68 protein-coding genes and 2 tRNA genes (1 of these 70 running past the window's edge) are annotated in these 51173 nt (G+C 66.1%); 40 read left to right on the top strand and 30 right to left on the bottom strand.

What is annotated here, in order from left to right; genetic code table 11:
- The 9 genes from QZ709_RS11425 to QZ709_RS11385 form a co-directional block, all read right to left on the bottom strand.
- On the bottom strand, positions 1 to 76 hold the start of the coding sequence (locus QZ709_RS11425) for a hypothetical protein (protein ID WP_294637423.1). Its footprint begins 305 nt before the window's first position; 76 of the gene's 381 nt are visible here — the first part of the coding sequence; the start codon lies at positions 74 to 76; its stop codon lies beyond the left edge, outside the window.
- A gap of 3 nt (positions 77 to 79) precedes the next feature.
- Positions 80 to 316, bottom strand: a complete 237-nt coding sequence (locus tag QZ709_RS11420) for a hypothetical protein (RefSeq protein ID WP_294637422.1) — start codon at positions 314 to 316, stop codon at positions 80 to 82.
- Between the two features lie 69 nt (positions 317 to 385).
- A complete protein-coding gene (locus QZ709_RS11415) occupies positions 386 to 1735 on the bottom strand; it encodes a hypothetical protein (RefSeq protein WP_294637421.1) in 1350 nt (449 codons plus the stop codon).
- Positions 1736 to 1862: 127 nt separating this feature from the next.
- Positions 1863 to 2489 (bottom strand): phage scaffolding protein, encoded by a 627-nt coding sequence (locus tag QZ709_RS11410; RefSeq protein ID WP_294637420.1) that lies wholly within the window; start codon positions 2487 to 2489, stop codon positions 1863 to 1865.
- Positions 2490 to 2564: 75 nt separating this feature from the next.
- Complete coding sequence (locus QZ709_RS11405; protein ID WP_294637419.1) at positions 2565 to 2993, bottom strand: hypothetical protein; 429 nt, start codon at positions 2991 to 2993, stop codon at positions 2565 to 2567.
- A 12-nt stretch (positions 2994 to 3005) separates the two neighbouring features.
- Positions 3006 to 4130: a hypothetical protein gene (locus QZ709_RS11400; RefSeq protein ID WP_294637418.1), complete on the bottom strand. Its 1125-nt coding sequence runs from the start codon at positions 4128 to 4130 to the stop codon at positions 3006 to 3008.
- 3 nt (positions 4131 to 4133) lie between these two features.
- Positions 4134 to 5636: a hypothetical protein gene (locus tag QZ709_RS11395; RefSeq protein WP_294637417.1), complete on the bottom strand. Its 1503-nt coding sequence runs from the start codon at positions 5634 to 5636 to the stop codon at positions 4134 to 4136.
- A gap of 15 nt (positions 5637 to 5651) precedes the next feature.
- Entirely contained in the window at positions 5652 to 6851 is a 1200-nt protein-coding gene (locus QZ709_RS11390) for a PBSX family phage terminase large subunit (protein WP_294637416.1), read from the bottom strand.
- A gap of 31 nt (positions 6852 to 6882) precedes the next feature.
- Positions 6883 to 7299: a hypothetical protein gene (locus QZ709_RS11385; RefSeq protein ID WP_294637415.1), complete on the bottom strand. Its 417-nt coding sequence runs from the start codon at positions 7297 to 7299 to the stop codon at positions 6883 to 6885.
- Positions 7300 to 7607: 308 nt separating this feature from the next.
- Between QZ709_RS11385 and QZ709_RS11380 the strand changes: the two genes are divergently transcribed.
- On the top strand, positions 7608 to 8030 hold the full coding sequence (locus tag QZ709_RS11380; RefSeq protein WP_294637414.1) for an ASCH domain-containing protein: 423 nt from the start codon (positions 7608 to 7610) through the stop codon (positions 8028 to 8030).
- A gap of 6 nt (positions 8031 to 8036) precedes the next feature.
- Here QZ709_RS11380 and QZ709_RS11375 read toward each other — a convergent pair whose 3' ends face one another.
- From QZ709_RS11375 to QZ709_RS11360, 4 genes are read right to left on the bottom strand one after another with little or no spacing between them, the layout of a single operon-like run.
- Positions 8037 to 8783 (bottom strand): hypothetical protein, encoded by a 747-nt coding sequence (locus QZ709_RS11375; RefSeq protein WP_294637413.1) that lies wholly within the window; start codon positions 8781 to 8783, stop codon positions 8037 to 8039.
- Positions 8776 to 9468, bottom strand: a complete 693-nt coding sequence (locus QZ709_RS11370) for a phosphoadenosine phosphosulfate reductase family protein (protein ID WP_294637412.1) — start codon at positions 9466 to 9468, stop codon at positions 8776 to 8778. Before QZ709_RS11370 ends, QZ709_RS11375 begins: the two co-directional genes overlap by 8 nt.
- Before the next feature lie 8 nt (positions 9469 to 9476).
- A complete protein-coding gene (locus tag QZ709_RS11365) occupies positions 9477 to 9644 on the bottom strand; it encodes a hypothetical protein (protein WP_294637411.1) in 168 nt (55 codons plus the stop codon).
- A gap of 44 nt (positions 9645 to 9688) precedes the next feature.
- Positions 9689 to 9838 carry a hypothetical protein gene (locus tag QZ709_RS11360; protein WP_294637410.1) on the bottom strand — a complete coding sequence of 50 codons (150 nt, stop codon included), beginning with the start codon at positions 9836 to 9838 and terminating at the stop codon, positions 9689 to 9691.
- Between the two features lie 499 nt (positions 9839 to 10337).
- On the opposite strand from QZ709_RS11360, the gene QZ709_RS11355 reads away from it, so the two are divergent.
- The 7 genes from QZ709_RS11355 to QZ709_RS11325 all read left to right on the top strand — a co-directional run bounded on the left by QZ709_RS11355 (position 10338) and on the right by QZ709_RS11325 (position 14362).
- Positions 10338 to 11084, top strand: coding sequence for a hypothetical protein (locus QZ709_RS11355; RefSeq protein WP_294637409.1), 747 nt, complete (start codon positions 10338 to 10340; stop codon positions 11082 to 11084).
- Positions 10973 to 11656, top strand: coding sequence for an AAA family ATPase (locus QZ709_RS11350; RefSeq protein ID WP_366937167.1), 684 nt, complete (start codon positions 10973 to 10975; stop codon positions 11654 to 11656). Before QZ709_RS11355 ends, QZ709_RS11350 begins: the two co-directional genes overlap by 112 nt.
- Before the next feature lie 11 nt (positions 11657 to 11667).
- Positions 11668 to 12612 (top strand): hypothetical protein, encoded by a 945-nt coding sequence (locus QZ709_RS11345; RefSeq protein WP_294637408.1) that lies wholly within the window; start codon positions 11668 to 11670, stop codon positions 12610 to 12612.
- Positions 12613 to 12665: 53 nt separating this feature from the next.
- Positions 12666 to 13520 (top strand): hypothetical protein, encoded by an 855-nt coding sequence (locus QZ709_RS11340; RefSeq protein ID WP_294637407.1) that lies wholly within the window; start codon positions 12666 to 12668, stop codon positions 13518 to 13520.
- A gap of 61 nt (positions 13521 to 13581) precedes the next feature.
- A complete protein-coding gene (locus QZ709_RS11335) occupies positions 13582 to 13764 on the top strand; it encodes a hypothetical protein (protein WP_294637406.1) in 183 nt (60 codons plus the stop codon).
- Positions 13761 to 14093, top strand: a complete 333-nt coding sequence (locus QZ709_RS11330) for a hypothetical protein (protein WP_294637405.1) — start codon at positions 13761 to 13763, stop codon at positions 14091 to 14093. Before QZ709_RS11335 ends, QZ709_RS11330 begins: the two co-directional genes overlap by 4 nt.
- A gap of 65 nt (positions 14094 to 14158) precedes the next feature.
- Positions 14159 to 14362, top strand: a complete 204-nt coding sequence (locus QZ709_RS11325; protein WP_294637404.1) for a hypothetical protein — start codon at positions 14159 to 14161, stop codon at positions 14360 to 14362.
- 380 nt (positions 14363 to 14742) lie between these two features.
- Here QZ709_RS11325 and QZ709_RS11320 read toward each other — a convergent pair whose 3' ends face one another.
- The gene (locus QZ709_RS11320) at positions 14743 to 15201 is read right to left on the bottom strand and encodes a hypothetical protein (RefSeq protein WP_294637403.1); all 459 of its coding nucleotides are present in this window, start codon (positions 15199 to 15201) and stop codon (positions 14743 to 14745) included.
- A gap of 361 nt (positions 15202 to 15562) precedes the next feature.
- Between QZ709_RS11320 and QZ709_RS11315 the strand changes: the two genes are divergently transcribed.
- From QZ709_RS11315 to QZ709_RS11190, 26 genes are all read left to right on the top strand, one after another.
- Positions 15563 to 15934, top strand: coding sequence for a hypothetical protein (locus tag QZ709_RS11315; RefSeq protein ID WP_294637401.1), 372 nt, complete (start codon positions 15563 to 15565; stop codon positions 15932 to 15934).
- Complete coding sequence (locus QZ709_RS11310) at positions 15931 to 16713, top strand: helix-turn-helix domain-containing protein (protein WP_294637399.1); 783 nt, start codon at positions 15931 to 15933, stop codon at positions 16711 to 16713. The genes QZ709_RS11315 and QZ709_RS11310 overlap by 4 nt, the downstream gene beginning before the upstream one ends.
- Positions 16679 to 17281, top strand: coding sequence for a hypothetical protein (locus QZ709_RS11305; protein WP_294637398.1), 603 nt, complete (start codon positions 16679 to 16681; stop codon positions 17279 to 17281). The genes QZ709_RS11310 and QZ709_RS11305 overlap by 35 nt, the downstream gene beginning before the upstream one ends.
- Before the next feature lie 26 nt (positions 17282 to 17307).
- Positions 17308 to 17712: a hypothetical protein gene (locus QZ709_RS11300; protein WP_294637397.1), complete on the top strand. Its 405-nt coding sequence runs from the start codon at positions 17308 to 17310 to the stop codon at positions 17710 to 17712.
- Positions 17712 to 17999, top strand: coding sequence for a hypothetical protein (locus QZ709_RS11295; RefSeq protein ID WP_294637396.1), 288 nt, complete (start codon positions 17712 to 17714; stop codon positions 17997 to 17999). The genes QZ709_RS11300 and QZ709_RS11295 overlap by 1 nt, the downstream gene beginning before the upstream one ends.
- A gap of 4 nt (positions 18000 to 18003) precedes the next feature.
- Positions 18004 to 18495, top strand: coding sequence for a hypothetical protein (locus QZ709_RS11290; protein ID WP_294637394.1), 492 nt, complete (start codon positions 18004 to 18006; stop codon positions 18493 to 18495).
- 4 nt (positions 18496 to 18499) lie between these two features.
- The gene (locus tag QZ709_RS11285; RefSeq protein WP_294637392.1) at positions 18500 to 18727 is read left to right on the top strand and encodes a hypothetical protein; all 228 of its coding nucleotides are present in this window, start codon (positions 18500 to 18502) and stop codon (positions 18725 to 18727) included.
- Positions 18727 to 18951, top strand: a complete 225-nt coding sequence (locus QZ709_RS11280; protein ID WP_294637391.1) for a hypothetical protein — start codon at positions 18727 to 18729, stop codon at positions 18949 to 18951. The genes QZ709_RS11285 and QZ709_RS11280 overlap by 1 nt, the downstream gene beginning before the upstream one ends.
- Positions 18948 to 19253 carry a Ref family recombination enhancement nuclease gene (locus QZ709_RS11275; RefSeq protein ID WP_294637390.1) on the top strand — a complete coding sequence of 102 codons (306 nt, stop codon included), beginning with the start codon at positions 18948 to 18950 and terminating at the stop codon, positions 19251 to 19253. The genes QZ709_RS11280 and QZ709_RS11275 overlap by 4 nt, the downstream gene beginning before the upstream one ends.
- Positions 19253 to 19639: a DUF1064 domain-containing protein gene (locus QZ709_RS11270; RefSeq protein ID WP_294637389.1), complete on the top strand. Its 387-nt coding sequence runs from the start codon at positions 19253 to 19255 to the stop codon at positions 19637 to 19639. Before QZ709_RS11275 ends, QZ709_RS11270 begins: the two co-directional genes overlap by 1 nt.
- Positions 19640 to 19706: 67 nt before the next feature.
- The gene (locus QZ709_RS11265) at positions 19707 to 20321 is read left to right on the top strand and encodes a hypothetical protein (RefSeq protein ID WP_294637388.1); all 615 of its coding nucleotides are present in this window, start codon (positions 19707 to 19709) and stop codon (positions 20319 to 20321) included.
- A gap of 176 nt (positions 20322 to 20497) precedes the next feature.
- Positions 20498 to 20884, top strand: a complete 387-nt coding sequence (locus QZ709_RS11260) for a hypothetical protein (RefSeq protein ID WP_294637387.1) — start codon at positions 20498 to 20500, stop codon at positions 20882 to 20884.
- 61 nt (positions 20885 to 20945) lie between these two features.
- Positions 20946 to 21107 carry a hypothetical protein gene (locus tag QZ709_RS11255; RefSeq protein ID WP_294637386.1) on the top strand — a complete coding sequence of 54 codons (162 nt, stop codon included), beginning with the start codon at positions 20946 to 20948 and terminating at the stop codon, positions 21105 to 21107.
- Positions 21085 to 21228, top strand: a complete 144-nt coding sequence (locus QZ709_RS11250; RefSeq protein WP_294637385.1) for a hypothetical protein — start codon at positions 21085 to 21087, stop codon at positions 21226 to 21228. Before QZ709_RS11255 ends, QZ709_RS11250 begins: the two co-directional genes overlap by 23 nt.
- Before the next feature lie 4 nt (positions 21229 to 21232).
- The gene (locus tag QZ709_RS11245) at positions 21233 to 21892 is read left to right on the top strand and encodes an ATP-binding protein (protein WP_294637384.1); all 660 of its coding nucleotides are present in this window, start codon (positions 21233 to 21235) and stop codon (positions 21890 to 21892) included.
- Entirely contained in the window at positions 21889 to 22053 is a 165-nt protein-coding gene (locus QZ709_RS11240) for a hypothetical protein (RefSeq protein ID WP_294637383.1), read from the top strand. Before QZ709_RS11245 ends, QZ709_RS11240 begins: the two co-directional genes overlap by 4 nt.
- Positions 22054 to 22125: 72 nt before the next feature.
- Positions 22126 to 22815 (top strand): hypothetical protein, encoded by a 690-nt coding sequence (locus tag QZ709_RS11235; protein ID WP_294637382.1) that lies wholly within the window; start codon positions 22126 to 22128, stop codon positions 22813 to 22815.
- A 209-nt stretch (positions 22816 to 23024) separates the two neighbouring features.
- Complete coding sequence (locus QZ709_RS11230; protein WP_294637381.1) at positions 23025 to 23462, top strand: hypothetical protein; 438 nt, start codon at positions 23025 to 23027, stop codon at positions 23460 to 23462.
- A gap of 10 nt (positions 23463 to 23472) precedes the next feature.
- On the top strand, positions 23473 to 24126 hold the full coding sequence (locus QZ709_RS11225; RefSeq protein WP_294637380.1) for a siphovirus Gp157 family protein: 654 nt from the start codon (positions 23473 to 23475) through the stop codon (positions 24124 to 24126).
- Positions 24127 to 24131: 5 nt separating this feature from the next.
- Positions 24132 to 24380 carry a hypothetical protein gene (locus tag QZ709_RS11220; RefSeq protein WP_294637379.1) on the top strand — a complete coding sequence of 83 codons (249 nt, stop codon included), beginning with the start codon at positions 24132 to 24134 and terminating at the stop codon, positions 24378 to 24380.
- Positions 24377 to 24604 (top strand): DUF4224 domain-containing protein, encoded by a 228-nt coding sequence (locus tag QZ709_RS11215; protein ID WP_294637378.1) that lies wholly within the window; start codon positions 24377 to 24379, stop codon positions 24602 to 24604. The genes QZ709_RS11220 and QZ709_RS11215 overlap by 4 nt, the downstream gene beginning before the upstream one ends.
- Complete coding sequence (locus QZ709_RS11210) at positions 24601 to 25074, top strand: hypothetical protein (protein WP_294637377.1); 474 nt, start codon at positions 24601 to 24603, stop codon at positions 25072 to 25074. Before QZ709_RS11215 ends, QZ709_RS11210 begins: the two co-directional genes overlap by 4 nt.
- On the top strand, positions 25071 to 25460 hold the full coding sequence (locus QZ709_RS11205) for a hypothetical protein (RefSeq protein ID WP_294637376.1): 390 nt from the start codon (positions 25071 to 25073) through the stop codon (positions 25458 to 25460). The genes QZ709_RS11210 and QZ709_RS11205 overlap by 4 nt, the downstream gene beginning before the upstream one ends.
- The gene (locus QZ709_RS11200; protein WP_294637375.1) at positions 25457 to 25894 is read left to right on the top strand and encodes a hypothetical protein; all 438 of its coding nucleotides are present in this window, start codon (positions 25457 to 25459) and stop codon (positions 25892 to 25894) included. The genes QZ709_RS11205 and QZ709_RS11200 overlap by 4 nt, the downstream gene beginning before the upstream one ends.
- Positions 25895 to 25965: 71 nt before the next feature.
- Positions 25966 to 27015 (top strand): hypothetical protein, encoded by a 1050-nt coding sequence (locus tag QZ709_RS11195; RefSeq protein ID WP_294637374.1) that lies wholly within the window; start codon positions 25966 to 25968, stop codon positions 27013 to 27015.
- Positions 27016 to 27020: 5 nt separating this feature from the next.
- Positions 27021 to 27416, top strand: coding sequence for a zinc-finger-containing protein (locus QZ709_RS11190; RefSeq protein ID WP_294637373.1), 396 nt, complete (start codon positions 27021 to 27023; stop codon positions 27414 to 27416).
- A gap of 159 nt (positions 27417 to 27575) precedes the next feature.
- Here QZ709_RS11190 and QZ709_RS11185 read toward each other — a convergent pair.
- The 7 genes from QZ709_RS11185 to uvrC form a co-directional block, all read right to left on the bottom strand.
- Positions 27576 to 27651 (bottom strand) — tRNA-His (locus QZ709_RS11185).
- Positions 27652 to 27693: 42 nt separating this feature from the next.
- Positions 27694 to 29640, bottom strand: a complete 1947-nt coding sequence (locus QZ709_RS11180) for a SurA N-terminal domain-containing protein (protein WP_294637372.1) — start codon at positions 29638 to 29640, stop codon at positions 27694 to 27696.
- Between the two features lie 87 nt (positions 29641 to 29727).
- A tRNA-Val gene (locus tag QZ709_RS11175) sits at positions 29728 to 29803 on the bottom strand.
- Positions 29804 to 29833: 30 nt separating this feature from the next.
- Entirely contained in the window at positions 29834 to 30106 is a 273-nt protein-coding gene (locus QZ709_RS11170; protein ID WP_294637371.1) for an HU family DNA-binding protein, read from the bottom strand.
- Between the two features lie 214 nt (positions 30107 to 30320).
- Entirely contained in the window at positions 30321 to 30887 is a 567-nt protein-coding gene (gene pgsA, locus QZ709_RS11165; protein WP_294637370.1) for a CDP-diacylglycerol--glycerol-3-phosphate 3-phosphatidyltransferase, read from the bottom strand.
- A 71-nt stretch (positions 30888 to 30958) separates the two neighbouring features.
- Complete coding sequence (locus tag QZ709_RS11160) at positions 30959 to 31450, bottom strand: hypothetical protein (protein WP_294637369.1); 492 nt, start codon at positions 31448 to 31450, stop codon at positions 30959 to 30961.
- Between the two features lie 52 nt (positions 31451 to 31502).
- Positions 31503 to 33587: an excinuclease ABC subunit UvrC gene (gene uvrC / locus QZ709_RS11155; RefSeq protein ID WP_294637464.1), complete on the bottom strand. Its 2085-nt coding sequence runs from the start codon at positions 33585 to 33587 to the stop codon at positions 31503 to 31505.
- A gap of 106 nt (positions 33588 to 33693) precedes the next feature.
- Here uvrC and earP point away from each other — a divergent pair, with 106 nt between their 5' ends.
- The 4 genes from earP to QZ709_RS11135 all read left to right on the top strand — a co-directional run bounded on the left by earP (position 33694) and on the right by QZ709_RS11135 (position 37833).
- The gene (gene earP / locus QZ709_RS11150; RefSeq protein ID WP_294637368.1) at positions 33694 to 34848 is read left to right on the top strand and encodes an elongation factor P maturation arginine rhamnosyltransferase EarP; all 1155 of its coding nucleotides are present in this window, start codon (positions 33694 to 33696) and stop codon (positions 34846 to 34848) included.
- 164 nt (positions 34849 to 35012) lie between these two features.
- On the top strand, positions 35013 to 35567 hold the full coding sequence (gene efp, locus QZ709_RS11145) for an elongation factor P (RefSeq protein ID WP_294637367.1): 555 nt from the start codon (positions 35013 to 35015) through the stop codon (positions 35565 to 35567).
- A gap of 116 nt (positions 35568 to 35683) precedes the next feature.
- Positions 35684 to 36703 (top strand): diguanylate cyclase, encoded by a 1020-nt coding sequence (locus tag QZ709_RS11140; RefSeq protein ID WP_294637366.1) that lies wholly within the window; start codon positions 35684 to 35686, stop codon positions 36701 to 36703.
- A 104-nt stretch (positions 36704 to 36807) separates the two neighbouring features.
- On the top strand, positions 36808 to 37833 hold the full coding sequence (locus QZ709_RS11135) for a diguanylate cyclase (protein ID WP_294637365.1): 1026 nt from the start codon (positions 36808 to 36810) through the stop codon (positions 37831 to 37833).
- 7 nt (positions 37834 to 37840) lie between these two features.
- On the opposite strand, the gene dusA is transcribed toward QZ709_RS11135, so the two are convergent.
- The 8 genes from dusA to rimP form a co-directional block, all read right to left on the bottom strand.
- The gene (gene dusA / locus QZ709_RS11130; RefSeq protein ID WP_294637364.1) at positions 37841 to 38932 is read right to left on the bottom strand and encodes a tRNA dihydrouridine(20/20a) synthase DusA; all 1092 of its coding nucleotides are present in this window, start codon (positions 38930 to 38932) and stop codon (positions 37841 to 37843) included.
- A 15-nt stretch (positions 38933 to 38947) separates the two neighbouring features.
- Positions 38948 to 40090 carry an enoyl-CoA hydratase/isomerase family protein gene (locus tag QZ709_RS11125; protein ID WP_294637362.1) on the bottom strand — a complete coding sequence of 381 codons (1143 nt, stop codon included), beginning with the start codon at positions 40088 to 40090 and terminating at the stop codon, positions 38948 to 38950.
- 93 nt (positions 40091 to 40183) lie between these two features.
- Positions 40184 to 42016 carry a translational GTPase TypA gene (gene typA / locus QZ709_RS11120; RefSeq protein WP_294637361.1) on the bottom strand — a complete coding sequence of 611 codons (1833 nt, stop codon included), beginning with the start codon at positions 42014 to 42016 and terminating at the stop codon, positions 40184 to 40186.
- Between the two features lie 22 nt (positions 42017 to 42038).
- Positions 42039 to 43076, bottom strand: coding sequence for a tRNA pseudouridine(55) synthase TruB (truB, locus tag QZ709_RS11115; protein ID WP_294637463.1), 1038 nt, complete (start codon positions 43074 to 43076; stop codon positions 42039 to 42041).
- 5 nt (positions 43077 to 43081) lie between these two features.
- The gene (rbfA, locus tag QZ709_RS11110) at positions 43082 to 43480 is read right to left on the bottom strand and encodes a 30S ribosome-binding factor RbfA (RefSeq protein WP_294637360.1); all 399 of its coding nucleotides are present in this window, start codon (positions 43478 to 43480) and stop codon (positions 43082 to 43084) included.
- 93 nt (positions 43481 to 43573) lie between these two features.
- Positions 43574 to 46642, bottom strand: a complete 3069-nt coding sequence (infB, locus tag QZ709_RS11105; protein ID WP_294637359.1) for a translation initiation factor IF-2 — start codon at positions 46640 to 46642, stop codon at positions 43574 to 43576.
- Positions 46643 to 46716: 74 nt separating this feature from the next.
- Positions 46717 to 48192: a transcription termination factor NusA gene (gene nusA / locus QZ709_RS11100; RefSeq protein ID WP_294637358.1), complete on the bottom strand. Its 1476-nt coding sequence runs from the start codon at positions 48190 to 48192 to the stop codon at positions 46717 to 46719.
- Positions 48189 to 48848 carry a ribosome maturation factor RimP gene (gene rimP, locus QZ709_RS11095; protein WP_294637357.1) on the bottom strand — a complete coding sequence of 220 codons (660 nt, stop codon included), beginning with the start codon at positions 48846 to 48848 and terminating at the stop codon, positions 48189 to 48191. Before rimP ends, nusA begins: the two co-directional genes overlap by 4 nt.
- A gap of 427 nt (positions 48849 to 49275) precedes the next feature.
- Here rimP and fabI point away from each other — a divergent pair, with 427 nt between their 5' ends.
- Together fabI and QZ709_RS11085 are read left to right on the top strand one after the other, a co-directional pair.
- Positions 49276 to 50064: an enoyl-ACP reductase FabI gene (fabI, locus tag QZ709_RS11090; RefSeq protein WP_294637356.1), complete on the top strand. Its 789-nt coding sequence runs from the start codon at positions 49276 to 49278 to the stop codon at positions 50062 to 50064.
- Positions 50065 to 50257: 193 nt separating this feature from the next.
- Positions 50258 to 50548 carry a DUF4404 family protein gene (locus QZ709_RS11085; protein ID WP_294637355.1) on the top strand — a complete coding sequence of 97 codons (291 nt, stop codon included), beginning with the start codon at positions 50258 to 50260 and terminating at the stop codon, positions 50546 to 50548.
- Between the two features lie 3 nt (positions 50549 to 50551).
- Here QZ709_RS11085 and QZ709_RS11080 read toward each other — a convergent pair.
- On the bottom strand, positions 50552 to 51173 hold a 622-nt coding region (locus QZ709_RS11080; protein ID WP_294637354.1), incomplete at its 5' end, for an ATP-binding cassette domain-containing protein.

Genomic DNA, 51173 nt, shown 5'->3' with positions numbered 1-51173 from the left:
GCGGCTGGCCACCACCATAGGCGCCATAACCGCAAAAGCGCCGGATCTCGGTCTTTTCGGCGTCGGTGAAGGCCATCCCTTACTCCAGGCTGCCGTAGATGGTGACGGGTGCCTCACGCGAGATCAGCAGCTCGATCTCGTCGGGGTCGGTGACTTCCTGGCCGGGGTGCCACATGCGGAGCAGTGGCGGCTCGTCGTCCGTCCAGAAGCCGTACTGGCTTTCCAGCACCACACGATCCACGGTCGGGATCGGCTCGCCGGCAGGGACTTCGGTGGCCTCGGCGGCCACGGTTTCGGTGTTGCGTGCCTTGGGCATCGTTTCTCTCCAGTTGCGAGGTGTCGAAAGGCAGGGGCCGAAGCCCCCGCCATCACGTCAGATCGGCGATCAGACGTGCTCGATCACCACGGCGCGCTTGAGGTACTGGTTGCCAGCGGTCGGGATGATCTGCTGGTTGGCGGTCACGTCCGTGGGGGCCACGAAACCGCCGATCCAGTACCACGACTGCGCCACGATCTGAGCCAGGCGGTCCAGCGGAGCGCGAGTGACCTGGGCGATGCCGTCGATCATCTGGATCTCGCTGTTGACGCCGCCGAACTCGGCAGCCTTCTGGCTCATACCGGCGTAGTCGCCTTCCACCAGCGCGCCAGGCGCCACCAGGATCGGGCGGCGCACGCGCAGCGCGGCGTTGGTGGCGTGGTTCTGCACCGGGGCCTCGGTCGTCGGGATGAAGTTCACGCCGATGAGCTGGAAGGGGCGCAGGGTGCGCACTTCCTCGGCGCCGTACTGGCCCTGGTACATCAGCTTGAAATCCTGGTCAGCGAAAAGCTGACGCATCGACACGTTGTCCAGGTACAGGTTGAACATCTGGTCGATGATGCCGGTGTTGTTGCGCAGGGCAGCCACGGCGTCCTCGATCACGCCCAGGGTGAGCATGTCGGCAGCAACCAGCGAGTTGGTGCTGGTGGCGCTGCCGTAGGCGCTGCCGTCAGCCCACTTGCCGTTGGGGCGAACGATGACCGGGGCATTGGCGTGCACGACGCGGTTGCCGGCGGTGCCGTCGCCCACGGTGACGTTGGAGCTGAAAGTCAGCGTACCCGACACGCCGCCGAACGTGGTGGACACGTTGGCGCCGTCGCGGCTGGTGCCGATCAGGGTGTAGGTGTTGCCGCCCACCAGCACGGTGGCGGTGTTCGACGGCGACACGGCCTGCATGCGGCCGTTGCTCAGGGCCTGCTCAAAGCCGCGCACGTCGTCCACGCTGATGGTGGCCGCAGCGGCGCCCAGCGTGGTGCGCACGCGGGTATGACCGCCCTGGTAGGCGTTGAACAGCGCGTTGCGGGCCAGGCGGTCGAGCGACTGGCGGGCCTGCACGCCGTTGGTGCGGGCGTTCTGCAGGAACTGGTTGGCGATGCCGACCTGGCTGGTGACAATGTTCAGGTCGATGGTGTCGCCGTACATGTCGATGCCCAGCGTGTACTGCTCGACCGTGAACGCCGAAGCCGTCAGGCCGTTGTCCAGGCCGGTGTTGGTGTTGGGCGCCAGCGGCGTGGTCACGGGCGCCTTGAGGCCGGCGCGGGTCTTGGTGACGGTTTCACCGACGTTGATGGCGAAGTTTTCGCGGTCGGCGATGGCGCGGTAACCGATGGCAGAGGTCAGACCCTGCTGGAACTCGGTTTCCAGGAAGCCCTGCTGGATTGCAGCTTGCAGGGCGGCGGGCATGTTCTGGATAGGCATGGTGTCGTTACTCCAAAGGTTGAGAGAGGTCGCCCCGTCCGGGCATCAGCCCTTTGGCAGCGCAGAAACGACAAACCCGGCATCAGCCGGGCTTGCGTCAGAAAAGCGGGATGGGTTCAGGCGGGGATCAGCGGATCGACTGCTGCGCCAGGAAATCGGCCTTGGCGCGCTCGTACTGCTTGGGGTCGGTGATCTGCTTGGCGTTGAAGTCGCCAGAGGCGTTCGACGGCGGCGGGTTGTTCGGCGTGGACGTGTTGCCAGGCTGGCCGAACAGGTAGGGCTTCGATTCCTTGAGCGTCTTGAACAGCTCGTCGGCGCCCTCCACCTCGCCCTTGTCGTTGAGCTTGACCTTCGACAGATCCGCCAGGCGCAGCGCATCGAGATCGACCAGGCCGGCCTTGATGGCGTGGGCTTTCAGCTCGGACTGCAGGATGCGATCGCTGGCGGCCTTCTCGGCTGCCTGCACCTTGCCGTCGGCGTCCTTGGCTGCCTGCTCGGCGGCCTGCTTGAGCGTGGCGTTCTCGGTCTTGAGGGCCTGGAACTTCTCGCGCCATTCCTTCGCCTCGGCGCGCAGCTCGCGCACGTACTCAGCAGAGAAGGTCTGCGACTGTTGCGACTGTTGGCCGCCACTGTTGGCGGGCGGCGTGGCAGCGCCACCACCGGACGAGCCGGACGTGCCGTCGCCGGCCTGTTCCATCAGGACAGCCAGGCGGTTGCGGGCGAAGGGAGCGAAGCGGGAGAGGTACATAGGCATCTGGCCTTTGCTTGGTTGCGGAAATGAAAAAGGCCCGCATCAGCGGGCCCGGTTTGGGGAAAGGGGATCAGGCTGTCACTCGTCGTAGAAGCCGATGGACAGCAGGCACTGCGCGGGCAGCGAGGTCACGAAGGTGAGCGACACCCGGATGAGGTTGCCCACCGGGTAGAGCTGCATCAGCACCGCGTTGGCCGCGTTGTTGGCCGTGGAGCCGCCCGTCTGCACCTGGTTGGCGGTCTTGATGGGCAGCGTCGGCGCAATGGGCAGGTTGGGGTCTTGGCACTGCACCGTCAGCACGTCGGCGTTGGCCGTGTTCGTGCGCTTGCTGACCACGATGGTTCGGCACCAGTCGGGCACGACGGCATCGACCAGCACCGTGTCGTTGACAGCCAGGCCGGCCTGAGCCAGCGGGTTGTAGTGCAGCTCCGAGCGTTGCGCGAGCTGCGGACGGTTGACCTGCGCCACCAGGGCGCCGGGTGTCTGCGTGATGTTGAACGTCGGCATGGCGCGCCCCTATCAGTTGACCTCGTTGGCCTGCACCTGGCAGGACCAGCGGATCGAGTTGGTGCCGGCGCCCTGCACGTTGATGCCCAGCGCGCCGTTGGTCGTGTCGGCCACGACGGCAACAGTCCACGACGCGGCGTTCGCATCGGCGAAGTTGCTGGTGATGCTCGGCGAGCCCACCAGGGCCGTGGAGGCGGCCGTGGCGCCGCGCTTGATGAGGCCCACGACCTCCCATTCCTTTGCGTCCAGCGTCACCGTGTCCATGGCCACGATGCGGGCCACGAAGCGGAACGCGCTGTTGTTGCGCAGGGTGAGCTGGTTGCTCGTGCCGCCGGCCGCGCCGTCGGCTGTTGCCCGCGTCAGGGTGGCGCCCGTGGTGGCTGCGCGCAGGCCGGTCAGCGAGTGCTGATAGCGCCCGGCCGCATCACTGTTGTGCGGAGTGACAACCTGGCCGTTGATGCCGTTGGTCGTGCCGTTGACGCCGCCGACCACAGCCGAGTTGTTGCCGCTGGCGGTGTGGCTTGCGCCGCCGACCACGACAGCCTGAGAGCCCGAAGCCGTGCTGCTGGCGCCGCCCAGGCAGGCCGAGTCGTTGCCGCCGACCGTGTGCGAGCGGCCCGCAGCCAGCGCGTTCTGGCCGGACGTGGTGTTCGACTGCCCCAGGGCCACCGAGTTGTTGCCGTTGGCCGTGTTCTGCAGGCCCAGGGCCACCGCGTTGGAGCCGCTGGCCACCTGGCTGGCAGCCGACCGGATCAACTGCAGGTCGATGGCGTTGGCGCCGCGCTTGCTGCCGCCGGCCGTGGCGTTGTCGGGGACAGCCAGCGACAGTGCGCCCTGCCCTCGCGGCACGATCGCCACATCCACGTTGGACTGCGTGCCCAGGATGGCGCGCAAGGCGGCCACCGGGCGAGTGCCCTGGATCGAGTTGGCCACGCTGGTGGCCAGCCAGCCGATGATGCGGCTGACCGGGTTGGCTGGCTCGGGCACCGTGCCAGGCTGTCGGGCCTGGTTCGATGGCACGGCCACGCCGCGCTCGATGAGCACCAGGGCGTCAGGGTCGGGGATCTGCGCGGTGGCGCCCGCGCTCAGGGTTTGGCCGTTGACCGGCACCCCGTCGGCAATGATGGTGATATCCATTCGTCATTCCTCTTTCGGTTGCGGGGGCTGTTGCTTGGCTTTCGCCGCCGCTTCCTTGGCCGCCTGGTCAGGCGTGGGGCCGTCGGCCTCGATGGCCCGCAGCTCGTCCTCGGGGTCGGCCACGTCGTAGCTCGACGCCAGGGACTTGACGGCCGTTTCCTGCGACAGAAGCTGGCGGCCTCCGGTGGCCATGTTCAGCGTCGTGACCTCGGCCTGCTTGTCGGTGTAGGTGGGCGCGTACCAGTGCGGCCAGCGCAGCGACAGGGCAGCCTCCGGCGCGTCCGACATGCCATCGACCTTGCTGCCGTCCGACAGCCGGATCTCGATGCGGGCCGCGGCCTTGATGACCATGCGCAGCAGCGGCAACAGCCCGCGGTCGCCGTAGCTGGTGCGCAGCTTGTCGGTCAGCCAGATGAGCGACTGGTTCAGCAGCTCCATGGCACGGCCCGACTGTGCGGCCGACAGCTTGTCGGCGTTCGATCGGTTGCCGTGGGCCTGCTCCAGTGCCAGCTCGCGGCAGGCCCGGACGTACTCCAGAACAGCCGCGGAGGCGCTGCCGCCGATCTCCAGCAGCTTGGCGTCGCCCTCGGGGCCGACCACGACAGCGTTGCCCGCGCTGCGCACCAGGTTGCCGTCGTTGTCCACGGCCGGCTCGCGGATCATCAGCGTGGGGTCGCCCTGGTACTTCAAGGCCCGGCCGCCCTGCGAGAGCTGGTAGTCCAGCTCGATCATGGTGTCCACGGCCTCCGGCGGGAAGGTCGCGGCGCCGTCGATCGCCGAAGCGGCCGGCAGGTTGCGCATCCAGACCACAGGCACGAAGCCCAGGCTGTGCCGCGTCGTGTTGGCCTGGTCGCGTGGCCACTCGGCCGACTTGGCCTGCTCGGATCCGATCTCGACAGGCTGGTACCAGACTTCCTCGACGGCCGTGAAGTCCCGGCGGAACCAGAACCACGTGCCCAGCTTGTCGTCGGGGATGCTGTAGCCCGATTCGCGCAGGACCGAGCCCACCACCTTGTACTGCTCGCGCACCAGATCGAGCGTGTCGGGCGCCTGGCGGCTGTAGGTCGGCGTCAGGTAGGCCGTGGGCATGACAGACCAGAACAGTCGGTTGGACAGCACCCGCATGACGATGGCCACCGAGCCGGTGGCGCCTTGCGTGGCTGCCTCGACCATGGCCAGCTTGAGGCCGCTGTCCTCGATGACCTTGGCCAGCATGTCACGTGTCGGCTCGTCCTTGCACTCGACAGAGGGGAAATGGCCATCACCGAACAGCAGGCTCACCGAGTCGTCCACCACGATGCGGCACAGGTTGTACCGAACAGAGGGGCGGCGCGTGCGCAGCGGGATGTACTCCCCGGCGTCGTTCTTCTCGACGTGGAATGGGTACGGCAGCGCCTCGTACAGCGAGCCGTTGAGCACCCGCGTAGCCATGTTGATGGCGTGCGCACGGGCAGGCAGATCGGGGTCTGCCTTGTAGACGGCAGTCTTGAAGTGTTGGTAGTCCATGGGCACGAAGGCCCGTCACCGGGCCATGTGGAAGTTGGGAACAGCCTTGATCGGGTCGCGCTTCTTGATGAGCGGCTGCAGCGCGTAGCGCACGGCATCCCACCAGTGGTCATTGCCAGGCTTGAGCACGGGCAGCACGTCGTCGGTGAGGCGGTCGGTCTTGTACGACCACAGCCGGGCCTCCTGGATGACGTTGGTGCATCGCTCGTGAATCACGATCTCGTCAAGGCCGCGCAGCCAGGCAATGCCGTCCTCGACCGAGCCTGGCCATTTGTCGGCCGCGATGAGGCGCAGGCCGGGCTGGCCGGGTCGGTTGCGCGCCAGGTGCGCGATGGTTTCCGGCCGGCTGCTGTCGCCGCGGATGACGCGGCCGTTGCCGTCAGTCAGGCCCGGCAGCTTGGCCAGCTCGCCGCGCAGATCGTCCAGCTCGATGTTGACTCCGCCCACCTCATAGTCGATGAGCAGGCGCCGGCCATCGAGCCAGCACCGCACGCCGGCAGATGGATCGACCGAGAACCCCCAATCCGCCCCGTAGTAGGGCCCATCTGCGCCCGGTGGCGGGCTGTCCCAACGATCCACGCGCCACTTCCCGAACAGGACTTGCGCCTTACTGCGGCCCTTGGGCTGGCCCATCCAGACGTGCAGATAAGCCTCGTAGTCCACCCGCATGAGGTGTTCCATTTCGGCGCGCAGCGTGTCCGGGAAATGGGGGTTGTGGATGTAGTTGACCTCGGCAGACAGGCAGCTTGGAGGCGGGTTGGCCACAAAGCGCAGCCAGGTCGGGTCGTCCTCGCTGTCCGGGTTGAAGGTGATCCAGATTTCGGAGCCTTCCTTGCGGATGGTCGGGATGAGCGTTTCCCAGCTCGACTCGGACACCCGCTGCGCTTCTTCGACCCAGCAAATGTCGATGCCCTCCATCGACTTGATCTCGCTGATGTTGTGCTTCAAGCCCTTGAAGATGAACAGCGAGCCGGTCGATGGGCAACTGATGGCCGTGTTGGTGATGACGTACTTTGACAGCAGGCCCTTGCGCTCGATCCAGTCACACAACAGTCGGTGCACCGAGTCGGCGATGCTGATTTGCAGCTCACGCGCACACAGCACGCGCAGCGGGATCAGGCTGGCCAGGACCACCAGGACCTCGGCCACGCCCCAGCTCTTGCCGGAGCCCCGGCCGCCGCGCAGCACCTTGTATCGGGCTGGGCGCAGCAGCACGGGCCGCATGACCTCGGGGAATGTGAACGGGTCACGCGCCCCCATCTGCAGCCCCCTCGGCGCCCTCGGGCTTGGCCACGCTGGCCATGATCCCGTACAGGTCGGCCAGGGTGGCGGCTGCCGGCTTGTCCTTGCCATCCGCATCGGTGATGGCCACCTTCTGCGGTGTCTCGGACCAGCGGGCGCGGGTCTTGAGCCAGAAGATCATGCAGGCGGTATTGCCCTCCATGGCCGACTTGAACAGCCGGCCGGCAATCTTGGCGTTGGCCTCCGTCACGCCCGCCTTGATCTCGTCGGCGAAATACTTGGCCAGCGTGTCCACGCTGATGGGCTTGCCGGCCTTGTCCTTGACCAGCAGGCACATGTCCTCCTGCGGGATACCAAGGCCCGACAGGGTGCGCACGTTGTCGCGCTGTTCCTTGGTGGGCTCGAAAGCTGGGCGTCCCATAGGCTCGTCCTTTGGGCTTTTTTAGTTCCGGTAAACGCTGCCCACACCTGCAGGCAGCACGGCACCAGGCAGGCAGATCGCTGTCTGCGCGCTGGCATTGCTTGGGTGGTGTGATGCGCCGTCAGCCGCGAGCCATCAGGCCGCTGCGACTGTTCCCACTGCGGGGATGTGACTGTTGGCGCTGTCGTGTTCGACTGGTCGCATGCAAGCAACAACAGTTGAAACTTGCATTGCTGGTGTGGTGTAAGTAGGGCTGGCCCTTCCTGCCCTACAGGTCAGGGGCTCACTCACACACACGAAAGGATCAGATGACCAACGCTGTAAGCAAGCTGCTCATCCGCAAGAAGGGGCAGAAGGCAGCGGCCACCCCGGTGGTCGTGATGCCGGAGGATCACGGCGTCGAGCTGGGCTATGCCTTGAGCGTTCGCCAGCCCTACGCCGAGCGGATCATGACCGGCGAGAAGACGATGGAATACCGCACGTGGACGCCACCCGACTTCGTGGTGGGCAAGCGCGTGTGGATCTACGCCACCTCGACCTATGAGGAAGGTGGCGAGGGCCTGCCCATCCGCATCATCGTGGGGTCCGTGCGCATCGACGGCATAGAGGATCTGGGAGAAGGCGAATACGGCTGGCACCTGGCCGACCCGCTGCGCGCCGAGGGCGTGGGGTTCGCCTTCTTTGGCTGCCCGCAGCCGAAGCTGTGGAAGCCGACCGAGGTCATTGGCTGACCTGGCTCAGTCCGGCTCTCCGTCATCGGGGGTGTCTTCCTCGCCATCGAGGGGCACCCCCAATTTCATGGCGAACAGCTCGCCATTCTGGTAACGGGACTCGCGCACCCCGATGTGGTCGAACATGCGCAGCATGGCCGCCCGGTTGGGGAAGGTCAGCACACAGAAGAACTCGCCATCGAGCTTGGCCCGGTTGTGGTCGCTGATGGTGTCGTAAGCCTTGCTCATCCCCGACAGCAGGTCGGAAAACTCTTTCAGATCCTGCTCGCGCTCGTTGATGACCTGATCGCCGAACATGTCGTAAATGTCGCCCAGGTCGAAGCCCGAGCCCTCGACGGTCACCGCCTCGTCCTTGAACAGCTCGCGCAGCTTGTCCATGTCGAAGCTGCCCTGGCTGGCGGTGTTGTTCAGCAGGATATTCAGCTCTTTCTCGCGTGCGGGCTCCACGTCGATGACAGCCACGGTCATCGAGTAGTCGCTGGTGCGCATGAGCGCGTCCATGATGGACAGGCGCTGATGGCCGCCGACGATGTTGCCGGTGCGCTCGTTCCAGGTGATCGGGGCAACCAGGCCATGCTTGGCCAGCGCCTTCTTGAGTTTCAGGCGTTCCTGGTCGGTGATGATGCGCGGGTTGTAGTCCGCACCCTTGAGCTGGGAGCGGTGCACCTCGCGGGTCTTGAACTGCTCCAGGCCGGCCTCGGCCAGCGACTTGGGCTTGTCGGCCTTGTCGGCCTTGGGTTTGCGTTCAGCCATCGGTCAGTCCGAAGAACTCACGCCGAGCCACGATGGCATCGACGTAGGGGAAGATCGCCCGCACCTTCTCGTAGTCGGCCGGGTAGTAGTCGTGCAGCGTCAGCACCTCCTGCACCTGCAGCGACGTGCCGCTGTTGCCGGCGGCCGTGTTGGTGTGACTCTTGGGCAGCGGAATGTCGCGGGCCTTGAGGTAGGAAAGCACCTCCCACTTGAGCCACTGTTTCAGCGGCCGGAAGGTCATGCGCTTTTCCTCCTCGGTTTCCGTGGCCAGCTTGCGGCGGCGGAACGACCCGTCGGCCTTCTTCATGCCGTCGATCATGAGCGTGCAGCCCATGCGCCCCATCATCCCCTTGTAGTAGGTCCAGGGGTGCACCTCCGGCATCGCCTGGAGGAAGGGCAGGAAGTCGCAGTAGTAGCCGCCTTGCAGGTAGTTGAGCGACACCGGATGCGGGAAGAAGTGCACATCCAGGCCATAGCGTTCCTTGGCGATGGCCGTGCGCTGACGGTCGCAGTCCAGATCGGGAACCAGGTACATGCAGAACGGCACGACCTCCGAGAAGAAACGGACAGCCAGATCCAGGCACACCAGGCTGTCCTTGCCGCCAGAGAAGCCAACGCACACACGGTCGTGGGTCTTGGCGAGCCGCTTCATGTCCGCGATGGTGTTTTCGACGTTGACTCCCATGGCCTAGCTCACTTGTCGGAGCCGCTGGCGGCCTTGCCCTTCTTGCCGGCCAGCTTCTTCTGTGCGGCCTTGGGGTTGGGCGTCATGTACTTCGACGGCACGCCGCGGGCCTTGGCACTGGCCAGGCGCTGGGCGCGGTTGGCGCCTTGCGGGCGCGGTTCGGTTGCGGTGGGCATGTTCGCTCCTGTGTGTCAGGCCCGGACTGGCCGGGCCGGATGGGTTACTTGTCGCTCGACTTCGCGGCGCCGCCCTTGCGGCCTGCGGGCTTCTTGCCGCCGGCAGCCTTCTTCGACACCGTGGCCTTGGTGGCCTTCTTTGCGGCCGGCGCCTTCGCGGCCTTGCGGGCTGCAGCCTTCTTGCCGATAGCCATATATGGGTTCCTTTCAGATCCAGAGAAAACAAACCGGGGGAATATGAGCCCGGATCGAATACCCCACCGATTCATCGGCCGGGCGGTGTTTCAGGGGGTATCTGCCCACCCTGGCGAGAAAACCCCTTTTCCTGGCATCAGCCCTAAATTCAGGGGTTAACCCTTAATTCCTGGCCACAAAGGGCCAATTTGTGTGTTTTTTGCAACAAAACCCCACATTCATGGGGTGCAATGCTAGTGCGCCACTAGCATTTGCTGGCATAGTTCAGTCACCAACTGCTGTGAAGCACGACGCAACGCCGGGACGGCGACGCACCAAGGACGGCTTTGATGGGCTTCGGCCCTATGCCCGGAGGGATGAAATCCCCTCCCGCCACCCGGCAACGGGGCGGTGGCCAAGATTGACCCGAGCAATGTGTGCATTGCTTGTGCATGGGTAGCAGTGATGCCCATGCACCAGCAATGACGCTGGATGTTTTCAAACAACCGGAGAAATCAGATGCAAAACACCAAGACTTTCGATTTCGGCAATATGACCAAGGATGGCGCAATTCAAATTGCGCAACAGCTTGGAATCAAGCGCGATTGGGCGCGAGTGACCAAGCCGGAGCTGCTGGCGATGCTGCGCGGCTTCACGACCGAGCAACTGCTGGATGCTGCCAAGCGTGCATGCGAAGCCGAGGCGGAGCAATTCGTGGCCGAGGACTGGCTGATCGACGCCGACGAAGTGAGCCTGGCAGTCGATGAGGCCGGCAACGTCACCGCCGACGCTGCCGATTGGGAGGAAGACCAGACGGCCGCCGAGCCCGCCCCCGAAGTCACCGAAGTGGCCGCGATGCTGGCCAAGCTCATGAGCAAGGGCAAGGCGACCGTGAGCGAGTCCGACGTGCGGGCCATCGTGGAGCCGATGATTGCCGACGTGCTGGAGCGGGCCGAGGATCTTGGCGCCAAGAACTACGGCGCCATCCTCGACATGGTGCAGCGCAAGCTCGACGGCATGCCGGCGCGTGAGGTCGTGGTGAAGATCAACGACCTGGAGCCCGTCAAGCTCGACGGCTACACCCGGCCGGAATTCGCCAAGGTGCTGCGCCGCGCAGCGGCTGGCGTCAATCAGCTACTGGTCGGCCCCGCCGGCTGCGGCAAGACGCACCTGGCCCCGCCGGCTGCGGCAAGACGCACCTGGCCGCGCAGGTTGCGCAAGCCCTGCAGCGCCCCTTCGCGTCGGTTTCGTGCTCGGCCGGGATGAGCGAGTCGGCCCTGCAGGGCTGGCTGCTGCCGACCGGCGACGGCGGCTCGTTTGAGTACGTGGAAAGCGACTTCGTGCGCATCTACGAAAACGGCGGCGTGTTCCTGCTCGACGAGATCGACGCGGCCGACGAAAACATGCTGCTGTGGCTCAACCAGGCGCTGGCCAACGGCCGGTTCAACCTGCCGCAGCGCGTGGGCCGCACCGAAGTGATCCGCCATCCCGACTTCGTTTGCATCGCCGCGGCGAACACCTACGGCAAGGGCGGCACGTCGGTCTACGCCGGGCGCAACCAGCTCGACGAGGCAACGATTGACCGTTTCCGCGCCGGCACCCTGGCGCTGGACTACGACGCCGAGTTTGAGAAGCAGGCGGTCAACCCCGAGCTGCTGGCCTGGGCGCGTCAGGTGCGCGACTGCATCACCCGCAACCAGATGCGCCGCGTGCTGTCCACCCGGTTCCTGCTCGACAGCACCAAGCTGATGGCAGCCGGCGAGTCGCTGGAGGAAGTCAAAGACACCTTCTTCCTGGGCTGGAAGGCCGAGGAAGTTTCCAAGATCGTCACCTACTGAGGGGCTACACCATGATCGAAACCGAACACAAGGCCGGCCGCTACAAGGTGCGGCTGCGCCGCTTCACCGACCTGCTCGATGCGGTCAACACGCCACTGCCGGATGAGTACAACGCGCAATATGCGTTGGCCCTCACCCTGGAGAGCTGCAGCCGCGAACAGCGCAGCGGCAAGGTGCCTGGCCTGGGCAAAGTCTCGCTGAACCGCCAGGACTGGCTGGGCGCGCCGGACCTGCAGACGCTGGAACAGCGCATGCGTGAGGGCTGGGCCGATGGCGCCGCGATGATCTCGCAACTGGCTGCCGCCGAGCTGCCCGAGCCGGTGAGCATCAAGCGCCGCCGCGAGTGGGCCGACCAGGGCGACGAGCTGGACATTCACCGCGTGTACGCCGGCAAGCTCGACACAGCCTGGAGCCGCATGGGCAAGCGCCAGAGCCGCGCACCCCGGCGCATCACCCTGATGTGCGACCTGTCGTGCCCATGGTTCCAGAAAGCCGACGCCCTGGCGTGGCGCGGCGTGGCAGCCCTCAAGCTGTCCGACGCCCTGGAGGAAGCCGGCTATCAGGTGCAGATCCTGGCCGTCAACTGCGCGGTGGGCGTCAACGACGCCGATGGCCGGCAGGGCAACGAGGGCGTGGCAGCCGTGGTGCCCGTCAAGCACTACGACGCGCCGCTGGATCTTTGCTCACTGGCTTCTGTGCTGGTGGCCCCTGGCTTCAAGCGCCGCTATCTGCACCCCTGGCACTTCGCCACCGAGGGGCAGCCGCAATGCGAATCCCTGGGCGGTGCCGGCGAGCTGCTGGGCGACTGGCTGCACCAGCAGCTCATTGGCGAGCTGGGCGAGCCGGTGCTGCGCATCGGCGCCGACGTGCTGACCAAAGCAGCCTGCCAGAAGTCCATCGACTCGGCCCTGGCCGTCGTGCGCGTGATGCACGAAATGGAGCGGCAAGCCGCCTGATCCCAACAGCCCCGGCAAAGACCGGGGCGCCATCAAACAACCGGAGATCCAACATGAACCGCAACGAAGCGATCCAGACCCTCAAGACCTACCCGGCCGACCTGGAGATCGGCACCGAATACGACGACGACAGCCGGCTGCGCGACGCCCTGGCTGTGGCTGTGCCTGGGTTTGAATACCCCGATTGGTGTACGCGCAGCATTAAACACGCCATAGCCTATGCAGAGAAGGGCGTGACTGCAGCCCTGGCAGACCATGGGGCGACCCTTGCAGGCAGCGAAAACGAGCCTGCAGCGCGTTTTTCTGACCATGCCAAGGCCATGGCATCCCCTGACCAAGAAAAACGCGATCCTGGCGATTCTGGCGCGTCCCGCGATGGTCAGGGTAAACCCTTAGAAGCGCAAAACGAGGGGGAATCTCGCACCAAGCTGGTGCGCGCCGTGCTCATCGACCCCGTGGCCAGGGCTGTTCAGTTTGTGCGCACGACAGGCCAGCTCGATGGCCCCGATGGGCTGTATCAGCTCATCGGCTGCAATTGGGTGGAGGCCATCGACGTGGGCCACGCCGGCCGCGGCGCCGATCAGATCCGCCTGACGGCCTGGATCGACGAGGAAGGGCTGTTGAAGGACTGGAGCGAACAGTCGTTCTGCCTGACGCCCTTCTACCCCGAGCCCCTGGCCGGCCGCATCCTGCTGGTGGCCGACCGCCCGAGCGGCGAGAGCCCGGTGGACATTCCCATGGGCGAGCACGGCCTGGCGGGCCTGTCACAGACCGTCATGTGGCTGCACCCGAAGACGGTGGAGGTCACCGCCCCCTTCATCGAAACCATCGGCGAGGACGGCCAGATCAAGCGCGAGCCGCTGGGCAACCAGACGGCCGACGGCAAGTGGACCTACGCCGCGCACTGATGCGATGAGCAACAGGGCCGACGTTCTGGCCTGGATGCGCATAGCCGGCTATCACGCCGACATGCGCACCTTCCTGCGCCTCTACACCGAAAACCGAATCAGCAAGCGCGTGGCCGATGAGGCGTACCGCGCCGGCACCAAGCAGAAGCTGGCCGGCATGCGCTGCATGTGCCACCAGTGCACCAAAGCACCCACACAACCGGAGAACCCTGCGCCATCTACTGACGAAAGGACACAACGATGACTGTTCAAGCACCGAAGACCACCCTGCAGCAGCGCCTGGCGCGCACCTACCGCATCCCCAATGGCGTGACCTACCACCGGCCGCACACAAACACCCTTGGTGGGATCACGTTCGGCGAGATTGTCACGTGCACCAAGGATGGCGCCGACTGGTGCGCCGAGGGCAAGGGGCATGAGTTCATGCAAGCCATCGCCCTGGCCCACAAGGAGATCGAGCGCATCCAGAAGGCCATCGACAACATGGTGGCCATCATGGAGCAGCAGGACGCCGAGCACGACGCCACCGCGCACCTGTGCGCCATCGCAGCAGCCGAGGCCAAGACAGCATGACCGCCACCGCCCGCCACCACCTGAACCTTTGACCCGACCCGAACAAACCAGGGAGGAACCACGACATGAACCGCAGCAACCCGATCCCCATTCGACTCAAGGACAAATTCCGCGCATGGATGCGACGACACGACCACGACGACCTGCCCGACCCGGCCCGCCTGGCCACGCTGGTGATCGCGGCGGACACCTTCATCAGCCGCCACCGCCTGCGCGCAGCAGGCGAATGCGCCGCCAGCCAGTACGTGCGCATGGTGGCCGCGAAGTGACGGCACGCAACAGCCTGGCGCCAGCATGGGAGAAAATCCCCGCCCGTGGCGTCACGCTGGCCGGCTGTCCGGCCACTGCCCAGCCTTCTCTCCGGTTGTGCTGGGGCAGAGTGACGAACCGGGATGCGTCCCGGCTCACCACTTTGCCCCGGTCGATCTTTCGCCGGGGCTTTTTTTCTGCGCCGATCAGCGGACTTTGCAACAACCCCCGGATAAGCCCATGGCTCCGCGTCGGCGCAGAAAAAAAGCCAGCCACCCGTGAAGGCGACTGGCGAAGACATGACAACAAGACACCCGTCAGGTGCAATCACCCGATGGTGCCGGAAATCTAGCACAGAACCGGCAGTGTGACAAGCATTGCTAGTTCTGCACTAGCAGTATCAGCGACCCGTGAATCCGTGGACTCCGCGGCCGTTTGATTCCTGGCCGTCCTTTGCTATTGCTGCGGAAGCACTGTGCGAATCGCGCTCGCTATTTAACGACAAGGCCAGATCCGCCATCAGCTTGGTGGCCCTCAACGGGTTTGCCCGAAACATCTGCAGGGCCAGCTCCAAGAAGCTCTGTTCCTCGTCAGACACGCCAGCCGAATCTCCAAGCCCGTGCATCTGGTCCATCCAACCGGATGGCAGACCCAGGCCCTGCTCCATGCGACGGCACAGGTCGCTGCCGAGGTTCCCCCGGCCGTTGTTGATGTGCGAAAGCATCCGGTCACTGACACCGGCCTTGGTCGCAAAGCGTTTCAGGCGCCCGTAGTCCGAGGCCCCGGCTTCTTCCGGGCTGTTGGCGAACGCAACCAGCAGGTCGCGGTAATTGGCAAGTCGAATCTGGCGAATATCCATTGTTCTCTCACTCCCCTGTCGTCTTCTGATTCTTGGAAACACAGCACCCGTCCGGGTTGAACGAGCAGTTAGGCAACCTCGCCGCGCCGGTTACACGCGGCGTTAATTGCATGCACAAAGATAGCACTGCAATCAATCTACTTGCAACTAGAAATTTGTGACATAGGCCACACACCGGCCCCCAGTCGTCGAAGCGGTGATCCGCCACCACGGGTGAACGACCGTTCGACACCCCATCAACCACCCCTCTAAGTCGGAGGACAACACGCGGTAAAAATTGCGGCAAACCTTGCTTATTGATAGCATTTCACTAGCTAAGAACGACCCCGACAAGGGGCAACCAAAACAACCGGAGAAGTAAATGCACCAAAAAACCAGCAATGTGGGTACCCTGGGCCTGCGCGCCTGGATGCACCACGTAGGAACGGAGAACGTGAAGAACATGGCGCAAGAAGCGAAGACCAGCTACCGGCACATCCAGAACATTGCGTACAGCAATGCTCCGATCGGTTATCGACTGGCCAAACGCATCGTGGAGGCAGCCGCCAAGGTCACACCGGGGTGGGCGCCCGATCTCGTTTACCTCATGGAGCGCCTGGGCGACGTGCCTCCCAGCCGCACCGGCAAAGGGGCGCTGCAACCCTCCCCCGAATTCATCGCCGATCAGGAGCGCCGCCGAGCCGCTGGCCTGCCGCACGCCCTGCGCGAAGAATCGGAGGCACTTGCAGCATGAGCGTCTATGCGACTTCCCTGGTCTGGAAGTTCAGCAAGGCAGCCGGCTCCACCCTGTTGGTGGCGCTTGCCATCGCCGACTTCGCGGACGACGAGGGCCGTGCCTTCCCCGCCGTTGGAACCCTGGCCACCAAGGCCCGCGTCAGTGAGCGCACGACGCAATACGCCCTGTCGGAGCTGGTCAGCTTCGGAGAGCTGGCCATTGAGCGCGGCACTGGCCCCAAGGGCTGCAACACCTACGTCCTGCAGCTCGACGCGCTGCGCTGCCGCCCGGCCGCTGGCATTGGGGGTGCAAAAGCTGCGGGGGGTGCAGATTCTGCGGGGGTGCAAAACGCAGCACAAGGGGGTGCAACCCATTGCACCCAAACCATCATAGAACCGTCATCTAAGAAGAAGAAGAAAGAGAGCGCGCCCGCGCCGACTTTCAACCGGGCTACCGGGCGAATCGAGGGCATCCCCGACGCCGCCATGGCCAAGTGGCTTGTGACCTTCGACGGTTTGAACGTGGCAGCCGAGATCAGCCGGGCCGAGTGCTGGCTGCTGTCGAACCCCAAGCGCGAGAAAGAGGACTACCTGCGCTTTCTCAACAACTGGCTGTCCAAGGCCCACCGCGAGGTCAAGACCAACCCGGCCAGCCATCGCGTGAACGCGCCGACGAAGACGCTGCACCGCGCCGCCTTCTCCACCTTCCTGCACGGTACGCCCGCGCCGGCTGACCGTGCGCCCTTCTTCCAAGGAGCAACCGATGTCATTGACGTTGTGGCAACCCCGCTCCAGTGACGCCACCCGGCTCAAGACCGAGACTGTGGTGGCCATCCTGGGCAAGCTGCACGCCCGCTACGGCGCCAAGTTCGCCGACATGTGGCAGGGCGTGCCTCAAGACAAGCTGACGGCCGAGTGGGCCGCCGAGCTGGCCGGCTTCACCCCGGACGAGATCCGCCGAGGCATGGATGCGTGCCGCACCCGCGTGTGGCCCCCCACGCTGCCGGAGTTCGCGGCCCTGTGCCGCCCGCCCATCGAGGCGGAAGCCGCCTTCTACGAGGCCCTGGACGGCATCCGCCAGCGCGAGCGCGGCGTGGCCTTCGCCTGGAGCCACCCGGCGATCTATTGGGCGGCCGTGGACTTCGGCACCTACAACCTGACGCACAGCGACTGGCCTGCAGCCAAGTCGAAGTGGGTGCGCATCCTGGCCAAGCAGATGGACAAGACCGAATGGGAGGCCGTACCAGATCCACCGGCCGCCTACCTGCCGCCGCCCGAGCGACGGCACATGCCCGATCACGTGCGCAAGCAACTGGCCGGGCTGATGAAGAAGTGGAACGTGAGCAAAACGCTGGCAGCCGACTGACCAGCACAAAACAACCGGAGTAGATCGTGAACCACTACAACAACACCACGACCCTTCGCGCCCCCGAGCGCGACATGAGCGCCCTGATCCCGCGCAAGAACCCGCGCATGGGGCAGCAGCTCAAGCTCAACGGCATCGCCCGTGTCGAGCACACATGTGCCGACTGGCTGGCCGGCATCGAGCCCCACCTGAAAGCCTGGCTGCAGGCCGAGTGCATCGAGGTGGACACCTTCACCATGGAACAGTTCAAGGCCCACGCGGTCGCCAGCGAGCTGCCCATGCCTCCCCATCAAAACGGCTGGGGCGCCCTGACCCGCCGCATGGCTTCGCGCCACGTCATCGAGTGGACTGGCGAGCACGTCACCAGCCAGGCGCCTGACGCGCACGGCCGGCCCACGAAGCTGTGGCGCTATGTCCCGGGAGTGCAGTGATGCGCGACATGGGAACCGGCAACGCCATCACCCGGTTGCAGCACTTCGTGAGCGTCAAGGCATCGCACGTCGAGCCCACGCCCAGCGAGCTGCGGCAACTGCTGGCGCGCTTTGCGGCCTTGCCGCCCGCGCCATGTGAGGGCTGCACCGCACGGGCGCACTGCGCCCGCTACGCCAAGGCATGCGACGCATTCGCCCGCTACGTGCGCGAAGGTCGCCGCCTGCCGCCACCCGCAGAACCCGACCCGAGCCTGGACGTGGAAGCCGTCCTGGCCATGGAGGCATGAACACATGAGCAACATCCCGACCGCGTACCAGGGCGAGCTGATGCTGGCCGGCTGGAACGAAACCCACACCGGAGGCGCCAAGGTGACCTTCTGGCTGCCCGACAGCCAGGCGCTTGAGCCCTTCCGTCACATGACCGTCAAGAAGGGCAACACGGCCGGCCAGCGTTTCATGGCCGTGCTGGTCCTGCTGGACGAACAGGACCGCCCCGTGTCGGCATCGGGCGAACAGCCCAAGGCCGAGGGTGGCCCGCTGGCCAAGTCGGCCGCGCTGGTGTGCAACAGCCGCGACTTCCAGGACTTCGTGGCCCACCGCACTGGCGTGGATCTCGGCGACGACCTGCAGCGCCGCGAGCGCGCCGCGCAGTTCCTGCGGGGCTTCTGCGAGATCGACAGCCGCGCCGAGCTGGACAGCAGCGCGCACGCCGCCGAGCTGTTCCGCCGCCTGATGGCCATGTACCGCGAATGGATGGCCGACCGTCAACCCGTCACCGCCTGATGCCATGAAGGAAGACCAACAGACCAAGGAAAGCCTGCGCGCCGAGCTGGCCGCGCTGGTCCACAAGGTGCCGCGCCACGTGGCCAACGGCTCGATCCAGGCCGTGCGCGCCTGGCAGGCCGTCAACACCGCCGCCGCCAAGATCCTGGCCAAGCCTGACGCAACCGTGCGCGAGCTGCAGGGCGCGGTGGCCAACCTGCGCCGCGCCGCGCAGCAGGGGGTGCCCGCGTGATGGACCTTCGCCTGTACGCCCGCAAGTCGGGCAAGGGGGCGGGCCTGGCCATGCTGGAGGCCGTTGGCGTCGATCACGACCAGATCGAGCGCCTGCGCGGCGACGCTGCGCTGATGCTGCGCCGCGTGGCCCGAGGCCCCATCCTGGCCGTGGTGGCCGAATCCAAGCCGCAGCCGGCCGCGCCCGCCTACGTGCTGCCGTCCGACCCGGAGGCTGGTGCATGAGCCGGGCCGACCACATCGGGCGCTGGCTGGGCCGCGTTGCGGCCGTCGGCTGCATCGTCTGCATGCTGGCCGGCCAACCCGGCACGCCGGCAGAAGTGCACCACATCCGCACCGGCCAGGGCGGCGCACAGCGCGCACCCGACACGCTGACCATCCCCCTGTGCCCCGAACACCACCGGGGCGCCACCGGCCTGCATGCCGACCGCGAGCTGTTCTGCCTCATGTGGGGCAGCGAGCTGGAGCTGCTGGCCAAGACCATCGAACAGATCGCCAAAACACTGCACCTGGAGGACAAGCTGTAATGTCCCTGACCAAAGCAACGGGCGCCTATCGCCGCAGCGGCCTGCCCGACAACATCCGCGCCCTGGGCCGGCTCAAGCCGGGCCAGATGAACAAGACCGAAGCCGCCTACTGCGAGCACCTGGAGGCCGAGCGCAACGCCGGCCGCGTGGCCTGGTACGCCTTCGAGGGCATCAAGTACCGGCTGGCCGACGGCACGTTCTACACCCCCGACTTCGCTGTGATGCTGTCCAGCGGCCAACTGGAGGCACACGAAGTCAAGGGGCACTGGCAGGACGACGCCCGCGTGAAGATCAAGGTGGCCGCCGGCATGTACCCGGTGCGCTTCTGTGCCGTCACCAAGCAAGCCAAGAAGGCCGGCGGCGGCTGGGCTGTGGAGGAATTCTGACCATGTGGGGCCGTCACCAATCCTTCCGAGATCCCATGGTCATCCTGATGAAGAAAGAGGAACGCACATGCAAGGGCTGCAAGAACGAGATCACGGCCTGGGGCCGCAAGGCATGCGACCTGGGCAACCGGCACGGGCGCCGCTGCCGCAGCTACGAGGAACAGCCGCGGACGAGCCGCCCCTGTTCCCAACAGTGAAGGCCGCGCTGCGCTGGGCCTGGCAGATGGAGGACGCCACGTTCTGCAAGTCGCCGCAGTACGGGCCGCCGCCGCCGCGCCGTGCTTCGACCCTGGACGGGCTGACCGTGCAGGAGCGCGTGGCGCAAGCCGCCTGGATCCGGCAGACCGCCGAGCGCCGGCTGCAGCCCGCCGAGCTGTCGCTGGTCCTGGCGCTGTTCGCCGAAGGCCCCATGCGAGGCGCTGGCGTGCGCGCCGTGGTGCGCGAGGTCTGCCTGATGGCGCGCAACCGCGACCTGGGCCGCGAGGTAGCCCGCCGCCACCTTGACCTGGGCCGCGCCAACCGGCGCACCCTGGCCGGCATAGCCGACGAGTTCGGCGTGGCGCCGCGCACGGTCGAGCGCCTGGCAGCCGAGATCGGCCGCGAGATCGACGGCCGCATTGCCGGCATCGAGCGCACGCTGTCGCACCTGTTCGTGTCCACCGGAGTGGCTGCTCAGGTCTGACACCCCCCCTTTCCTGGCCTGACCTGCTGCATTTTTGTGCAGTTGCAAGAATGCAACAATTTACCCAACATTGCTAGCAAAACAGTTGCATTGCTTTGGTCAGGCTGGGAAAATTTGACCTGTGGCAGATGAGGGCATAAGCCCCGCGCCGCACTGTGAAACAACCGGAGATTCCCATGCTGAACACAGCAACCCCCCTTGCCTGGAGAAGATCGACGCCGTGCCCCGGCGACGATTCTGCCTACCTTGCCGCCCAAGAGGAAGGCGACGCCCGCGATGAGCGATTCGATCGCATCGCCGAGCGCGCAGAAGCGTCCTTCCTGCGCGAGTTGAAGCTGCACCCGGAGGCGCCCATTGCTGCGCCCTGGGAGCGCAGCGGCAAGGCCACCCTGGCCGAAGTGATCTACCAGCACGAAGCCCCGCCCGCCGAGGCCGTGGAGGTGGTGCAGGCCATGTCCCTGCTGCTGCGCGGCGATGAGGCCGGCGCCCTGGCCAAGCTGCGCGAGGCCATCGGCTACATGGCGCAGCGGTACGCCGACGACTACGCCGAGCAGGAGGCGTAACACCATGGCGCCCCGCTATCAGAATCCGCGCATTGCGAACAATAGCCGGGGGGGCTGATCCATGTTCCGCCTGACGTTCATCAACGCCAAGGCGGAGCGGATCACCCGCTTTGTCCCGGCCGAAAACCTCAACGCCGCCATCGACTCGGCATTCGACAACGACGGCGCGCAGTTCCTGACCATCAAGAAGGTGAGCCCCGATGCCTGCCCCGATCACGCTTGAAGGCCCGTACCGCGCCAAGCGCCGCGTGGCCCACATCGACCTGTTCACGCCTGCCGGCCTGCTGTCCGGCGCCGCTGGCCTGGCCCTGGTGGCCGTGGCCGCCCCCACTCTCTGGAGCTAAGACCATGAGCATTGCGACCCTGATCCTGGGCGAGTCCGGCACCGGCAAGACCACCAGCCTGCGCAACCTGAGCCCTGCGCGCTGCCTGCTGATTCAAGCCGTGCGCAAGCCCCTGCCCTTCCGTTCGGCCGGCTGGCGCCCCTGGAGCGCGAAGACTGGCGGCAACCTCATCACCAGCGATGACCCGGTGTTCATCGAGCGCGCCATGCGCCAGTCGCCGCACGAAATCGTGATCCTCGATGACTGGCAGTACATCCTGGCCAACGAGTTCATGCGCCGCAGCGGTGAAAAGGGCTTCGACAAGTTCACCGAGATCGGCCGCCACGCCTGGGATCTGCTGATGGCAGCCAACGACCTGGCCCCCGATCGCCGCGTCTACATCCTGGCGCACACGCAGACCGACGACCTGGGCAACACCCGCGTCAAGACCATCGGCAAGCTGCTGGACGAGAAGATCACCCCCGAGGGGCTTTTCACCATCGTGCTGCGCACCCGCGTGTCGGATGGCCATTACTACTTCGCCACCGTCAACAGCGGCACCGACACGGTGAAGTCGCCCATGGGACTGTTCTCGGAACAGCTCATCGAAAACGACCTGGCTGCCGTCGATGCCGCCATCTGCGACTACTACAGCATCGGTGCCCGCATGGAGGCTGCAGCATGAGCGCCATGGCCCACGCCTGCCTGGCCGCGCCACGCATGGATGCGCAGAGGAAGGAGCTTGACCTGCGCATCCAGGCCGAGATCGCAGAGGCCAAGCGCATCCAGCAACAGACCGGGTGCGCCTGGACTGAAGCCCTGCGGCTTGCCACCTTGAAACCCTGATTCCCCAATGCCGGGAGCCTGCCCCGGCCGTGATCCACAACGTAACAGGCACCTCAACAACCGGAGTTTCACATGGTCACTTTTGCACTGAACGCCGAAGCCGCCCGCAAGGCTGACGCCCCCGCCCGCATCGTCCAATCCGGCGCCTACGTGGGCACCTTCACCCGCGCCGAGCTGGTCACATCCGACAGCGGCACGCAGGGCGTGGAGTTCGATTTCGTCGGCGACGACGGCAGCCGCGCCGGGTATCTGACGCTGTGGACCACCAACAGCGAGGGCCAGGAGCTGCGCGGCATGAAGGTGCTGCACGCCCTGATGGCCTGCCTGCAACTGCGCAGCATGGACAGCGCGCAGGGCACCGTCAAGGTGTGGGACAGCAAGGTGGGTCAGGAGGTCCAGCGCGCCGCCGAGCTGCTGCCGGCCCTGATGGGCAAGCGCGTGGGCGTGGTGCTGCAGCGCGAGGAATACTGGCCCAACAACGGAGGCGACAAGAAGTCGCGCATGGTGCTGTTCACCGTCTTCCAGGCCGGCACCAACCTGATGGCCAAGGAGATCCTGGACCGCATCGCCAAGCCCGAGGCGCTGGCCAAGCTGGTGGCCACCCTCAAGGACAAGCTGGCCGGCGACCGCCCGGCGCCGCGCAACGGCGGCGGCTACAGCGGCGGCGGCAACGGCGGCAACGGCGGCGGCCAGGCCCCGCGCCAACAGTCGGGCCGTGCGCCGAGCGGCTTTGACGACATGGATGACGACATCCCTTTCTGACCCCGGGGCGCCGCCTGATGTACCACCCCGAGAGCGATTCGCTCTTTGAGGTGGACAGGCTACCGCCGGGCGCAGCGTACGACCCAGATTGGGCGCCGTGCTTGGACGTGACAGGCAGCCCCCAGCACGAAGCCCGATTCAAGCGCGAACAGCGCAACAGCCAATGACAACAGCCCGGCCCCGAGCCGGGCGCCACAACCGGAGATCCCATGAGCACCGTTCTGGCATTCCCCAGCCAATTCGTCCTGCACACGGCCCGCGTCAAGCACGCCGCCGAAGTCCTGCAAAACCAGTGTCACGGCCTGGCCTACGCCTGCGGCTGGTGGCACGACCTGGGCAGTGGCGCCGACCTGACCACGAACCCCGGTGAGCCCGCCAAGCGCAACGTGGGCGAGCTGCTGTGCCTGGTGCACAGCGAAATCAGCGAGGGCATGGAGGGCCATCGCAAGGGCCTGGCGGACGACAAGCTGCCGCACCGCTCCATGCTGGAGGTCGAGCTGGCCGATGCCGTTATCCGCATCTTCGACATGGCCGGCGGCCTGGGCCTGGATGTGGCCGGCGCCATCGCCGAGAAGCTGGAATTCAACGCCACCCGCGCCGACCACAAGCCCGAGGCCCGCCTGGCAGAAGGCGGAAAGAAGTTCTGAGGGCCGCACCATGAGCACCAACACCAACCCGGCCACCACGCAGACCCTGCACGCGCTGGCCGACGATTATCTGGAGGGCCTGGCCATCCTGGGTGATGCCGACGTGCCACCCGAAGTCGTCTTCGACACGCTGGAAGGCATGCAGGGCGATCTGGCCGACAAGATCGACGCCGTGCTGGCCTATGCGGCCAACCTGGAGGCCATGGCCAACGCCCGCAAGGCCGAGGCCGAGCGCCTGACCAAATCGGCCAAGACCCTGGCCAACAAGGTCGAGAACCTGCACACCTACGTGCAGATCGCCCTGCAGCGCACCGGCATCAAGCTGCCGCTGGTCACGCGCCGCTTCACGGTCAACCTGACCAAGAACCCGCCGGCCAGCCAGATCGTCAACGCCGACCTGCTGCCGGCCTTCTACAAGACCGAAACCGTCACGCTGTCGGGCAGCGTGGGCCTGGCCGAGAAGGTGCACAAGATCCTGGACGCCAACCCCGAGGTGCTGGGCCTGCAGTCATTCGACAGCGAGGTGAAGGTGGACAAGAAGGCCGTGCTGTCCGACCTCAAGACCGTGGCCCAGGCCAACCTGGCCAAGCCGGAGGGCGAGGCGCACGACAGCATCCCGGGCGCCCGCCTGGAGCCGACCAGCTACCGTCTGACCGTACGGTGATCGACATGGGCATCAAGTCATCCGTGATGCGTGATGCCCGCAGGATGGCCGAGGCCGAAGGGGTGGAGATCCTGGAGGCCGGGCTGACCAAGGGCGATCACATCAAGCTGCGCTGCCGCAACCAGCAGGGCCTGGTGGCCAACATTTTCATGTCGGCCACGCCGTCGGACTTCCGGGCCGCGGCCAAGAGGCGCAGCCAGTTGCGCCGCTTCGCCGACGGGCGCTGGAACCCGCTGATGGAGCGCGCCGCATGAGCGACTTTCTGCTGACCGAACAGGAGATCATCGACCTGACCGGGTTCCGGCAGAAGTCGCGCCAGATCGAAAAGCTCAAGGCCGACAGGATCCCCTACACCGTCAGCCGCACCGGCCACCCCCGGGTCGTGCGCGCCAGGGTCGAGGGCGTCACATCGGCCGCCAAGAGGAAGAAAGAACCTGCAGGCCCCCGCTGGGAGGCCATTGGAGTTACCGCACCATGATTGAAGTCGCAAACCGCATCCGCAAACTGGCCGCCAGGACAGCCCTGGAAGGCTTCGCCGACGACCTGCGCGAGTTGGCCGACTACGTGGAGCAGCAGGCCAGCCCTGCCACCGTGCAACAGCCGGCGCCGCTGGCCAGCGACGGCCCGGCCACCTGGGATCTGGTGGTCAAGGACATGCAGGCCCGGGACAAGCTCGGCCGCGCACGCTACGGCACGCCGCTGCAGCCGAACAACGGCCGCAAGAGCCTGGTGGACGCCTATCAGGAGGTGCTGGACCTGGCTGCCTACATGCGCAACGCCATCGAGGAACAGGACGCCGACAAGGCCACCGTGATCGAGGGCATGCTGCACTACCGTGAGCTGGCCAAGGATCTGCAGCAGCGTCTGGATGCCGCCCTGTCCCGCGTGGCCGAGTTGGAGCGCGCACTGACTGGCGCAGCACATCACCCGGAGGCGCGGGCAGCATGAGCAAGGCCGCATTTCCCCTGTCCGACACGCAGGCCGCGCTGGCCAGCCCCGGCGGCATGCACCTGTCCGTGCTGTCGTTCGGCGCGGCCATGACGGTCTGTGGCGAGGCCGCGCTGCGCGAGCTGCGCCGTGCCATCGACTGCGCGCTGGGCGAAACCGAGGAACAGTCGCCACCCCTGGCCCTGGCCCTTGCCGAGCGCCTGGCCCATGTGGCTGCCATCGCGCACATGGGCGGCCTGGCCGGCCTGAGCGAAGCCGATGCGCTGATTGATGTGCGCAAGCTCACCGCCGAGCACATCCGGCATGCACCCGACCAGGCAACGGCGCACAACAAGGTGGAGCTGGCCAGGCGGGCGGCGGCCGAAGCGTGGGAGAGCCGTCGATGAGCCGCAAGACCAAGCGCAACCTGGGCCGCGCAACCCAGCTCACCGACGTGAGCGAGATCCGGCGGGATCTGACGGCCGCGCTGGCGCAGATCCGCGCCATGGTGGGCGAGGCCGACGCCCTGGCCCACGTCGAAACCTTCTGCGCGATCGCCCTGCGGGTGATGACCAAGACAGCCCCCGGCGTCATCCGACAGGCCGCCATGGTCGAGGAAGTGCTGGCGCGCATCGACGGCCGCCCCGTGGACAGCGCCGACGTGAACAGCCCCGCGTGGCTGGAGGAACACGCCCCGATCACGCCGGCAGCCTGGGCCAGCCTGTGTGCGGTCAACGAAGTCAGCCAGCCGGCCCTGGTCCTGCCGCCGGCACTGTGGGACAGGGCCAAGGCCGAGGGCTTCGACCTGTCGGGCATCGAGCGCCTTGAGCGCCTGACCTGAACAGCGGGCCCAACAGTGGCGCCCACCATGGGCGCCCAACAGAATCGCCGGCAAAACGACCGGAGAGCAGCATGACAACCTACACCACCATCGAGGACGGCCTGTATGCCCGCGTGGGCGCCCGGGTCACGTCCTACTTCACCAAGATTGACGGGCAGACCATCGCCCTGGGCCGCCAGCTCGATGAGGCCCGCAAAAAGCTCGCCGAGCTGCGCGGCACCAGTGAGCGCGACGACACGATCCGGGCCATGTGCCGAGGGTTCATCGCCGAGCAGAGGCAGATGCGCCTGGAGGGCGACAGCAACGCCCTGGGCCAGCGCACCATCGAGGAATACAGCGGCTGCCTGGAGCGGCACGTCATCCCTGTGTTTGGCGACATGCGGGCCGCCGACTTCCGCCCGATGCACGCGGCTCAGTACCTGGCCGCCAGGCGCAAGGGCAACCCCGGCGCGGGCGTCAAGGGGCAGCCGACGAGCGGCAACCGGGAAATGGCCGCGCTGTCGGGCGCGTTCAACTACGGCATGCGCGAGGGCATGGTGGAGTCCAACCCCTGCCACGGCGTCAAGCGCAACCGCGAGAAGCCACGCAACCGCGAGGTGGGCCTGGTCGAGTTCAACGCTTTCATGCAGTTTGCCAAGAACCAGAGCACGGCTCTTTACATGGCCGCCCTGATCGGGGCAACCGTGGCGATCTCGGGCCGGCGCCGCGCCGAGCTGCTGCGCCTGGATGCCGACGCGCTCACGCCGGAGGGCATCGACACCCGCGACGCCAAGACCAAGTATTACGAGGCTGACCGCAACTACCTGGTGCTGTGGTCGCCCCTGCTGCGTCAGATCCTGGAGGAAGTCAAACGCATCCGCCCGGTCGAGAGCCGCTACCTGTTCCCGGTGCGCGGCGGCCGTGCGCCCTACACCGATCAGGGGTTCAAGTGCACCTGGAACAAGCTCATGAAAGCCTGGATGAAAGCCGGTGGCCAGCACTTCACCGCACACGACCTGCGGGCCTTCTACGTCAGCCGGATGCTCGATCAGGACCGCGACCCGAACACGCACCGCAACGAGGCCACCATGCGCAAGGTCTACGATCGGCGCAAGACCGTCGAGGTCAGCCCGCTGGCGTGATGGCCATGAGCGCCACGCGCCTGATCTACTGTTGCGCCTGTCAGGACAAGGTGAGCGCCAGGCTCACCACGGGCCGCGAGGTCTACCCGCACCGGCCCGACCTGCATGCCCTGCCCTTCTGGCGGCACGATGCCTGCGGCGGCTTCGTTGGCTGCCACCACAAGACGGCAGACCGAACCAGGCCGCTGGGCTGCATCCCGACGCCAGAGCTGAAAGAGGCCCGCCGGCACATCCACGCCCTGCTCGATCCGATCTGGCAGAGCGGGCGCATGTCGCGCCGGGCGATCTACGCGGCAATCAGCGCCGAGCTAGGCTGGAAGTACCACACGGCCAGCCTGCGCAGCATCGAGGAAGCGCGCCAGGTCTACCGGCTGATCCGGCGGATCTCGGCGCAAGCCTGAGCCCCAAACGACAAAAAAGCCCCCGGCCGTGAGGCGCGGGGGCTTTCTGCTTTCTCGGCTACCAGCTCACTATCGTTCACTGGCTTTCCCAAGCTGGGAAACTTGGGAAATTTTCAGACCTTCTCGATCCTTAACGAATCGCGTAAGTCGTTGATTCGGTGGGGTGGCTGATGGGACTCGAACCCACGACAACCAGAATCACAATCTGGGACTCTACCAACTGAGCTACAGCCACCGTTGAGCGAAGACTTAGAGTATATCGCGTTTTATCGCGTCATCACGAGGGGCTGTCGGTTTTTTGTTGCGTGGCGGCCTTGTTGTTGCCATCCATCACCTTCTTGCCCTCGTGCATGTACTCCACCTTGTACTTGCGCTTGAGGGCCTGGTAGTAGGCGTCGGCCTCGGCGCGGCCCCAGTAGCTACCGAACTGCGCTTCGGTTTCCTGCAGTTCCTGCGGAGACACCTCAGGCTGGATCGCCTTCGTCACCTTCAGCAGCGCCATACCGTCCGCCCCCAGGTCGACCACCTTCCAGGCGGGCAGCTGGGACGCCGGCACGCGGAGCGCGGCATCCAGCACCGCCGGCGGCTGGTTGAACACGGTACGGCGCGACATCTGGACCGGCGCGGGCATCTGGGCCTGGTCGGGTGCCTTGCTCCAGGCCGCCAGCTTGCGGTTGGCGTCGTCGCGGGCCGCCTTGCGGGACTCGGCCGCAATCCAGCGCTCGCGCAGCAGCGGCTGAACCTGGTCAAACGGCTGCATGGCCGCGGGGCTGTACTTCACCACGCGGGCAGACACGAGCTTGCTCGGGCCCACTTCCACCGCTTCGGTGTTGCGTCCCTTGCCGCGGTTGACCGGATCGAACAGCGCCTGCAACAGACGGGGGTTGGACAGCACGCCCTGGTCGCGGGTGCCCGGCACACGCAGCACGTCGGACATGGACTGGACCGTCAGCTTCAACTCGTCGGCCACCGGCTTGAGCGAGTCGGACTGCTCGTACACCCCGTTCGAGAACTTCTCGGCCGCCTCGGCATACAGGCGCTGCGCCAGTTGCTTGCGGGCTTCGTCTTCCAGCTGGGCCCGCACCGCCTCGAACGGCTGGGACTGGCCACCGCGCACGTCGGTCAGCTTGATGATGTGAAAGCCAAATTCGCTTTCCACCACGTCGCTGATCTCGCCGTTCTTCAGCTTGAACACCGCTTCGTCAAAGGGCTTGACCATGGCGCCACGGCCGAAATAGTCGAGGTCACCACCATTCACGGCCGAGCCTTCGTCGGTCGACTGGGCCTTGGCCACCTCGGCGAACGACGCCGGGTTCTTGCGCACCTGTGCCAGGATGGCCTCGGCCTTGGCCCGCGCGGCCTTCTTCTGGTCGGCGGTGGCCTGGGCATCGAAACCGATCAGGATGTGGCTGGCGCGGCGTTCTTCCGGCGTGGTGAAGCGGTTGGCGTTTTCCTTGTAGGACTTGCGCAGCTCTTCCTCGCTGACCGACACCTGGGACTTCAGGCTGTCCAGATCCAGCACAACGTACTGGACGTCGGCCTTTTCAGGCGACATCAGCCAGCCGCTGTTGGCGGGGTCCTTGTAGAAGGCCTGCAGTTGCTCGGCAGTCGGGGTCAGGCCGGCGGCGTAGGCCTTGGGCTCGAACTTCATCCACTGCACTTCACGGACCTGGAACAGGGCGTCCACGGCGTTGCGGTTCGACACCTTCGAGGTCTGGCCGGTCATCTGCACGCCGGAGAGCACCTGGCTGAGGGTCAATTCCTGACGGAGCAGGGCCGCAAACTGGTTCGCGGTCATGCCCCGCGCCTCCAGCAGCGCCTTGTTCAACGTGCCATCGGGGTTGCGCAGCTGAGCGAACTGCGGATCGCTGGCAAACAGGCGCTGAACCCGCGCGTCGGCAGCGGTCAGGTGCTGGTCCTGCGCCGCGGCAGCCAGCACGTACTGGCGCACCAGGCTTTCAAGCGACTGACGCTTGAATTCAGGCGTGTCGAACAGGCGCACATCGGCGTCGGGACGGCGCTGGCGCTCACGCTCCACCAGGTTGCGGTGGGCGTTGTCCCACTCGGCCTGGGGCACCTTCTGGCTGCCCACCTTGGCAACGGTATCGGCCTGGTCGGTGAACTGCGAATAGCCCTGAATGCCGAATACCACGAAGGACGGCAGGATCAGCACCAGAAGCAGGAGTTGCAGGATGCGGGTGTTATTGCGAACGAAATCGAACATGGCGGAGGACTGGCCGAGCGCCAGTCGGGTCGCAGGGTCGCAGACAACACAAAGGCGAACCGAGGTTCGCCTTCTGATGCCCATCGGTGGTGGGTGCTGAGGGGTTCGAACCCCCGACCTACGCCTTGTAAGGGCGCCGCTCTACCAACTGAGCTAAGCACCCGATGAACTGTGGAGGCCGTAGTCTAGCCGATTAATTCAGATGGTCTTTGAGGGCCTTGCCCGGGCGGAATTTCGGGATGCGGGCCTTCTTGATCTTGATGGCGTCGCCCGTGCGGGGGTTGCGCCCCTCGCGGGCTGCGCGCGTGCTGACGCTGAAGGTGCCGAAACCGACCAGCGTCACGGCGTGGCCTTTTTTCAGCGAACTGCACACGCCGGCGATCACGGCCTCCAGGGCCCGGCCAGCGGCCGCCTTGGAAATGTCGGCCTGTTCGGCGATGTGCTCGATCAACTCGGACTTGTTCACGGATGCTCCCCTACTCCAGATGCATGGGCATGACTGCACACAAGGGCCAGGGACGCAACACCGCACCGGCCAGCGGAGGTGGGCCTCCGGCCCAGGGCCGGTGAACGCGCCGGCGTCGGAGATTCTATGTCCGCGACCCTGCGCGCACAGCGCTGGCCCCACACGGAGAAGTTCGCTTGACAGCGGGTATTGACCCCGAACAAATGTGGGCGCGTCAGCGTGCCTTGGCGCGGATGTCCGGCAGCGACTTCTGGAGGTAGTAGGCCATCGACCAGATGGTGAGGCCCGCTGCCACATAGATGAGCCAGGTGCCGATCTGCCCGGCATGCCAGCCGCCGGGCAGAGTGCCGTCGAACAGCAGCAGCACGATGGCCAGCATCTGCGAGGCCGTTTTCATCTTGCCGAGCATGTGCACGGCCACGCTGCGGGAGGCACCGATCTGGGCCATCCACTCGCGCAGAGCCGAAATCGCGATCTCGCGGCCGATGATGATGAGCGAGATCAGCGCATTGACCCTGTCGAGCTCCAGGAGGATCAGCAGGGACGCGCACACCAGGAACTTGTCGGCCACCGGATCCAGAAAGGCGCCGAAGGCCGAGGTCTGGTTGAGCCGGCGCGCCAGCCAGCCATCGGCCCAGTCGGTCAGGGCGACGACGACGAACAGGCTGCTCGCGATGAGGTTCATCTCCGGCATGGGCACCGGCAGGTGGTACACGCCCACGATCAGCGGAATCGCAACGATCCGCGCCCAGGTGAGCAAGGTGGGCAGAGTCCAGAACATGGGGTGTCATTGTGCCTGTGATCTGCCTGCGATCGCGGCACGCCACGCGAAGGGTCGCCCGCGAGGGGCGCTCAGCGCCGGTCCAGCGTCATGGGCTTGAAGCGGCGGCTGTCGTCGAACAGAAAGGTCTCGTTGAACTTCCAGGGCCGCGGCAGCTTCGAGACGTCGCCGAACGGTGCCGCCCGGCGAACCGCTTCCTTGGCACGCTCGACGGTGTCACGGGCCTGGCTGGGGTAGCGCATGACCTCGATGTTGCGGATCCGTCCGTCGGCGTGCAGCTCGATGGTGAGCACGGGGATGGCGAGCAGCACCTCCGGTGTGGGCGTGCTGTAGGTCTGTCCCGGGTTGGCCATGACGATGCGCCGCGCAGCCTGCAGGCGGGCTTCCTGCCAGTTGCGGGGCGTGGCCGGCGGGGGCAGCGCCACGGGCTGAGCGCTTGCAGGTGAAGGGGCCTGGCCGGCCCGTTCGGGCACGCTGCCTCCCGGTCGCGCCTCGGGCGCGGCGTCGGGCGCCTGCTGCGGGCGCAGGGCACAGCCGGCCAGGGCCAGCAGGACGAGGGCCATGACACCCCACCGGGTCTCCTGGCGAGCGGGGCGGGGCAGGCCCCGTGCAAGGTCAACGCAGGGCACGGTAAATCTCCTCCGCCAGTTCACGCGAGATGCCGTCGACACTGGCCAGTTCATCGATGCTGGCAGCGGTCACGCCACGGACGCCGCCAAAGCGCTGCAGCAGACGGGCACGTCGTTTGGGACCGACGCCCGGGATGTCTTCCAGCCGGCTGCCGCCCGTCCGCACACTGGCTCGCCGGGCCCGCATGCCGGTGATGGCAAAGCGGTGGGCCTCGTCGCGGATCTGGGCCACCAGCATCAGCGCGGCCGATGTCGGCGCCAGGGCAAGCTTCGGACGGCCATCGGCAAACACCAGCTCCTCGAGCCCCACCTTGCGGCCCTCGCCCTTCTCGACCCCGACGATGAGGGACAGCGGCAGCCCCAGCGCCTGGAACACCTCGCGCGCCATCGCCACCTGCCCCTTGCCGCCGTCGATGAGGACGATGTCCGGCACGCGGGCGGCCTTGGTGCCCGCGGCGCTGTAGCGGCGCTCCAGCGCCTGCTTCATGGCCGCATAGTCGTCGCCCGGGGTGATGCCGGTGATGTTGTAGCGCCGATACTGCCCGGACTGCATCTTGTGTCCCTCGTAGACCACGCACGAGGCCTGGGTGGCCTCGCCCGCCGTGTGCGAGATGTCGAAGCACTCGATGCGCAGGGTGGCCAGGGGATCGTGTCGGGGTGCACTGCGCGAGGTGGCCTCGGCGTGGGCGGTCTCGTCGGTGACGGTGCCGGCGGGCTCGGCCTGCTCGCCGGCCTCCGCCCCCTCCTCGGCGCCCTCTTCCCGCTCTCCGGCCAACCCCGCCTCGCGGGCGTCCAGGTCCAGATCCAGATTGAGCGCCTCGACCAGCGCCCGGGTGCGCGCCTGCTGCGAGCCCTCCTCGGCCAGCAATCGGGTCAGCGACAGCTCGGCGCCCTTGATCGCCATCTCGAGCCAGACACGGCGCTGCTCGCGTGGCTGGTGCACCACCGTGACCTTGCGGCCGCCCTGCTCGCCCAGCGCCTCGATCAGCGCCGGGTCGACCGGATGACTGAGCACCAGCAGGGCCGGCACGCTGCCGCCCAGGTAATGCTGGGCCAGGAAGGCCTCGAGCACATTGACCTCGGCCTGCTGCTGCAGCGACTCGGCCGAATGCGCCTCGACCGGCGTGTCTGCCTGTGCAGCCGGGTCGGCCTCGTCCGGGGCCATGACGGCATCCTGCACGTGCACCGGGAAGTGCGCCCGGTCACCCAGGTGACGCCCCCCTCGCACCATGGCGAGGTTCACACAGGCCCGCCCGCCGGCCACCTTCACAGCCAGCACGTCGACGTCCTTGTCCATCACCGTGTCGACCGACTGCTGGTGCAGCACCCTCGACAAGGCCCCGATCTGGTCCCGCACGCCAGCCGCCTGCTCGTACTCCATGCGCTCGGCATGGTCCATCATGCGCTTCTGCAGGTCCTCCAGCACGGCCTCGGGCTCGCCCAGTAGAAAGCGCTCGGCCTGCGCCACGGCCGCCCGGTAGTCCTCCTGGGTCACCAGGTCGACACACGGGCCGCTGCACCGCTTGATCTGGTAGAGCAGGCAGGGCCGCGTGCGGTGGTTGTAGACCGCATCCTCGCAGGTCCGGATCTGGAAGACCTTCTGCAGGAGCTGAATGGTCTCCTTCACGGCCCAGGCATTGGGAAACGGGCCGAAATAGCGGTGCTTGCGATCGACGGCGCCGCGGTAGTACGCCATGCGCGGGAAGGCGTGCGTGGCGATCTTCAGATAGGGGTAGCTCTTGTCGTCGCGGAACAGGATGTTGAACCGCGGGTTGAGCGTCTTGATGAGGTTGTTTTCCAGCAGCAGGGCCTCGGCCTCGCTGCGCACCACGGTGGTTTCCATCCGCGCGATGCGCGACACCATGTGGCCGATGCGGGTGCCGCCGTGGTTCTTGTGGAAGTAGCTCGATACCCGCCTCTTCAGGTCACGCGCCTTGCCGACGTACAGCACGTTGCCCTGTGCATCGAAATAGCGGTAGACACCCGGCAAGCCGGGCAGCGAGGCCACCTCGGACAGCAGGCGGTTCCAGGTCTGTTCCCGGTCTTCCACGGGCGGGGCCGGCTCGGCCATCGGCTTGTCGTCAGGCTGGATCGGATCGTCATGCGGGGCGCTCATGGGGCGGCATTGTCCCCGACCCGCCAGCGGCCCGGCAGGCGGGTTGCCATAATCCGCCCCCATGCAATGGGACGTCTTCTGTCAGGTCATCGACAACTTCGGCGACATCGGGGTGTGCTGGCGTCTGGCGCGCGACCTGAGCGCCCGAGGGCACACGGTGCGCCTGTGGGTGGACGACCCGTCCGCCCTGACCTGGATGGCGCCCGAGGTCGACTGGACGCCGTCCGGGGCGTACCCCCAGGGACGGGGGCACGACGGCATCGTGGTTCACCCCTGGGCGCAGGCGGCCGATGCCGCCGCGGTGCCCGAACCCGGAGACGTGGTGATCGAGGCCTTCGGGTGCAACCCGCCGGATCCCTTCCTGGCGCGCATGGCCGCCCGCGCCGAGCCGCCCCGGTGGATCAATCTGGAATACCTCAGCGCGGAAGATTACGTGGCGCGCAGCCACCGCCTGCGTTCGCCGGTGTGGAGCGGCCCTGCATCGGGGCTGACGAAGCACTTTTTCTACCCCGGCTTCACGCCGGACACCGGTGGACTCCTGCGCGAGCCCGGGCTGATCGATCGGCAGGATGCCTTGCGACTGGATGCCGTGCGGCGCCAGGCCGTGCTGGGGCAACTGGGCGTCGCCCACCAGCCAGGAGAGCGCGTGGCCAGTGTGTTCTGCTACGGCACGGCGCCCCTGGGGACGTGGCTGTCGGCGCTGGCCGGGTCGCCCGCTGAACCGACGCACGTGGTGCTGACCCAGGGGCACGCCCAGCAACTCGGTTCATCGTGGCGGGCGCAGTGGGAGGCCACACAGGGCCCCCTCCCGACTCACCTCCGGCTCAGCGTCGTCCCCCCGCTCAGCCAGCCCGGCTACGATGACCTGCTGGCCTGCTGCGATCTGAATCTGGTCCGGGGCGAGGATTCGGCCGTGCGCGCGCTGTGGGCGGGCCGCCCGCATGTCTGGCAGATCTACGAGCAGGATGACGGCGTGCATGCCGACAAGCTCGACGCCTTCACGGCGCGGTGGACGGCGGACTGGCCTGCGTCGCTGCAGGCATCCGTGCGGGCGTGGTGGCAAGCGTGGAACCGCCTTGGCCCCTGGCCTGACGCCCTGCCGGCCTGGCCGGATGCCACGGGATGGGCCCGTGCAAGCCTGTCTTCGCGGGACCGGTTGCGCACGCAAACAGACCTTGTCACACAGCTGATCGCTTTTGTCACAGGGTCAGGCTAAAATCGGCAGCTTTGCTTCTGGCAGAAACCGCGTCGGCGCGAGCTGGATGCGTTTCATTCGATCGACCTTGTCCTGAAAGCCAGCGGCGCCTGAACAGCCGATCCGACCACGGTGCGCAGTGTGCGCCACGGCCCGGCACCCCCAGTTTTCCATCTGGAATCACCATGAAACTCGCACAAGAAATCCGCGCCGGCAACGTGATCATGCAGGGCAAGGACCCGATGGTCGTCCTGAAGACCGAATACAGCCGCGGCGGCCGTGGCGCAGCCACCGTCCGCATCAAGATGAAGAACCTGCTGAACGGCGGCGGCGCCGAAGTGGTCTTCAAGGCCGACGACAAGATGGACCAGATCATCCTCGACAAGAAGGAGTGCACCTACTCCTACTTCGCCGACCCGATGTACGTGTTCATGGACTCGGAATACAACCAGTTCGAGGTGGAAGCCGAGAACATGGGCGACTCGGTGAACTACCTGCTCGACGGCATGGAAGTCGAAGTGGTGTTCTACGACGGCAAGGCCATCTCGGTCGAACTGCCCACCACCATCGTGCGCGAAATCGAAACCGAGCCGGCCGTCAAGGGCGACACCTCAGGCAAGGTCATGAAGCCCGCCCGCATCGTCGGCACCGGCTTCGAAATCGCCGTGCCCCTGTTCGTGGAATCGGGCGACAAGATCGAAATCGACACCCGCACCAACGAATACAAGAAGCGCGTCTGATTGCGTTGGCAGCCTGCGCCCTCGCAGGCATGCTGCACACAAAGCACCCTGCGGGGTGCTTTTTTCATGGCGTGGTCGGAACACCTCCAGTTCTTCACGGTGTGGCCGATAAGGTGATGTCTGCCTTTCTGCGCCCCGCCATGCCTGCCGCCCCGATGAACATCCTGCTGGTGGAAGACCAGCTCTCGGTTCGATCCTCGTTGAAGCGGGAGCTCGAGCACCACGGGCACACGGTCCTGGAGGCCGAAACCGCCCGGGAAGCCATCGAGGCATTCAAACGGGGTCGACCCGACCTCGTCCTGATGGACGTGGTTCTGCCTGAGGAAGACGGCTACTGGGCGGCTCGCGAAATCCGCAGCGTGGAAGGCAGTGACTGGACCCCGATCATCTTCCTGTCCGCCCGTGACAGCGAGCTCGACCTCTGGCGGGGCATCGAGGCGGGCGGCGACGACTACCTGGTGAAGCCAGCCTCCCCGGTCGTGCTGGCCGCCAAGCTGCACGCGATGTCGCGTCTGCAGCGCATGCGGCGCCAGCTGATCGACACGTCCGAAGCGCTGAGGGATGCCAACGAACGGCTGGCCCACCTCACCACACTGGACGATCTCACCCAGTTGGGCAACCGCCGCGGCTTTGACGAGCGCCTGCACGCCAGCGTCCAGCAATGTGCCCGCGACCAGCAGCCGCTGAGTCTGTTGCTGTGCGACATCGACCACTTCAAGGCCTACAACGATGCATTGGGTCACGTGCAGGGGGATGCGTGTCTGAAGCGCGTGGGCGAGGTCCTCCGCACGGTGTGTCGCCGCCCGCTCGACTATGTGGCTCGCTACGGCGGAGAAGAATTCGGACTGGTGCTGCCCAACACCCCTCGATCCGGCGCCATGACCTTTGCCCGAGCCCTGCAACATGTGCTGGCAGCCAGCGCCGAGCCCCATCCGACCTCGGCCTTTGGCGTCGTGACCCTGTCGGGCGGCATCACCACCGTGGTCCCCGATGCCAGCACCACCGCGCAAAGCCTGCTGTTGCGCGCCGACGAAGCGCTCTACAGCGCCAAGACGCAAGGTCGCAATCGGTTTTTCAGCTTCGAGATGCAGGTGGACACCGTGACACACCTTTATGGGGCCGGCACAGCGGGTTGACCCCGAGTCGGTCGCCCCGTGTTCCTACCGAGGTGCATTCCACGCAACTGCGGCACACTCCGTGAAAGCGTTCACGAAACGTGCGCGCCACCGAGTTGCCCGACATGCCCACCGCCTCTCTCCGGATCCTCGTCGTCGAGGACCAGCCCCTTCTGCTCGCACGGATCAGCCAGTTGCTCCAGGCGGAAGGCCACCGGGTCCTGGAAGCGACGTCGTTCCACCAGGGATGGCGTCTGTTCGACGAACAGCGCCCCGACATGCTCTTGCTGGACATGTCGCTGCCTGACGACAGCGGACTCGAGCTGGCACGCCGGATCCGGGCGGGATCGCGCGGGCCCTGGGCACCGATCATCTTCCTGTCTCACCTCGACAGCGAGGATGACCTTGCCGCAGCGATCGAAGCCGGTGGCGACGACTACCTGGTGCACCCGGTATCGCCCCTGGTGCTGAAGGCCAAGGTGCACGCCATGCAACGCCTGCTGGAAGCCCGGCGTGAACTGACTGCCGCGGCCACAGCCCTGCAGCACGCCAACGAACAGCTCAGCCGCCAGATCATGCACGACCAGCTCACGGGGCTGGGTAACCGCAAGGGGCTGGACGACCGACTGGCCCGCTACATCGGCGACGCCCGCCGCGAGCAGCGCCCTTTGTCGCTGATCCTGTGCGACGTCGACTTCTTCAAGCGCTACAACGACAGGCTGGGCCATCTTGAAGGTGACCAGTGCCTGCAGCAGATCGCCCAGATCCTCAAGCAGGTGTGCCGGCGACCGCTCGACTACGCGGCACGCTACGGCGGCGAAGAATTCGTGCTTCTGTTGCCCCACACGCCACCAGAGGGGGCGCTGAGCTTCGCGCTGGCCCTGCTGCACCATGTAGAGCGGGACAGCCTGTACCACCCGGACTCTCCGGTGGCCGGGCATGTGACGTTGTCAGGCGGCATGCTCAGCGGCATTCCCGGCGAACAGGAAGACAGCACCCACTGGCTGCAACATGCAGACGAAGCCCTGTATGCCGCCAAGCAGCGGGGCCGGGGACGCTTTGTCAGCCTGCAGCACGGCCACGACACGGGCGACCTCGTTGCCCGCAGGCTTCACGCAGTGGCCGGCACGCGACCGGACCGCGCGGCCTGAGCCGCCCTCACACCGATGGCGGGGCCTCGCGACGGGGAGGCCGCGCGTGAGCCAGTACCATGACCTCGGCCGGTATGTGGTTCTTCAGCGTGTGGTCCGACCACACCTGGCGCCATCGTCTTGCCCCCGGCAGGCCGTTGTACAGGCCCAGCACGTGACGCATGACCTGCGGCCAGCGCACCTCGCCGTGGGCCCACCCCGCCGTGCGTTCGATTTCGCGCTGGGCATAGGCGACCATCTCGGTCTCGACGGCCTCACGCGTCAGCCCGTCCGCACGCTTGCCCTGCCCGAACAGGCAGTCATCCCACTCGGCCATCATCCAGGGTGTGTGATAGGCCGCGCGGCCCACCATCACCCCGTCCAGCGCCACGCCGTCCAGCATGGCACCCGGCTGCAATTGCGCCACGCAGGCCGCGTTGTCAGCCAGACCGCCATTGAGCACGATCACCAGCTCCGGAAAATCGCGCTTGAGCTGGTGCACCACTTCGTAGCGCAGCGGCGGAATCTCGCGGTTCTCCTTCGGGCTCAGGCCCTTCAGCCAGGCATTTCGGGCGTGCACGATGAACACCTCGCACCCTGCCTCGGCCACCGTTCCCACGAAATCGCGCACGAAGTCGTAGGACTCGCTCTGGTCGATCCCGATGCGGTGCTTGACGGTGATCGGCATGGACGGGTCGCCGCCGCTGGCATCCAGCATGGCTCGCACGCAGTCGGCCACCAGCGAGGCCTCGTTCATCAGGCAGGCGCCGAATGCGCCCCGTTGCACGCGCTCGCTCGGGCAACCACAGTTCAGGTTCACCTCGTCATAGCCGAACTGTGCGGCCAGCTTGACGCAATGCGCCAGGTCAGCCGGCTCGCTCCCGCCCAGTTGCAGGGCCACCGCGTGCTCCGACGGGTTGTACTCCAGGAAGCGATGCAGCTGTCCGTACACCAGCGCTCCCGTGGTGATCATCTCGGTGTACAGCCGGGAATGCGGGGTCAGCAGCCGATGAAAGTAGCGGCAATGGCGGTCGGTCCAGTCGAGCATCGGAGCAACGCAGGCGCGCCACGGGCTCAGCCCCGTTCGGGGATCGGTCTTGGGAATGCGGGTCGCAGGCATGAAACAAAAGCAGGCTCAGATCGGATCGTGCAGATCGCGCAGCGGATGCGCGTAAGGCGGCCAGACGGCCTCGAAGAAGGCCTCCACCTGGTCGGCCCCGACTTCGCCGAGCGTCGGCGGATTCCAGCGAGGGGCATGGTCCTTGTCGACCACCAGCGCCCGCACGCCCTCGACGGTTTCGCTGGCTGCGCCGGTCCGGATCTGGAAGCAGTGGCGCACCATCGTTCGCTCCATGCGAAACACCTCTGCCAGCGGCATGCTGCGTGCGCGGCGGATCTGCTCCAGCGTGACGGCCATCATCAGGGGCGAGTGGCCCGCCATGTGATGCAGCGTTTCCTCGGCCCAGGCATCCCCATCAGCCTGCGCGGCCTCCAGCGACGCCACGATGTCGCGCAGGGTCGGAAGGCCGAAATGCCTGTCGATGTCATCCAGCCGTGCCGTCACCGTGGCGTCCGGCAGCCGGGTCAGCGGGTGCAGGTCCACATGCGCCCGCAACCTCGCGATGAGCTCCCCGCTCGTGCGGGCCGCACTGCTGCGGAGGTTTTCGAGAAACGTTGACAGACAACCTGCCTCTGCATGCACATCGGCCAATCCCAGCGTCAGGGCGTCGGTCACGTGCAGATGAGGCCCCACCACGCCCAGGTATTCACCGGCATGCCCCACCAGCCGGGACAGAAAGTGTCCGCCCCCCACGTCCGGAAACAGGCCGATGCGCGTTTCAGGCATGGCCATGCGGACCGACGCCGTCGCCACGCGCAAGGCGCAGGCCTGCGCCAGACCCATGCCGCCGCCCATGGTGATGCCCTCCATCCACGCCACGGTGGGTTTGGGATAGACGTGCAGGGCATGATCGAGCGCGTACTCTTCCGTGAAGAAGTCCTCGACCGCAGGGTCGCCAACCAGCGCAGCATCGTGCATGAAGCGGATGTCCCCGCCCGCGCAGAAGTGCCGGGCCACCGGCTTGCCCTCCACCGGCGGACGCGCCGACCCCTGAAGCAGAACGGCCAGAACGTCAGGGTTGGTCGCCCATCCCTGCAACACCACCGCCAGTTCGCGCACCATCTCCAGGGTGAGCGCGTTCAGCGCCTTGGGCCGGTTCAGGGTGATCACACCCAGTCCACCCACGACCTCGGTCAGGATCGGGCTTTCATTGCGCATCTCGGTCTGCTCCTCGCACGCCAGCGCGCGCCGGCTTGATGATGGGGTCACAACGAAAAAGGCGCCCCGCAGGGCGCCTTCTCAGCGGGTCGATCAGGCGTTGGCTTCGCGCGAAGCACGCTTGCGATCATGCTCCTTCAGGTGGCGCTTGCGCAGGCGGATCGACTTCGGTGTGATCTCGACCAGCTCGTCGTCGTCGATGAAGTCCACACCGTATTCCAGCGTCAGCTCGATCGGCGGGGTGATCTTGATCGCATCTTCCTTGCCCGAGACGCGGAAGTTGGTCAGCTGCTTGGTGCGGGTGGCGTTCACCACCAGGTCGTTATCGCGGCTGTGGATGCCAACGATCATGCCCTCATACACGGGGTCGTTCGGCTTGACGAACATGCGGCCACGGTCGTCCAGCTTGCCCAGTGCGTAGGTGAAGATTTCACCGTCGTCCATCGAGATCAGCACGCCGTTCTTGCGGCCACCGATTTCACCCTTGTGCGCTTCGTAGCCGTCGAAGATCGACGAGATCAGGCCCGAACCACGTGTCAGGTTCAGGAACTCGTTGCTGAAACCGATCAGGCCTCGGGCCGGAATGCGGTACTCCAGGCGCACGCGGCCACGGCCGTCCGGCTCCATGTTGATCATTTCGCCCTTGCGCAGGCCCAGCGCCTGCATCACGCCGCCCTGGTGGATTTCTTCCACGTCGGCGGTGACCAGCTCCATCGGCTCGCTCTTGACGCCGTCGATGTCCTTGAACATCACGCGCGGCTTGGAAACGGCCAGCTCGTAGCCTTCGCGACGCATGTTTTCCAGCGGGATGGTCAGGTGCAGTTCGCCGCGGCCGCACACTTCGAAAACGCCATCTTCGTCGGTTTCCTTCACGCGCAGGGCCACGTTGTGCTGCAATTCCTTCTGCAGGCGATCCCAGATCTGGCGGCTGGTCACGAACTTGCCTTCACGGCCGGCCAGCGGCGACGTGTTCACGCAGAAGTTCATGGTCAGCGTGGGCTCGTCGACCTTCAGCATGGGCAACGGCGTCGGGTTGGCCGGATCGGTGATGGTCACACCGATGCCGATCTCTTCGATGCCGTTGATCAACACGATCTCGCCCGGTCCGGCTTCCGTCACCTGCACGCGGTCCAGGCCCTGGAAGGTCAGCACCTGGTTGATGCGACCCTTGACGCTCTTGCCGCCAGGGCCTTCCATCACGACCACGTCCATTCCCGGCTTGATCTTGCCGGCATTGATGCGACCGACGCCGATGCGGCCCACGAAGCTGTTGTAGTCCAGTGCCGAGATCTGCAGCTGCAGCGGGGCGTCCGGGTTGCCGTTGTGCGGCTGCACGTGCTTGAGCACGGTCTCGAACAGGGCCGACATGTCGGGGCCCCACTGGGCGCCCGGCTCGCCCTCTTCCAGCGAAGACCAGCCGTTGATGCCCGAGGCATACACCACGGGGAAGTCCAGCTGCTCGTCGGTCGCGCCCAGCTTGTCGAACAGGTCGAAAGCAGCATTGATGACGGCGTCGGGCTTGGCACCCGGCTTGTCCACCTTGTTGACCACGACGATGGGCTTGAGACCCAGGGCCAGGGCCTTCTTGGTCACGAAGCGCGTCTGCGGCATCGGGCCTTCCTGAGCGTCGATCAGCAGCACCACGCCGTCGACCATGGACAGCGCACGCTCGACTTCACCGCCGAAGTCCGCGTGGCCCGGGGTGTCAACGATGTTGATGTGCGTGCCTTCCCAGCTCACGGCGCAGTTCTTGGCCAGGATGGTGATGCCACGCTCACGTTCGATGGCGTTGTTGTCCATCACCGTGTCCACGACTTTCTCGTGCTCGGCGAAGGTGCCAGACTGGCGCAGAAGCTGGTCGACCATCGTGGTCTTGCCATGGTCAACGTGGGCGATGATCGCGATGTTGCGAATTTGGGTGCTCATAGAAAGCTCACAAGGGTCGGATTCAGGGGGCCACAGCCGGATCGGCAGCGCGGGCGGGCCGGCACATCAGCACCATGCCCTGCACCTCGGCCGGACTCAGCAGGCGGGTGGGGATCAGTTCGCCGCCCTGGATGTGGGCACTGCCCAGCAACACACGGCGGGCGGCGTCTGCGGGCGCCGCGGGATGGGGCCCGTACACACGCACCTGCGGTGCATCGGGCAGCTTTGTTCGCCGGCGCAGACCGGTGAGGAAACGGGTGGCGTCCTGCTCGTTGAGCAGCACGTCCGGCCAATCGGACAGCAGCACGTCTGCAGGCTGCAGCAAGGCATCGCGGTCGGCCTCGTCCAGCGCAGTCAGCTCATCGAGGGTGACGGCGCCTTCCAGCGTCACGCCGCCGCTGCCGGTACGGCGCAGACCGATCAGGTGCGCGCCGCAGCCGAGGTGCTCGCCGATGTCCTGCGCCAGGGTACGGATGTAGGTGCCTTTGCTGCAACGCACGTCGACCTCCAGCACGCCATCTTCACAGCGCAGGATGTCGATGCCGTGAATCGTCACGCGGCGGGCAGCCCGTTCGATCTCGACGCCTTCACGGGCGTATTCGTACAGGGCACGCCCCTCGTGCTTGAGGGCCGAGTGCATGGGCGGAATCTGGTCGATCTCGCCGGTGAAGGTGGCGCAGGCCGCCGCCACGCGATCCGGTGCCACCATGTCCGGCGTCACGTCGCGCGTGGACACGACCTCGCCTTCCGCATCGCCCGTCGTGGTGACGACGCCCAGCTTCACGGTCGCGGTATAGCGCTTGTCGGCATCGAGCGACACCTGAGAAAACTTCGTCGCCGCACCGAAGCACAAGGGCAGCAGCCCCGTGGCGAGCGGATCCAGCGTGCCGGTGTGGCCCGCCTTCTCCGCGCGAAACAGGCGCTTGACCTTCTGCAGCGCGTCGTTACTGGACAGCCCCAGCGGCTTGTCCAGCAGGATCACGCCATGCAACGCACGCCGCGGCAGGCGCGGGGGTCGCTGAGGCCGCTGACCGAGGTCTGCGCGCTGACCGACTTGCAGGTCGCTCACGGCTGACCACCCTCCCCGCTCACGGGCTCGTCACCGTCCTTGGCCTTGTCGGCCACGGCACGGTTGATCAGGGCGTTCAGTTCGGCCGCACGCTCGGTGGTGCGGTCGAAGTGGAAGTGCAGCGTCGGCACCGTGTGGATCTGCAGGCGCTTGAACAACGAGTTACGCAGATAGCCGGCTGCCTCGTTGAGGCCCGCTTCGGTGTCTTCCGGATTGCCGATCAGCAACGAGAAAAACACCTTGGCATGGGCGTAGTCGGGCGTCACCTCGACATGGCTGATCGTGACCATGCCGATGCGCGGATCCTTCAGATCACGGATCAGCTCGGCCACATCACGCTGGATCTGGTCGGCAATCCGGTTGCTGCGGTTGGGGGTGGAGCGTTTATGGCGCATGGTGAATTCCTGCTGAAAGCCGACGGCTCCCTCCAAGCACAAACCCCGCCTGGGCTCAGGCGGGGTTGCAAGGGCGGGAGCCGGCGCGTTGTCTTACAGCGTGCGGGCCACTTCCTTGATTTCGAAGAACTCGAGGACGTCGCCTTCCTTGATGTCGTTGTAGCCCTTGATGTTCAGACCACACTCGAAGCCCTCGCGAACTTCCTTGACATCGTCCTTGAAGCGCTTGAGGCCTTCCAGCTCGCCGGTGTAGATGACCACGTTGTCGCGCAGCAGGCGCAGCTTGGCGCTGCGACGCACCACGCCGTCGGTGACCATACAGCCCGCGATCGTGCCGATCTTCGAGGCGATGAAGACCTGACGGATCTCGGCCGAACCGATGACTTCCTCGCGCTGCTCGGGTGCGAGCATGCCGCCCATCGCCGCCTTCACATCGTCCACGGCGTCGTAGATGATGTTGTAGTAGCGCAGGTCGACACCGTTGTGCTCGGCCACCTTGCGGGCGTTGGCATCCGCGCGGGTGTTGAAGCCGATGATGACGGCCTTCGAAGCGATCGCCAGGTTGACGTCCGACTCGGAGATGCCACCCACGGCGGCGTGCACGATCTGCACACGCACTTCCTCGGTCGACAGCTTGAGCAGCGAAGCGGCCAGCGCTTCCTGGGAACCCTGCACGTCCGCCTTGATGATGAGCGGCAGCGTCTGCACGTCTGCGCCCGAACCCATCTGTTCGAACATGCTCTCGAGCTTGGCGGCCTGCTGCTTCGCCAGCTTCACGTCGCGGTACTTGCCCTGACGGAAGGTGGCGATTTCACGGGCACGGCGCTCGTCGGACAGCACCATGAACTCGTCGCCAGCGGACGGCACTTCGGTGAGGCCCTGGATCTCGACGGGGATGGACGGACCGGCTTCGGTCGCGGCCTTGCCATCTTCATCCAGCATGGCGCGCACACGGCCATACGAAGCACCGGCCAGCACGACGTCGCCACGCTTGAGCGTGCCCGACTGCACCAGCACGGTGGCCACCGGGCCGCGGCCCTTGTCCAGACGCGCTTCGATCACCAGACCCTTGGCCAGCGATTCGACCGGTGCGGTCAACTCCAGCACTTCGGCCTGCAGCAGCACGTTCTCGAGCAGATCGTCGATGCCCTGGCCCGTCTTGGCCGACACCGGCACGAACGGCGAATCACCACCGTAGGACTCGGGCACCACCTGCTCGGCAATCAGCTCCTGGGTCACGCGATCCAGGTTGGTGCCGGGCTTGTCGATCTTGTTGATCGCCACGACGATGGGCACACCCGCCGCCTTGGCGTGGTGGATGGCTTCCTTCGTCTGCGGCATGACGCCATCGTCGGCCGCCACCACCAGGATGACGATGTCGGTGGCCTTGGCACCGCGGGCACGCATGGCCGTGAAGGCCTCGTGACCCGGGGTGTCGAGGAAGGTGATCATGCCGCGCGGCGTGTCGACGTGGTAAGCGCCGATGTGCTGCGTGATGCCGCCGGCTTCGCCCGCAGCCACACGCGAGGTGCGGATGTAGTCCAGCAGCGAGGTCTTGCCGTGGTCGACGTGACCCATGACGGTCACGACCGGTGCGCGCGGCTTGGCCTCGGCGGCCTGATCCTCGTGTTCTTCTTCAAGGAAGGCATCCGGATCGTCCAGCTTGGCGGCAAACGCCTTGTGGCCCATTTCTTCCACCACGATCATGGCGGTTTCCTGGTCCAGGTGCTGGTTGATGGTGACCATCTGGCCGAGCTTCATCATCTGCTTGATGACCTCGGTGGCCTTCACCGACATCTTGTGAGCCAGGTCGGCCACCGAGATGGTTTCGGGAATGTGGACCTCGAGGATCTGCGGCTCGGTCGGCGGCACGAAGGTCGAAGCACCTTCGCCGCGGTCGCCACGCCGGCCACCCTTGCCGCCCGGAGCCTTCCAGCCGTTGCGCGAGCTGCTGGCGGCGTCGCCACCACGGCCCTTGGAGGGACCACCGCGCTTCTTGGCGTCATCGGCCCAGCTCGACGACAGCTTCTCGGACTTGACCGACTTCTTGTCGCCCGGCTTGGCGCCGGCCCCTGCCGTGGTCGAACCCGGCGTGGCGCCCGGTGCGCCCTTCGGCTTGTGGATGGTGCCCTTGATGCCTTCCTTGTTGGCGTCCGCCGGCTTGGCTTCTTCCGGCTTCTTGGCCGTCAGCACCTTCTTGGGCGCGTTCATCATGGCGCGGATCGCGGCCGCTTCGGCCTCCGCGGCCTTGCGACGGCGCTCCAGGTCGGCCAGGCGCTGCTTTTCTTCGGCTTCGCGGTCGGCGGCCTTCACCACGCGCACACCGGCACCCGGCTTGGGGGCGTCGGCCTGAATCGGCATGGTCGGCGCGGCAACGGGCGCAGGAGCCGGTGCGGGCGCCGCGGCAACCGGGGCCGGGGCGGCCTCTGCCGGCTTGGCATCTGCGGCCGGCTTGTTGCTACCGGCACGCAGCGTGCCGCCACGCGCCACACGCTGTGCGGCGGCGGTCAGGGCGGCGGCTTCCGCACGGGCGGCTTCCTGGGCCGCCGCACGGCGAGCAGCCGCGGCTTCCCGCTCTGCAGCGTCATCGGCATCGCCACCCGCCGGAACAGCGGCAGCCGCAGCAGCCTTGGCCGCGGCTTCACGCTCGGCCTGTTCACGCGCAGCCTGCTCGGCGGCAGCACGGGCGCGGGCTTCGGCCTCTTCGCGCTCGCGGCGTTCCGCTTCTTCACGCTGGCGGCGGGCTTCGGCCAGCTGCTCTTCCTGCAAGCGAAGGGCTTCGGCCTGGGCACGGGCCTCTTCCTCGCGGCGAGCCAGCTCGGCTTCTTCCTGCGCCTTGGCGGTCGCCTCATCGACGCCGTCCTCGCGCTTGACGAACACGCGCTTCTTGCGAACTTCGACCTGAATGGTGCGGGCTTTGCCAGATGCGTCAGCCTGCTTGATTTCGGTGGTCGACTTGCGGGTCAGCGTGATCTTCTTGCGGTCGCCGCCGGTGGAACCGTGGGCGGTGCGCAGGTGGTCGAGCAGACGCTCTTTGTCGGCCTCCGTGAGCACGTCTTCAGGGGCGGCCTTGGGCACACCCGCAGACTGAAGCTGCTCCAGCAGTGTCGCAGCCGGGCGATTCAGTTCCGCGGCGAATTGTGCGACGGTGGTCACGGCCATTGTGTTGATCCTTGCGATGAGCTTTTGCGTAAATAGGTCGAGTGGGTCGTCTCAGGTGGCTGAAGCGTGGGCGATCAGGCGAACCAGTGTTCGCGCGCCTTGAGGATCAGGGCGCGCGCCTGTTCGTCGGACACACCGGTGATCTCGGTGAGTTCGTCCACGGCCAGATCGGCGAGGTCGTCACGGGTGTGGATGCCCGCTTCGGCCAGCTTCGCAATCAGCTCGGGGGTCAGACCTTCCAGACCCTTGAGATTTTCCGACAAAGCCTCGACTTCTTCTTCCTTGGCGATTTCCATGGTCAGCAAAGCGTCTTTCGCACGGGTGCGCAGCTCGTTGACCGTGTCTTCGTCGAACGATTCCATTTCCAGCATTTCCTGCAGCGGCACGTAGGCCACTTCTTCCAGGCTGGAGAAACCTTCGGCGATCAGGATGTCGGCAACTTCCTCGTCCACGTCGAGTTTCTCGACGAAGAGCTTGCGGATGGAGTCGCTTTCGACGGCCTGTTTCTGGGCCGATTCCTCGGCCGTCATGATGTTGATGCGCCAGCCCGTCAGGTCCGAGGCCAGGCGCACGTTCTGGCCGCCACGGCCGATGGCGATGGCGAGGTTTTCCTCGTCCACAACCACGTCCATGGCGTGCTTTTCTTCGTCCACGAAGATCGACTGCACGTTGGCCGGGGCCAGCGCACCGATCACGAACTGGGCCGGGTCTTCCGACCACAGCACGATGTCGACGCGCTCGCCGGCCAGTTCATTGGTCACCGCGGTGACGCGCGAACCGCGCACACCGACGCAGGTGCCGATCGGATCGACCCGCTTGTCGTGCGACAGCACGGCGATCTTGGCTCGCGAACCCGCGTCACGGGCGCAGCTCTTGATCTCCAGCAGGCCCTGCTCGATCTCGGGCACTTCCTGGCGGAACAGCTCGATCATGAAGTCCGGCGCCGAGCGCGACAGCATGATTTGCGGGCCGCGGGCCAGCGTGTCCACGCCCAGCATGAAGGCGCGCACGCGGTCGCCGGTGCGCAGGTTTTCCTTCGGGATCATCTCGCCGCGCTTCAGACGGCCTTCAACGCGGCCCGACTCGACAATGATGTCGCCCTTGTCCAGACGCTTGACGGTGCCGACGAAGATCTTTTCGCCGCGCGACAGAAAGTCGTTGAGCAGTTGCTCGCGCTCGGCGTCACGGATCTTCTGCAGGATGACCTGCTTGGCCGCCTGGGCGCCAATGCGGCCGATGGGCACGGACTCGATGGGTTCTTCGATGTAGTCATCGACCTCGATGTCGGGAATCTGTTCCTGGGCTTCAAACAGCAGGATCTCGGCATCGGGCAGCTGCAGGCCGGCCTCGTTGGGCACGACGTGCCAGCGACGGAAAGTCTCGTAGACGCCGGTCTCGCGGTCGATGGCGACGCGGATGTCGACCTCGCCCTGATAGAGCTTCTTGGTGGCGGAGGCCAGGGCGGATTCGACCGCACCGAACACCACTTCACGGTCCACGCTCTTCTCACGCGAGATGGCGTCCACCAGCATCAGCAATTCACGATTCATTTCTTCTGACCTCCGAGATCTTGCGCCTCATCGACGGCAACCGTACCGTCCGCCGGGGTTGCCGCCCGACGGCTACGCCCCTTGAAACTCACTTCCGGCACCAGGCGTGCCTCGCGAATTTCATCGAGCGTGAAACCTAAAACCTGATCCGCCGCCTCCGGGGGGGCTTCACCCTTGGCCTGTGCCTTGGCCAGCTTCTTGGCCGCCGTCTTCGACAACGGCTTGTCGGCGTCGGCCGCCTTCAGCACGAGGCCCCAGGCCTGCCCCAACTCGATCTGAGCGGGCTCGGCATCCTGCGACACGCACAGCACGCCGCTGTATTTCTTGCGCCCCTGAAAAGGGTGCTTGAGCGCGATCTCGACCTGCTCACCCACGAAGCGCGCGAAATGCGCCGGGGTCTTGAGCGGGCGGTCGACACCGGGAGAGGACACTTCGAGCCTGCTGTAGTCGGCATCGATCGTTTCCAGCGCATATTGCAGCTGGCGCGTGACCTTCTCGCAGTCGTCCACGGTGACCAGATCACCAGGCAGATCGTAGGGCTGGTCGGGCAGTCGGTCGATGTACACGCGCAGCAAACCATGCGAACTGCGTTCGCAGTCCACCAATTCGTAACCCAGACCGGTCACGGTGTCTTCAACGACTTTCAGCCAACTCATCCAGTCAATCCGGCGACGATCGCACCCAATAAAAAACGTCGAGCAAAAAAAATGGGCTGGAAAGATCCGCCCATTCGTGAACATCCACGAGACGAACTGCCCGCAAGCCCGGCGACACTGACCGTCACAACACACAACCCGCAGACTCATCGAGAATCCCGTGGTCGACGCGTGTTCGGCTCAATCCGCCCTGCGACTCCGGCACTTCGGCATCACAGCCTGACATCCCCTCGTTGCGCCCCCCCTGGCGCAGCCAGCAAGACGAAGAGGCCACATCAGGCAGCCAATCCCGCATTTTACTCCGAGGAAAGCGCCCGGGCAAGGCTGGAAGGCGAAATTCTGCTCCACACCACGATGCGTGCGAAAATCCGTTCATCGTTGAGCGGGTGGGCGTTGCTTCACCCCTTGTTTTTTTCATGGAGACCATATGGGCTTTCTCGCCGGCAAGCGCCTGCTGATCACCGGACTGCTGTCCAACCGTTCCATTGCCTATGGCATCGCCAAGGCCTGCAAGCGCGAAGGCGCTGAACTTGCCTTCAGCTATGTGGGCGAGCGCTTCAAGGACCGCATCACCGAGTTCGCCAAGGAGTTCGACTCGGAGCTGGTGTTCGATTGCGACGTGGCCAATGACGAGCAGATTGCTGCCCTCTTCGCCGATCTGGCCAAGGTCTGGCCTACGTTCGACGGCTTCGTGCATTCCATCGGCTTTGCCCCTCGCGAGGCGATTGCCGGCGACTTCCTGGAAGGCCTGTCGCGCGAAGCGTTCCGCATCGCCCACGACATCTCCGCCTACAGCTTCCCCGCCATGGCCAAGGCCGCACTGCCCTATCTGAATCCGAACGCCGCGCTGCTGACGCTGTCCTACCTGGGGGCTGAGCGCATCGTGCCGGCCTACAACACCATGGGTCTGGCCAAGGCCTCCCTGGAAGCCAGCGTGCGCTACACCGCCGCCAGCCTGGGCCCGAAGGGCATCCGCGTCAACGGCATTTCGGCCGGCCCGATCAAGACGCTGGCCGCATCGGGCATCAAGGGCTTCGGCAAGATCCTGGACGTGGTGGAGCAGAATGCGCCGCTGCGCCGCAACGTCACCATCGAGGACGTGGGCAATGTGGCCGCCTTCATGCTGTCGGACCTGGCCGCCGGCGTGACCGCCGAGATCACTTATGTCGACGCGGGCTTCAGCCAGGTCACGGGCGGCGTGAGCGACATCGCCTGACGCGGGAACGGCGCAAGCTGCCCCCCCTGCAAGAAGGCCGGCTCCATGCCGGCCCTTTTCATGCGCCCCGCCACACCGAGGCCCCGCTGCGGCTTGATGCCCGTCAGCCCCGGGCAAGTCCTCGATGCCCGTGACTTGGAAGGGGCATGCGGCCGTCGCACAATGTGTTCAGCAACGCATGGATGGAGCACACATGGACGCCACCAAACTGAAGAACCTGCTGCAACGACTCAAGGGAGAACTGGAAAGCGGTCAACCCGTCGCACCGGAGTTGAAGGCGCTGCTTCAGGACCTCGACCGGGACATCCAGCAGGCCATCGCCAAGCCGTCCACGCCGGGTACAGAATCACCGACCACGGCAGCCGACGACGACTCGCTCAACGCCCGTGCACAGGCCATCGAGGCCCGGTTTGCAGCCGATCACCCTTATCTGGCCAGCACGCTGCGGGACATGCTCGACACGCTGGGCAAGATGGGCATCTGACGGTCAGAACGGCCGCTTCGGCACCGCAGCCAGCAGGGTGCGGGTGTAAGCATGAGCGGGCTGCTGCAGCACTTGGGCTGCCGGCCCCTGCTCGACCAGCCGGCCCTGCTGCATCACAGCCACATGGTCGGCGAGGTAGCTGACCACACCCATGTTGTGGGTGATGAACAGCAGCCCCAGACCGAGTTCGGACTGCAGTTCGCGCAGCAGGTTGAGGATCTGGGCCTGCACGGACACGTCGAGGGCCGAGGTCGGCTCGTCGCACACCAGCACACGCGGCGACACCGCAAGGGCCCGGGCAATGGCCAGCCGCTGCCGCTGCCCACCCGAGAACTCGTGAGGGAAGCGCGGGAGCGCATCGGCCCTCAGACCCACGCGCCCGACCAGGTCGACAACCCGGTCGAGCCGCTCGGATGCGGACCACTCGGGGCGCAGGGTCTGGAGGCCTTCCTGCAGGATCTCGCTGACGCGCATGCGGGGATTGAGCGAGGCGAAGGGGTCCTGGAACACCATCTGCACCTGTCGGCGCGCCTCATGGAGTGCGGCCCCCTCCAGGGCAAACAGGTTGCGGCGCTCTCCATCACCATGCAACCAGGCCTCGCCAGCCACCCGAACCCCGGCCTGG

Origin of the sequence: uncultured Aquabacterium sp. (assembly GCF_913773725.1) — a bacterium.
GTDB lineage: Bacteria > Pseudomonadota > Gammaproteobacteria > Burkholderiales > Burkholderiaceae_C > Aquabacterium.
The sequence above is the reverse complement of the archived record's forward strand: the minus strand, read 5'-3'. Positions and strand labels throughout refer to the sequence as shown.

What these genes read in the sequence shown, in the direction of transcription:
- QZ709_RS11420 (WP_294637422.1), bottom strand. Translation starts at nt 316, where the DNA reads ATGCCCAAGGCACGCAACACCGAAACCGTGGCCGCCGAGGCCACCGAA.
- QZ709_RS11415 (WP_294637421.1), bottom strand. Translation starts at nt 1,735, where the DNA reads ATGCCTATCCAGAACATGCCCGCCGCCCTGCAAGCTGCAATCCAGCAG.
- QZ709_RS11410 (WP_294637420.1), bottom strand. Translation starts at nt 2,489, where the DNA reads ATGCCTATGTACCTCTCCCGCTTCGCTCCCTTCGCCCGCAACCGCCTG.
- QZ709_RS11405 (WP_294637419.1), bottom strand. Translation starts at nt 2,993, where the DNA reads ATGCCGACGTTCAACATCACGCAGACACCCGGCGCCCTGGTGGCGCAG.
- QZ709_RS11400 (WP_294637418.1), bottom strand. Translation starts at nt 4,130, where the DNA reads ATGGATATCACCATCATTGCCGACGGGGTGCCGGTCAACGGCCAAACC.
- QZ709_RS11395 (WP_294637417.1), bottom strand. Translation starts at nt 5,636, where the DNA reads ATGGACTACCAACACTTCAAGACTGCCGTCTACAAGGCAGACCCCGAT.
- QZ709_RS11385 (WP_294637415.1), bottom strand. Translation starts at nt 7,299, where the DNA reads ATGGGACGCCCAGCTTTCGAGCCCACCAAGGAACAGCGCGACAACGTG.
- QZ709_RS11380 (WP_294637414.1), top strand. Translation starts at nt 7,608, where the DNA reads ATGACCAACGCTGTAAGCAAGCTGCTCATCCGCAAGAAGGGGCAGAAG.
- QZ709_RS11375 (WP_294637413.1), bottom strand. Translation starts at nt 8,783, where the DNA reads ATGGCTGAACGCAAACCCAAGGCCGACAAGGCCGACAAGCCCAAGTCG.
- QZ709_RS11370 (WP_294637412.1), bottom strand. Translation starts at nt 9,468, where the DNA reads ATGGGAGTCAACGTCGAAAACACCATCGCGGACATGAAGCGGCTCGCC.
- QZ709_RS11365 (WP_294637411.1), bottom strand. Translation starts at nt 9,644, where the DNA reads ATGCCCACCGCAACCGAACCGCGCCCGCAAGGCGCCAACCGCGCCCAG.
- QZ709_RS11360 (WP_294637410.1), bottom strand. Translation starts at nt 9,838, where the DNA reads ATGGCTATCGGCAAGAAGGCTGCAGCCCGCAAGGCCGCGAAGGCGCCG.
- QZ709_RS11355 (WP_294637409.1), top strand. Translation starts at nt 10,338, where the DNA reads ATGCAAAACACCAAGACTTTCGATTTCGGCAATATGACCAAGGATGGC.
- QZ709_RS11345 (WP_294637408.1), top strand. Translation starts at nt 11,668, where the DNA reads ATGATCGAAACCGAACACAAGGCCGGCCGCTACAAGGTGCGGCTGCGC.
- QZ709_RS11340 (WP_294637407.1), top strand. Translation starts at nt 12,666, where the DNA reads ATGAACCGCAACGAAGCGATCCAGACCCTCAAGACCTACCCGGCCGAC.
- QZ709_RS11335 (WP_294637406.1), top strand. Translation starts at nt 13,582, where the DNA reads ATGCGCACCTTCCTGCGCCTCTACACCGAAAACCGAATCAGCAAGCGC.
- QZ709_RS11330 (WP_294637405.1), top strand. Translation starts at nt 13,761, where the DNA reads ATGACTGTTCAAGCACCGAAGACCACCCTGCAGCAGCGCCTGGCGCGC.
- QZ709_RS11325 (WP_294637404.1), top strand. Translation starts at nt 14,159, where the DNA reads ATGAACCGCAGCAACCCGATCCCCATTCGACTCAAGGACAAATTCCGC.
- QZ709_RS11320 (WP_294637403.1), bottom strand. Translation starts at nt 15,201, where the DNA reads ATGGATATTCGCCAGATTCGACTTGCCAATTACCGCGACCTGCTGGTT.
- QZ709_RS11315 (WP_294637401.1), top strand. Translation starts at nt 15,563, where the DNA reads ATGCACCAAAAAACCAGCAATGTGGGTACCCTGGGCCTGCGCGCCTGG.
- QZ709_RS11310 (WP_294637399.1), top strand. Translation starts at nt 15,931, where the DNA reads ATGAGCGTCTATGCGACTTCCCTGGTCTGGAAGTTCAGCAAGGCAGCC.
- QZ709_RS11305 (WP_294637398.1), top strand. Translation starts at nt 16,679, where the DNA reads ATGTCATTGACGTTGTGGCAACCCCGCTCCAGTGACGCCACCCGGCTC.
- QZ709_RS11295 (WP_294637396.1), top strand. Translation starts at nt 17,712, where the DNA reads ATGCGCGACATGGGAACCGGCAACGCCATCACCCGGTTGCAGCACTTC.
- QZ709_RS11290 (WP_294637394.1), top strand. Translation starts at nt 18,004, where the DNA reads ATGAGCAACATCCCGACCGCGTACCAGGGCGAGCTGATGCTGGCCGGC.
- QZ709_RS11285 (WP_294637392.1), top strand. Translation starts at nt 18,500, where the DNA reads ATGAAGGAAGACCAACAGACCAAGGAAAGCCTGCGCGCCGAGCTGGCC.
- QZ709_RS11280 (WP_294637391.1), top strand. Translation starts at nt 18,727, where the DNA reads ATGGACCTTCGCCTGTACGCCCGCAAGTCGGGCAAGGGGGCGGGCCTG.
- QZ709_RS11275 (WP_294637390.1), top strand. Translation starts at nt 18,948, where the DNA reads ATGAGCCGGGCCGACCACATCGGGCGCTGGCTGGGCCGCGTTGCGGCC.
- QZ709_RS11270 (WP_294637389.1), top strand. Translation starts at nt 19,253, where the DNA reads ATGTCCCTGACCAAAGCAACGGGCGCCTATCGCCGCAGCGGCCTGCCC.
- QZ709_RS11265 (WP_294637388.1), top strand. Translation starts at nt 19,707, where the DNA reads ATGCAAGGGCTGCAAGAACGAGATCACGGCCTGGGGCCGCAAGGCATG.
- QZ709_RS11260 (WP_294637387.1), top strand. Translation starts at nt 20,498, where the DNA reads ATGCTGAACACAGCAACCCCCCTTGCCTGGAGAAGATCGACGCCGTGC.
- QZ709_RS11255 (WP_294637386.1), top strand. Translation starts at nt 20,946, where the DNA reads ATGTTCCGCCTGACGTTCATCAACGCCAAGGCGGAGCGGATCACCCGC.
- QZ709_RS11250 (WP_294637385.1), top strand. Translation starts at nt 21,085, where the DNA reads ATGCCTGCCCCGATCACGCTTGAAGGCCCGTACCGCGCCAAGCGCCGC.
- QZ709_RS11245 (WP_294637384.1), top strand. Translation starts at nt 21,233, where the DNA reads ATGAGCATTGCGACCCTGATCCTGGGCGAGTCCGGCACCGGCAAGACC.
- QZ709_RS11240 (WP_294637383.1), top strand. Translation starts at nt 21,889, where the DNA reads ATGAGCGCCATGGCCCACGCCTGCCTGGCCGCGCCACGCATGGATGCG.
- QZ709_RS11235 (WP_294637382.1), top strand. Translation starts at nt 22,126, where the DNA reads ATGGTCACTTTTGCACTGAACGCCGAAGCCGCCCGCAAGGCTGACGCC.
- QZ709_RS11230 (WP_294637381.1), top strand. Translation starts at nt 23,025, where the DNA reads ATGAGCACCGTTCTGGCATTCCCCAGCCAATTCGTCCTGCACACGGCC.
- QZ709_RS11225 (WP_294637380.1), top strand. Translation starts at nt 23,473, where the DNA reads ATGAGCACCAACACCAACCCGGCCACCACGCAGACCCTGCACGCGCTG.
- QZ709_RS11220 (WP_294637379.1), top strand. Translation starts at nt 24,132, where the DNA reads ATGGGCATCAAGTCATCCGTGATGCGTGATGCCCGCAGGATGGCCGAG.
- QZ709_RS11215 (WP_294637378.1), top strand. Translation starts at nt 24,377, where the DNA reads ATGAGCGACTTTCTGCTGACCGAACAGGAGATCATCGACCTGACCGGG.
- QZ709_RS11210 (WP_294637377.1), top strand. Translation starts at nt 24,601, where the DNA reads ATGATTGAAGTCGCAAACCGCATCCGCAAACTGGCCGCCAGGACAGCC.
- QZ709_RS11205 (WP_294637376.1), top strand. Translation starts at nt 25,071, where the DNA reads ATGAGCAAGGCCGCATTTCCCCTGTCCGACACGCAGGCCGCGCTGGCC.
- QZ709_RS11200 (WP_294637375.1), top strand. Translation starts at nt 25,457, where the DNA reads ATGAGCCGCAAGACCAAGCGCAACCTGGGCCGCGCAACCCAGCTCACC.
- QZ709_RS11195 (WP_294637374.1), top strand. Translation starts at nt 25,966, where the DNA reads ATGACAACCTACACCACCATCGAGGACGGCCTGTATGCCCGCGTGGGC.
- QZ709_RS11190 (WP_294637373.1), top strand. Translation starts at nt 27,021, where the DNA reads ATGAGCGCCACGCGCCTGATCTACTGTTGCGCCTGTCAGGACAAGGTG.
- QZ709_RS11180 (WP_294637372.1), bottom strand. Translation starts at nt 29,640, where the DNA reads ATGTTCGATTTCGTTCGCAATAACACCCGCATCCTGCAACTCCTGCTT.
- pgsA (WP_294637370.1), bottom strand. Translation starts at nt 30,887, where the DNA reads ATGTTCTGGACTCTGCCCACCTTGCTCACCTGGGCGCGGATCGTTGCG.
- QZ709_RS11160 (WP_294637369.1), bottom strand. Translation starts at nt 31,450, where the DNA reads ATGGCCCTCGTCCTGCTGGCCCTGGCCGGCTGTGCCCTGCGCCCGCAG.
- uvrC (WP_294637464.1), bottom strand. Translation starts at nt 33,587, where the DNA reads ATGGCCGAGCCGGCCCCGCCCGTGGAAGACCGGGAACAGACCTGGAAC.
- earP (WP_294637368.1), top strand. Translation starts at nt 33,694, where the DNA reads ATGCAATGGGACGTCTTCTGTCAGGTCATCGACAACTTCGGCGACATC.
- efp (WP_294637367.1), top strand. Translation starts at nt 35,013, where the DNA reads ATGAAACTCGCACAAGAAATCCGCGCCGGCAACGTGATCATGCAGGGC.
- QZ709_RS11140 (WP_294637366.1), top strand. Translation starts at nt 35,684, where the DNA reads ATGTCTGCCTTTCTGCGCCCCGCCATGCCTGCCGCCCCGATGAACATC.
- QZ709_RS11135 (WP_294637365.1), top strand. Translation starts at nt 36,808, where the DNA reads ATGCCCACCGCCTCTCTCCGGATCCTCGTCGTCGAGGACCAGCCCCTT.
- dusA (WP_294637364.1), bottom strand. Translation starts at nt 38,932, where the DNA reads ATGCCTGCGACCCGCATTCCCAAGACCGATCCCCGAACGGGGCTGAGC.
- QZ709_RS11125 (WP_294637362.1), bottom strand. Translation starts at nt 40,090, where the DNA reads ATGCGCAATGAAAGCCCGATCCTGACCGAGGTCGTGGGTGGACTGGGT.
- typA (WP_294637361.1), bottom strand. Translation starts at nt 42,016, where the DNA reads ATGAGCACCCAAATTCGCAACATCGCGATCATCGCCCACGTTGACCAT.
- rbfA (WP_294637360.1), bottom strand. Translation starts at nt 43,480, where the DNA reads ATGCGCCATAAACGCTCCACCCCCAACCGCAGCAACCGGATTGCCGAC.
- infB (WP_294637359.1), bottom strand. Translation starts at nt 46,642, where the DNA reads ATGGCCGTGACCACCGTCGCACAATTCGCCGCGGAACTGAATCGCCCG.
- nusA (WP_294637358.1), bottom strand. Translation starts at nt 48,192, where the DNA reads ATGAATCGTGAATTGCTGATGCTGGTGGACGCCATCTCGCGTGAGAAG.
- rimP (WP_294637357.1), bottom strand. Translation starts at nt 48,848, where the DNA reads ATGAGTTGGCTGAAAGTCGTTGAAGACACCGTGACCGGTCTGGGTTAC.
- fabI (WP_294637356.1), top strand. Translation starts at nt 49,276, where the DNA reads ATGGGCTTTCTCGCCGGCAAGCGCCTGCTGATCACCGGACTGCTGTCC.
- QZ709_RS11085 (WP_294637355.1), top strand. Translation starts at nt 50,258, where the DNA reads ATGGACGCCACCAAACTGAAGAACCTGCTGCAACGACTCAAGGGAGAA.